Consider the following 55,745-nt stretch of genomic DNA (forward strand, 5'->3'; position numbering starts at 1 on the left):
CGCCTCGTGACGCGCCCGCCCGCCGACCCGTTCGGCCCCGGCCCGCATGCCGCCGCCGACGGCGCCGATGCCGCCGCCGACGCCGCGCCCCTCCGCATCGGCAACGCCTCCGGCTTCTACGGCGACCGCTTCGACGCGGTGCGCGAGATGCTCACCGGCGGCCCCCTGGACGTGCTGACCGGTGACTACCTCGCCGAACTGACCATGCTCATCCTGGGCCGGGACCGCGCCAAGGACCCGTCGCGCGGCTATGCCACCACCTTTCTGCGCCAGCTCGAGGACACCCTGGGGCTGGCCATGGAGCGCGGCGTACGGCTCGTCACCAACGCGGGCGGCCTCAACCCGGCCGGGCTGGCCGACGCGGTCCGTGACCTCGCCGGCCGGCTGGGTATCGGCTGCCGGGTCGCCCATGTCGAGGGCGACGACCTGCTCGGTGCCCGCGACTGGGGGCCGGGCGTGGTCACCGCCAACGCCTATCTCGGCGGGGGCGGGATCGCGGAGTGCCTGCGGGGCGGGGCCGATGTGGTGGTCACCGGGCGGGTGACGGACGCCGCGCTGGTGACGGGCCCGGCCGCCGCGTACTTCGGATGGTCCGCCGACGACTGGGACGCGCTCGCCGGAGCCGTGGTGGCCGGGCACATCCTGGAATGCGGCACCCAGGCGACCGGCGGCAACTACGCGTTCTTCACCGAGCACGACAGCCGCCGCCCCGGCTTCCCCCTCGCCGAGATCCGGCCCGACGGCTCCAGCGTGATCACCAAGCATCCGCACACGGGCGGCGCCGTCACGGTCGGGACCGTCACCGCCCAGCTCCTCTACGAGACGGCGGGGGCCCGCTACCCCGGTCCGGATGTCACCGCCCGGCTGGACTCGGTGCGGCTCACCCAGGACGGACCGGACCGGGTGCGCGTCCACGGGGTGCGGGGCGAGGCGCCGCCCCGCACCCTCAAGACCGGGCTGACCCGGCTCGGCGGCCACCGCAACGAGGTGACCTTCGTGCTCACCGGCCTCGATATCGAGGCCAAGGCGGCGCTGGTACGGGACCAGATGGAGGGGGCGATGAGCAAGCGCCGCCCCGCCGAGGTCCGCTGGACCCTGTCCCGTACCGACCACCCCGACGCGGCCGCGCAGGAGGAGGCGAGCGCGCTGCTGCGGCTGGTGGTCCGCGACCGGGACCAGGCGGCGGTGGGGCGGGTGATCAGCGGCGCGGCCGTCGAACTGGCCCTCGCCAGCTACCCCGGCTTCCATGTGACCGCCCCGCCCGGGAAGGGTTCCCCCTACGGCGTCTTCGAGGCCGTGTATCTGCCGGCCGACACCGTGCCGCACACCGCCGTGCTGCCGGACGGCTCCCGGCGGGCCATTCCTCCGGCGCCCGCCGCCGCCGTTCCCGAAGAACCGGTGGACGAGCTTCCGTTGCCAGAACCGGTGGACGAGCTTCCGTTGCCGCCGCCGCTGCCGCCGGGCCCGACCCGCCGTGCCCCGCTCGGCGCGGTCGCCGGGGCCCGCAGCGGCGACAAGGGCGGCAGCGCCAACATCGGCGTCTGGGCGCGCAGTGCGGACGCCTGGCGCTGGCTGGCCCACACCCTCACCGTCGACCGGCTGCGGGAGCTGCTCCCCGAGACGGCCCCGCTGACCGTGACCCGCCATCCGCTGCCCCGGCTGCGCGCCCTGAACTTCGTCGTGGAGGGGCTGCTGGGCGAGGGCGTCGCCGCGCAGGCCCGTTTCGACCCGCAGGCCAAGGCCGTCGGCGAATGGCTGCGTTCACGTCATCTGGACATACCGGAGGTACTGCTGTGACCGTGCTCGCGTCCGCGCTCGACCCCGCAGGCGCCGACTACACGGCCCATCGGGAGGCGATGCTCGGCAAGCTCGCCGAACTGGAGGGCGAGCACGCCAAGGCGCTCGCCGGGGGCGGTGAGAAGTACGTCCGGCGCCACCGCGAGCGCGGCAAGCTGCTCGTCCGCGAGCGGATCGAGCTGCTGCTGGACCCGGACACCCCGTTCCTGGAGCTGTCCCCGCTGGCCGGCTGGGGCAGCGACTATCCGGTCGGGGCCTCGATCGTCACCGGCATCGGGGTGATCTCCGGTGTGGAGTGCGTGATCAGCGCCAACGACCCGACCGTACGCGGCGGGGCCAGCAACCCCTGGACGCTCAGGAAGTCGCTGCGCGCCCATGAGATCGCCCGCGCCAACCGGCTCCCGGTCGTCAGTCTCGTCGAGTCCGGCGGCGCCGATCTCCCCTCCCAGAAGGAGATCTTCATTCCCGGTGGGGCGCTCTTCCGCGATCTGACCCGGCTGTCCGCCGCGGGCATTCCGACGATCGCCGTGGTCTTCGGCAACTCCACCGCCGGAGGCGCGTACATCCCCGGGATGTCCGACCACGTGATCATGGTCAAGGAGCGCTCCAAGGTCTTCCTGGGCGGTCCGCCGCTGGTGAAGATGGCCACCGGCGAGGAGAGCGACGACGAAGCGCTGGGCGGCGCCGAGATGCACGCCCGCATTTCGGGCCTCGCCGACTACTTCGCCACCGACGAACCCGACGCGCTGCGCCAGGCCCGCCGGGTCGTCGCCCGCCTCAACTGGCGCAAGGCCCACCCCGATCCCGGGCCCGCCGAACCGCCCAAGTACAGCGCCGAGGAGCTGCTCGGCATCGTCCCCGGCGATCTCAAGATCCCCTTCGACCCCCGCGAGGTGATCGCCCGGATCGTCGACGGCTCGGACTTCGACGAGTTCAAGCCGCTGTACGGGCGCAGCCTGGCCACCGGCTGGGCCGCGCTGCACGGCTATCCGGTCGGGATCCTGGCCAACGCCCAAGGGGTGCTGTTCAGCGAGGAGTCCCAGAAGGCCGCGCAGTTCATCCAGCTCGCCAACCAGCGCGACATCCCGCTGCTCTTCCTGCACAACACCACCGGCTACATGGTCGGCCGCGCCTACGAGCAGGGCGGGATCATCAAACACGGCGCCATGATGATCAACGCCGTCGCCAACTCCCGCGTCCCGCATCTGTCCGTGCTCATCGGCGCCTCGTACGGCGCCGGTCACTACGGGATGTGCGGCCGCGCGTACGACCCCCGCTTCCTCTTCGCCTGGCCCAGCGCCAAGTCCGCCGTGATGGGCCCGCAGCAGCTCGCCGGGGTGATGTCCATCGTCGCCCGGCAGTCCGCCGCCGCGAAGGGGCAGCCGTACGACGAGGAGGCCGACGCCGCGCTGCGCGCCATGGTGGAGCAGCAGATCGAGTCCGAGTCGCTGCCGCTCTTCCTCTCCGGGCGGCTGTACGACGACGGGGTCATCGACCCGCGCGACACCCGCACCGTGCTCGGCCTGTGTCTGTCCGCCCTGCACACCGCGCCGGTCGAGGGGGCGCGCGGTGGGTTCGGCGTCTTCCGGATGTGAGTGAGGAACCCGTGAGCCGTGTCCGTCCGTCCGCCTGTCTGTTCGTTGGCCTTGCCCGCTGTGCCCGGATGTGGGTGAGGAACCCGTGAGCCGTGCCTGTCCGTCCGCCTGTCTGTTCGTTGGCCTTGCCTGCTGTGCCCGGACGTGAGTGAGGAACCCGTGATCCGTTCCCTGCTGGTCGCCAACCGCGCCGAGATCGCCCGGCGTATCTTCCGCACCTGCCGTGACCTCGGCATCGCCACCGTCGCGGTGCACTCCGACGCGGACGCAGACGCGCCCCACGCGCGCGAGGCCGACGCCGCCGTGAGGCTGCCGGGCGACGCCCCGGCCGACACCTACCTGCGCGGCGATCTGCTGGTGAAGGCCGCCCTGGCCGCCGGGGCCGACGCCGTGCACCCCGGCTATGGCTTCCTCTCCGAGCACGCCGACTTCGCGCGTGCCGTAAGGGACGCGGGGCTGGTGTGGGTGGGGCCGCCGCCCGAGGCGATGGAGGCCATGGCCTCCAAGACCCGCGCCAAGGAGATCATGCGCAAGGCGGGCGTGCCGCTGCTCGATCCGCTCGACCCGGCCGGTGTCACCGCGGGTGATCTGCCCCTGCTGGTCAAGGCGGCGGCGGGCGGCGGCGGCCGTGGCATGCGGGTGGTCCGCGACCTGGCCGCGCTCCCCGCCGCACTGGACTCCGCCCGCGCCGAGGCGGTCTCCGCCTTCGGCGACGGTGAGATCTTCGTGGAGCCCTATATGGAGGGCGCCCGCCATGTCGAGGTCCAGGTGCTCGCCGACACCCACGGCACCGTCTGGACCCTCGGCACCCGCGACTGCTCCCTCCAGCGCCGCCACCAGAAGGTCGTCGAGGAGGCCCCGGCCCCCGGGCTGGACGAGGAACTGCGGCGCACCCTGGCCGAGTCGGCGGCCAACGCGGCGCGTGCCATCGGCTACGAGGGCGCGGGCACGGTGGAGTTCCTGGTCTCGGCGGCGGGGCGGGCGCACTTCCTGGAGATGAACACCCGTCTCCAGGTGGAGCATCCGGTCACCGAGGAGATCTACGGACTGGACCTGGTGGCGTTGCAGCTGCGGATCGCGGAGGGGGAGCCCCTCGACGCCGAGCCTCCGGCGCCACGGGGGCACGCGGTCGAGGCGCGGCTGTACGCCGAGGACCCGGCGCGCGACTGGCAGCCGCAGACGGGGATCATGCACCGGCTGGAGATCGCCGGGCTGCGGGTCGACTCGGGGCTGGCCGACGGGGACGCGATCGGCATCCACTACGACCCGATGCTGGCCAAGGTCATCGCCGTCGCCCCGACCCGCGCCGAGGCCGTACGGCGGCTGGCCCACGGGCTGGAGCGGGCCCGGATCCACGGCCCGGTGACCAACCGGGACCTGCTCGTACGGGCGCTGCGGCACCCGGAGTTCGCGGCGGCCCGTATGGACACCGGCTTCCTCGAACGCCATCTGGCCGAGCTGACCGCTGATACGGAGGCCGAGGCAGCCGCGGACGCGGACGCAGTCGCGGACGCCAACGCGGACGGCGAGGCGGAGGCCAACGCGGACGCTGCGGCGGATGTCGCAGCCGATGCGGATGCCGCGGCGGACGTCGCCGCCGTCGCTGAAGCCGTCGTCGACACCGCCGCCGCCGCCGTCGCCGACGCCGACGCTGTTCAGGCGGTCCCGCTGGCCGCCCTCGCCGCCGCCCTGGCGGACGCGGCACGGCGGCCCGCGACCGTCGCCGGGCGGCTGGGCGGCTGGCGCAACGTCCCCTCCCAGCCGCAGCTGAGGAGCTACCGCGCCGAACCGGGCGGCACCGAGTACGAGGTGCGCTACCGCCTCACCCGTGACGGGCTGCTCGCGGAGGGCTTCCCCGGCGTCCGGGTGCTGAGCGCCGACCCGGGGCGGGTCGCCCTCGAGGTGGCCGGTGTCCGGCGGACGTTCGAGGTGACGGCCTATGGGGACCGCCGCTACGTCGACACGCCCCGGGGCGGCCACGCGTTCACCGCGCTGCCCCGCTTCCCCGACCCCACCGACCGTACCGAACCGGGCTCGCTGCTGGCGCCCATGCCGGGCACGGTGGTCCGGGTCGCGGAGGTGGCGGTCGGGGACCGGGTGGAGGCCGGACAGTCCCTGCTGTGGCTGGAGGCCATGAAGATGGAGCACCGCGTCACCGCCCCCACCGCCGGGGTGCTCACCGCACTGCACGCCGCCGCCGGCCGCCAGGTCGAGGTCGGAGCGCTGCTCGCCGTCGTGGCGGCGGAGGAGTGAAACGCCCGACGAACCGCACTGTCTCCACGGCCCGCGCCCGGCGGCTGGGCCGCGCTCAACGGGTGGCCTGCGTCCAGCGGCTGGGCCGCGTCCGGCGGCTGGGCTGCGTACGGCAGGTGGGCTGCGTCCAGCAGGTGGGCCGCGCCCGGCGGCTGGGCCGCGCCCAGCAGATGGGCTGCGCTCAACGGGTGGGCCGCGTCCGCGTCCAGCAGGTGGGCCGCGTCCACCGCGTAACCCGCGCTCACCGCATGAGCCGCGCGGACTCCACGACCCGCGCGGACCCCACGACCCGCGCGGAACCCATGAGCCGCGTGGACCCTACGACCCGCACGTCCCGCACGATCCGCATGACCCGCACGGCCCGCACAACGCATCGCACAGTGGGAGGAGCCGTCCATGACCAGCACCCATACGCCCGTGGACACCCCGGAGCGCGTGGCGCTCCGCGCCGCGGTCTCGTCCTTCGCCAAGGGACACGCCCCGGGCGGCCCCCAGGAGGGCGACGGCGCCCTCGCACTCTGGGCCGAGGCCGGCAAGCTCGGCTATCTCGGCGTCAACCTGCCCGAGGAGTACGGCGGTGGCGGCGCCGGGATCACCGAACTGTCCATCGTCCTGGAGGAGCTGGGCGCCGGGGGCTGTCCGCTGCTCATGCTGATCGTCTCGCCCGCCATCTGCGGCACCGTCATCGCCCGGTTCGGCACCGCCGAGCAGAAGGAGCGCTGGCTGCCCGGTCTGGCCGACGGCAGCGTCACCATGGCGTTCGGCATCACCGAGCCCGACGCCGGATCCAACTCGCACCGCATCACCACCACCGCCCGCCGGACCGAGGGCGGCGGCTGGATTCTCAACGGCCGTAAGGTCTTCATCTCCGGTGTGGACATCGCCGACGCGACCCTGATCGTCGGCCGCACCGAGGACTACCGGACGGGCAAGCTCAAGCCCTGCCTGTTCATCGTCCCGCGCGGCGTGCTCGGCTTCTCCCACCGCCACATCCCCATGGAACTGTCCGCTTCGGAGAAGCAGTTCGAGGTGGTGCTGGACGATGTGCGGCTGCCCGCCGACGCGCTGGTCGGGGACGAGGACGCCGGGCTGTTGCAGCTGTTCGCGGGGCTCAACCCCGAGCGCATCATGACGGCGGCGTTCGCGCTGGGGATGGGCCGCTACGCGCTCGACAAGGCCGTCGACTACGCCCGGACCCGCCAGGTCTGGAAGGAGCCCATCGGCGCCCACCAGGCCATCGCCCACCCCCTCGCCCAGGCCCATATCGAGCTGGAACTGGCCCGGCTGATGATGGCGAAGGCGGCGTACCTCTACGACGCGGGCGATGACGCGGGCGCGGGCGAGGCCGCCAACATGGCCAAGTACGCGGCCGGGGAGGCCGCGGTGAAGGCGGTGGACCAGGCCGTGCACACCCTCGGCGGCAACGGACTGACCGCCGAATACGGCCTTGCCCGGCTGGTCACGGCCGCCCGGGTGGCCCGGATCGCCCCGGTGAGCCGGGAGATGATCCTCAACTTCGTCTCGCACCAGACCCTGGGCCTGCCGAAGTCGTATTGAGCCGTACGGCGCGGCGCGGGCTAGCGTGATGGGGCTGAGAGGGAGGGAGGGTTCCCTGTGGTGTCCATATGGTGCCCCGGCCCGGGGCCCGGGTCAGTGGAGGACGACCTGATCTCGTACGTTGCCGGGCAGGTGGCCCCGTACAAGAAGGTGCGCCGGGTGGAGTTCACGGACTTCGCGCCGCGCTCGGCCACCGGCAAGATCCTGAGGCGTGAACTGCGCGCCAGGGAAAGGAGTTCGACCGCCCCATGACCGACGGCTCCACGACCGACCGCCGCATGACCGACGGCTCCGCGACCGTTGGGTCGTCGGCTGGTGGTTCCACGACTGACGGCTCCGTCACCGACCGCTCCTCGGCCGACGCCGAGGGCGGCACCGACGCGCCGGTGCCGCCCGCGTCCGGCCCGCTGGTGCGGTCCGTCACCGAGCGCGGAATCACCACGCTCACCCTGGACTCGCCGCACAACCGCAACGCCCTCTCGACGCGCCTGGTCGGTGAGTTGCGCGAGGCGCTGGCGGCGGCCGGGCGGGACGACCGCGTCCGGGCGGTGCTGCTCACCCACACCGGCACCACCTTCTGCGCGGGCGCGGACCTGAGCGAACCGCCCTCGGCGTCCGGGGCGGCCGGACTGGTCGCACTGCTGCGGTCGATCGTGGAGCTGCCCAAACCGGTCGTCGCACGCGTCACCGGACATGTCCGGGCCGGTGGGCTCGGGCTGCTCGGGGCGTGCGACATAGCGGCGGCGGGGCGCGGGGCGACCTTCGCGTTCACCGAGGCGCGGCTCGGCCTCGCCCCGGCCGTCATCTCGATACCGCTGCTGCCCCGGTTGGACCGGAGCGCGGCGGTCCGCTACTACCTCACGGGTGAGCGGTTCGACGCCACGGAGGCGGCCCGGATCGGGCTGGTGACGATCGCGGACCCGGAGGGGGACGCGCAGAAGGCGCTGGCGCCCGTCCTTGAAGGGCTGCGGCGGGGCTCGCCGCAGGGCCTCGCCGAGTCCAAGCGGCTGGTGACCGCCGAGGTGCTGCGCGCCTTCGACCGGGATGGCGAACCGCTGGCCGCGCTGTCGGCCCGCCTCTTCGCCTCCGAGGAGGCGCGGGAGGGCATGACGGCGTTCCGCGAACGGCGCGCCCCGGCCTGGGCGCCCGACACGGCACCGGACCCGCGGGACACGAGGTCGGCACCGGGCGCGGGGACGGCGGAGCCGGGCACGGGGGCGAGGCCGGACGCGGAAACGGCGCGGGGCGCAGGCACAGGAGTGGCGCGGGACGCGGGGCCGAGGTCGGGCGCGGAGCCAGGCACCGGGGCGGAGCCAGGCACCGGGGCGGAGCCAGGCACCGGCGCTCCGGGGGCGTCCCGGTGACCCCCCGTACGCCCTTGCGCGACCCCAAGCAGGACCGCAGCCGCGCGACCCGCAGACGCCTGCTGGAGGCCGCCGTGGCCTGCCTTGCCGAGCACGGCTGGGCCGGTTCCACGGTCGCGGTGGTCGCCGAGCGGGCCGGGGTGTCGCGGGGCGCGGCCCAGCACCACTTCCCGACCCGGGAGGACCTCTTCACGGCCGCCGTCGAGCATGTCGCCGAGGAGCGCTCGGCGGAGCTGCGCGCGCTCCCCGCCCCGCGGGGGGAGGGCCGGGTCCGGGCGGTGGTCGAGGCGCTGGTCAGCCTCTACACCGGCCCGCTCTTCCGGGCCGCCCTCCAGCTGTGGGTGGCGGCCTCGTACGAGGACCAGCTGGGCGCCCGGGTGACCGCCCTGGAGGCGAAGATCGGCCGTGAGACGCACCGGATGGCGGTGGAGCTGCTGGGCGCCGACGAGTCGGTGCCGGGCGTCCGGGAGGCCGTCCAGGGCCTGCTGGACATGGGGCGCGGCCTCGGCCTGGCCAACCTCCTCACGGACGACGGCCACCGCCGGGAACGGGTGGTGGCCCAGTGGTCGCACATCCTGGAGGGGATCCTGACCACCGCCGCGCCAACGGCCCCCGACCCAACGGCCGTCACTCCAACGGCTGTCACTCGAACGGCCCCGGACCCAACCACCGCAACCACCGTCACGCCAACCACCGCCTCCCCAACCGCCCCGAACCCAACGGGCGCCCCACCAACCGTCCCGGCCCCCTCCACGGACGGCTCCTGAGTCAGCGCTGAGTCAACGCAAGCCAACCCAAATCAACCCAAGCCAGCGCAACTCAGCGCTTGGTGTCGTCGTAGCCCTCGATGTCGTGCGGACTGCGCGCCCCGGGGCCGACGTACCGGGCCGACGGCCGGACCAGGCGGCCGGTCCGCTTCTGCTCCAGGATGTGCGCGCTCCAGCCCGCGGTGCGGGCGCAGGTGAACATCGACGTGAACATGTGCGCCGGGACCTCGGCGAAGTCCAGCACGATGGCCGCCCAGAACTCCACGTTCGTGGCCAGCACCCGGTCCGGCCGACGGTTGTGCAGCTCGTCCAGGGCGGCCCGCTCCAGCGCCTCGGCGACCTCGAAGCGCGGTGCGCCCAGCTCCTTCGCGGTGCGCCGCAGCACCCGCGCCCGCGGGTCCTCGGCGCGGTAGACGCGGTGGCCGAAGCCCATCAGCCGCTCGCCCCGGTCGAGGGCCTGCTTGACGTATCCGGTGGCGTCCCCGGTGCGCTCGATCTCCTCGATCATGCCGAGCACCCGGGAGGGCGCACCGCCGTGCAGCGGCCCCGACATGGCGCCCACCGCGCCGGAGAGCGCGGCGGCGACATCCGCGCCGGTGGAGGCGATGACGCGGGCGGTGAAGGTGGAGGCGTTCATCCCGTGCTCGGCCGCCGAGGTCCAGTACGCGTCGACGGCGGCGACGTGCTTGGGGTCGGGCTCACCGCGCCAGCGGCGCATGAAGCGCTCGACGATGGTCCCGGCCTTGTCGATCTCCCGCTGCGGCACCATCGGCTTCCCCTGGCCGCGCGCCGACTGGGCGACGTACGACAGGGCCATCACGGCGGCCCGCGCGAGGTCCTCACGGGCCTGCACCTCATCGATGTCCAGCAGCGGTTTCAGGCCCCAGACGGGTGCGAGCATGGCCAGCGCGGACTGCACATCGACCCGGACGTCCCCGGAGTGGACGGGGATGGGGAACGGCTCGGCGGCCGGCAGCCCCGGGTTGAAGGCGCCGTCGACCAGCAGGCCCCAGACGTTCCCGAAGGAGACGTGGCCGACGAGGTCCTCGATGTCCACGCCTCGGTAGCGGAGCGCGCCGCCCTCCTTGTCGGGTTCGGCGATCTCCGTCTCGAACGCGACGACTCCTTCGAGTCCGGGTACGAAGTCGGACATCAGGCGGCTCCTCATGATGCTGACGACGGCGGCGGTGGAGATGGTGCCGGAACGGTTACGCGGCCGCCTGACGCGGCTCGCGGTCGGTACCGGTCACTCCGTGATGTGCCCCGTGCGGGTGGTGGTCACCCAACCGCGGCGGGGAGTGACCTCCGGGACACGGCGGGTGGGGCCTGCCCGGGTGCCGGCAGGCGCATGGTCGGCCTCAGTCTGGTGGGTGCGCTCCCCACGGGGAAGCGTGAGAAGCGGCACATCGTGTCCGCCGCACGCGAGGGTTACGGGGCGCGGGGGCGGGGGAGGAGGATCGCTCTTTCGGGGCAGCCCGTGCGACGGACCGATGATGTTGCAAGATATGCCCGTGCCTCACGTTGACTCGGAGCCCTCGGCTTCCTCCGCGCGTACGTACGACCCGGCCGCCATGCGCGAGCACTACCGCGCGGCGGGTTTCGACGAGGCCGACCTCGCGGGCGACCCGTTCCGGCAGTTCACCCGGTGGTTCGAGGACGCGGTCGGCAGCGGGCTCTTCGAACCGAACGCCATGGTCGTCTCGACGGCCGACGCGGCGGGCCGCCCCAGCTCCCGCACGGTCCTGATGAAGAGCTTCGACGAGCGCGGCTTCGTCTTCTACACCAACTACGGCTCCCGCAAGGGCCGTGAACTGGGCGAGAACCCGCATGTCGCACTGCTCTTCCCCTGGCACCCCATCGCCCGGCAGGTGATCGTGACCGGCACCGCGCAGCGGACCGGGCGGGACGAGACGGCGGCGTACTTCCGCACCCGGCCGCACGGGTCGCAGCTGGGGGCGTGGGCGAGCACGCAGTCCTCGGTGGTGGGATCGCGGGCGGAGCTGGACCGCTCGTACGAGGAACTGGCGGACCGCTATCCGCCGGGTGAGCAGGTGCCGGTGCCGCCGGAGTGGGGCGGGTTCCGGGTGGTCCCGGAGGCCGTGGAGTTCTGGCAGGGCCGCGAGAACCGGCTGCACGACCGGTTGCGGTACGTCCGGCTGCCCGGTGCGGAGGGCTGGCGGGTGGAGCGCCTGTACCCGTAAGTACCCGCGAGCGCGGCCGACGGCTGGAGCGCCTGCGCCCGTGGGCGCGGCCGGGGCGGGTCGAGCGCCTGCGCCGGAATCCGTGCGTACCCGGGAGGGCAGCCGGAGGCTGGAGCGCCTGTACCCGTGGGCGTGGGCGCGGCCGGGCAGGTCGAGCGCCTGCGCCGGTATCCGTGCGTACCCGTGAGCGTGGCCGACGGCTGGAGCGCTTTCCGGCGGCTGGAGCGGCTGAGCGCGGCGCGCTCGTAGCGGCCGGTGCGGAAGGGGCGACGGACGACGGAAGGCGACGGAAGGGGCGACGCGAGACGACGGAACCACTGGCCCGTAGGGCCGGACCAAAGGCCCCGATACGCGGACAACCCGCGGGTCTGTCCCCTGACGCCCCGATGAGGCGGAAGGGGGCCGGTCGGACGTACCGGCGACCCGCGGGTCGGGTGACTGCGTGGGATTGGCCGGCCGCACACCTGTCGGTGTGCCAGTCCGGCGAATGCGCTGAGCGCGACGACGGACTGCTAGCCCGCAGTCACCTCACGCGTCCGGATTTCATACATCTGCCGAACCACCTCCCTTCTCGTGTACCGCACAGCCTAAGAACCCCCTCGTGCCACACACAAGCGAATTTCCGGGAGGCATCGATTTCCCCGAATGCGGTGTGGCGCGAGTCACGTTCGAGTTCAATGTCCGACGTGCCCCACCACAGACAGCCACGTCCAGCAGGGGGTGTCCGGTGAGCGCTTCCCAACGTTCCGAACCCGCACGTCCAGCGCGTTCCGCACGGTCCTCACGGGGCGTCCCGGGGCAGGCGGGGGCGGCGTCCGCGCCGGGGTCCGGCCGGTCCGACCGCCCGGACGGGCCCGAGCGGCCCGACGCCGAGCTCCTCGCCGCGCTGCTCGACGGGATGGACGCCGCCCTGTGCGCGTTCGACGCCGACGGCACGGTGACCCACTGGAACCGCGAGGCCGAGCGCATCCTCGGCTGGACGGCCGCGGAGGCCGTCGGCCGCAAGGGGCTGGGCGGCTGGGCGGCCCGCCCGGGGGACGCCCGGGAGGTCGAGGAACGCCTTACGGAGGCCATGGGCGCCCCAGGGCGCCGGGTCCACGAGTTCGCGCTGCTGACCAAGGACGGCGGCCGGGTCCTGGTGCGCGCACAGTCCTCGGGGGTGCCGGGCGCGGACGGCCGCCCGGCCGGGGTGTACTGCGCCTTCAGCGAGGTGCACGCGCAGATCGACCTGGAACGGTCGATCGCGCTGAGCGAGGCGCTCCTGGAGGACGCGTCGTGGAAGGTGGTCCTGGTCGACGCGGACCTGCGGGTGGCCGTCGTCAACGCCAGCGCGGCGGGCGCGCTGCGCACGTCCCGTAAGGCCGCTCCCGGCCGGCCGCTGGGCGACTTCCTGGATCAGGGCGTCGAGGAGGTGGAGGCCGCGCTGCAGCACGTGCTGGCGGAAGGCGCGCCCCCGGCGCCGACCGAGCTGTGGGTGACCCTGCGGGACGCCGGCCGAGCGGACGGCGTGGCGGGCCCGGACGGGGTGCGTTACGAACTGCTCGACGACGACGAGGCGGTGTGCGGCGAGGACCTCGACCAGGGGGGCCAGGGGCTCCACCGGGGCCAGGGCCTGGACCGCGGTGAAGGCCGGGAGCGCGGCGCGGGCCGGGAGCCCGGCACGGTGGCGCTGCGCCGTTGCTGGCGCAGCGGCTTCCTCCGGCTGGCCTCACCGCTCACCGAGGAGCCGACACCGCTCGGTGTGGCCTGGATCTTCCAGGACGTGACGGAGGTGAAGGGCCAGGAGCAGGAGAGCGCCCGGCTGCGCTTCCGGGGTAACCAGCTGCACCGGGCGACCCGGGCGGCGGCCGAATGCGAGGACCCGATGGAGGCGGCCTCGGTCCACCTGGACTTCGCGCTGGCGGGCTTCGCCGACCACGCCCTGATCGACCTGGTCCTGGACCCGCCGCCGGGCGCCCCGGCGGACCGGATCCGGCTGGTCCGGGCGGCGGCCACCCCCACCGGCACCCCGGGCCCCTGCCCGCCCGTCGTCCCGGGCGGCATCCCGCTGGGCTACCCGGAGGACCATCCGGCGCTCCAGGCGGCCGAGCGCTGCGGTTCGGTACGGGCGAGCGCGAGACGCTCGGACGAGCCGACGGCGGCCCAGTGGGCGGCGGCCCGCAAATGGCCGGAGGGCGCGGTGCACGGCCTGTGCGCGGTGCTGCGCAGCCGTGGCCGCACCCTGGGCGTGGTCACCTTCCTGCGCACCTCGAGCCGTCGGCCCTTCGACCGGACGGACGCGGCGTACGCGGAGGACGTCGCGGCACGGGTCGCGGCCTCGGTGGACCTGGCCGTACGCCGCCGCTGAGGCGAGCGCCCTCCGCCAAGGGATCACCGCTGGTAGCAGATCCGGTCCCGGGCGCTCGGCCTTCACCGCTGGTAGAAGATCCGGTCCCGGTACTCGGCCATCACCTTGCGGTTCCACTCGTGGCCGCCGTCCACGTTCCCCGACCTCAGCATGGGCGGCTCGATCCCCCGCCCGGCCAGCTCCCCGACCGCGGACGCCACCACGGACTGCATGATGGCGCTGGTGACGACCGTGGACGCGGGCGCGAAGGGCGCGCCGACGCCGTCCGCCGTGAGCTCCGCGTCCCCGACCGGGATCTTGTTGTCGATGACCAGATCGCAGTGGTCCTTCAGGAAGCCACCGGTGGCGTTGCGCGAGGTCGTGCCGGTCGCGTAGCCGACCGACGTCACGCCGACCACCGTGGCACCGCGGTCCCGCGCGCTCATCGCCATCTCCACGGGCAGGACGTTCCGCCCGGACAGCGAGATCACGAACAGCAGGTCCCCGGCCCGGAGCGGGCTGCTGTCGAGGACGGTCGTGGCCAGTCCGTCGACGCGCTCGAGCGCGCTGCCGAGCGTGGCGGGAACGACGTCCACGCCCACCATCCCCGGCACCGGCAGCAGGTTCATCAGCGCGAGACCGCCCGCGCGGTAGACGACGTCCTGCGCGGGCAGGGAGGAGTGGCCGGCGCCGAACGCGAAGAGGCGGCCGCCCGCGACGACGGTATCGGCGATCAGGGTGCCCGCCGCGGCGATATGCTCGCCTTCTTCGTCCCGCACCTGCCGCAGCAGGCCGATGGCCGCGTCGAAGAATTGCCCGGCCTGCTTGGACTCGCTCATCAACGCGTGGCCTTCCTCGTAGGTGTTCCGATCATGACGCTGTCAATAGCAGTCCGGCCGCTTCCGGCGGAAGGGGCCGACTCGGCCCCGTTGTCGGTGGGATGCGTCAGAATTGGTTCAGGGCCACCGCACGACACATCGAGGGGCACGCATGTCCGGACTGATCGACACCACGGAGATGTATCTCCGCACCATCCTCGAGCTCGAGGAGGAGGGCGTGGTCCCCATGCGCGCCCGGATCGCCGAGCGGCTTGAACAGAGCGGTCCGACGGTCAGCCAGACGGTGGCGCGAATGGAGCGTGACGGTCTCGTCACGGTCGCGGGCGACCGTCATCTGGAGCTGACCGAAGAGGGCCGTCGGCTGGCCACGCGGGTGATGCGCAAGCACCGGCTCGCGGAGTGCCTGCTCGTCGATGTGATTGGGCTGGAGTGGGAGCAGGTCCACGCCGAGGCGTGCCGTTGGGAGCATGTGATGAGCGAGGCGGTGGAGCGGCGCGTTCTGGAGCTGCTCCGCCACCCGACCGAGTCGCCTTACGGAAACCCGATTCCGGGTCTGGAGGAGCTGGGCGAGAAGGCCGAGGTCGATCCGTTCCTGGACGAGTCCATGGTGAGCCTGCGGGAATTGGAGCCCGGCTCCGAGGGCAAGACGGTGGTGGTGCGCCGCATCGGCGAGCCCATCCAGGCCGACGCCCAGGTGATGTACACGCTGCGGCGGGCCGGGGTCCAGCCGGGCTCCGTGGTGAGCGTCACCGAGTCGCCGGGCGGAGTGCTGGTCGGCAGCAGTGGTGAGGCGGCGGAGCTGGAGGCGGAGATCGCCTCGCACGTCTTCGTGGCCAAGCGCTGACCGACCGCTGTCTGCGCCGACCGAGCGCTGGTGAGGTGGTGTCCGAGCGTCGGCCGAGCGCTGGTGGGGCGTTGTTCGAGGGGGACCGGCCGAGCGCCGGTCGCGCGTTGTCCGAGGGGCGGTCGAGCGCTGGTGGGGCGTTGTCCGAGGGCCAGCCGAGCGCCGGGAGGCGTTGTTCGAGGGCGACCGGCTGAGTGCCGGTCGCGCCTTGTCCGAGAGCTGGCCGAGCGCCGATCGCGCGTTGCCCGAAGGTCGGCTGAGCCGCCCTGACCCAGCAGCTCCCGCCCCTTCCGAACACCTCCCGCACGCCCCGCACCACCCCGCGTGCCTCGACACGCTGACCGATACACCCCGTTCAGTCGATTCGGCCGTCACGACCTGCGACGACGGATTTTCCCGAAACCGGAGTCGAGAGAAACCGAGCGGGCGGGGCCGACGCGTGCGACCCTGTCGCTGACGCTCAGGCCGTCAGGGGAGGGGGCTGCGGTGGGCCCGAAGGGCTGTGCCGCCGAGGGGGTGTGCTTCAGCGAGGGCCCCGGTGCCGTCAGGTGCCGGGGCCCCGCTTCCCCATGTCCCCCCGCCGGGCCCCGGGCCGCACGGTCCGCGCGAACGCGGCCGGTGCGACCCGGGGCCCTGGTGACCCGGAGCCCCGAGCTCTCAGGGTCGTCCCCCGCGGACTTCCTTCCCCGAGCAGTCCGCCTCCCGCTAGCTGTCTCCCCACGGCGCAGACGATCAATCCCTGGGCGCGGTCACTCGAATGAGGGGTGTTGGGCCGCAACAGCGGCGTGTTCGAATACGAGTTCGATACTGTGAGGGCGTTCGAGAGAGGGTTGGAGGTGCCAGACCACGTGGTGCGACGCATCGATGTGAGCGGGGCCGACGGCGTGCGGCTCGCCGCCTGGGAGTTCACCGATCCGCCCAAGGCAGACGGTGGCCGCGAGGAAGCGCGGGGCCCCGGAGTGCTGTTGCTGCATGGGCTGCTGGGCCGCGCCGCCCACTGGGCGGAGACGGCTCGCTGGCTCTCCACCCGCCATCGGGCGGTCGCCCTCGACCAGCGAGGCCATGGCCGCAGCGAGAAACCGGCCGAGGGGCCGTTCGACCGCTCCACCTATGTGGACGACGCCGAGGCGGCCGTAGAGCAGCTCGGTCTCGCCCCCGTGACCCTGATCGGCCATGCCATGGGCGCCCTCACCGCCTGGCAGCTCGCCGCCCGTCGGCCCGATCTGGTCCGGGCGCTGGTCATCTGCGATATGCGGGCCTCGGCCCTCGGTGCCGCCTCGCAGCGCGAGTGGGCCGATTGGTTCCGCTCCTGGCCGGTGCCGTTCGCGACCCTCGCGGATGTGCGCAAGTGGTTCGGTGAGGACGATCCGACCCTGGAGCGGCCGAATCCGCCGCGGGGCGACTTCTTCGCCGAGGTCATGGCCGAGCGCTCGGACGGCTGGCGCCCGGTCTTCTCCTGCCGTCAGATGCTGAAGGTCCGTGAGTCCTGGGCCCATGACGCCCATTGGGAGGAGCTGGCGCAGGTCCAGTGTCCCACCCTGGTCGTGCGCGGGCTGGACGGTGATCTGGGCCGGGCGGAGGCGCAGGAGATGGTCCGGGTGCTGCCCCGCGGGCAGTATGCGGAGGTGGTGGATGCCGGTCATCTTGTGCACTACGACCAGCCGGACGGCTGGCGCCGCGCCGTGGAGCCCTTCCTGGCCTCCGTCCTGCCTGTCTAGCGGGTGGATATGCCGTTCAGTGGATTGCCTTTTGGCGGGCTGCCGTCCAGTGGGCTGCCGTCCAACCGGTGGCCGTTCAACCGGTTGCCGTCCGATGGGTTGCCCTCCAGCCTCTCCAGCAAAGGGAATTCGACCAGCAATCGCCAGGTGAGGGGAAGTACATGATCGGTGGCGACATCACGGAGCCGGAACCCGGTAGGGACTGGGCGGCCTTTCAGTACGAGATCTATTTGAACGGAATGACCGGCGCCGTTCCCCGGCTGCCCGCCGATCTGACCCGGCTCGAGGAGTTGGCCGAGGCGCGGCTGGGGCCCGGCCCGGTGGGCTATGTCGCGGGCAGCGCGGGCAACGGCAGTACCGAGCGGGCCAACCGGGCGGCGCTGGACCGGTATCGGATCGTGCCACGCATGCTCCGTGACGTACGGCGGCGGGACCTGTCGGTCGAGCTGTTCGGCGCCCGGCTGCCCGCGCCGCTCGCGCTCGCGCCGATCGGCGTGCTGTCGATCATGCACCCGGACGCCGAGTGCGCGGCGGCCCGGGCCGCGGCGGCGCAGGGCGTGCCGTTCATCCTGTCCTCGGCGTCCAGCACGCCGATGGAGCGGGTCGCGGAGGCGATGGGGGACGGCGAGCGGTGGTTCCAGTTGTACTGGGGCAAGGACCGCGAGGTCACCAGGAGCTTTCTGGACCGGGCGCGGACGTGTGGTTTCACGGCCCTCGTGGTGACCCTCGACACCCCGCTGCTGGCCTGGCGGCCGCGCGATCTCGACCAGGCGTACCTGCCGTTCCTGCGTGGTGTGGGCACCGCCAACTACTTCACCGATCCGGCGTTCCAGGCCGGGCTCGCCAAGCCGGTCCACGAGGACCGGGACGCCGCGGTGCTGCACTTCGTGCGGATGTTCGGCGACCCCGGGAAGACGTGGCAGGACCTGGCGTTCCTGCGCGAGCACTGGGAAGGCCCCATCGTGCTGAAGGGGGTGCTGCACCCCGATGACGCCCGTCGCGCGGCGGCGGCGGGGATGGACGGTGTCGTCGTCTCCAACCACGGTGGCCGCCAGGTGGGCGGTTCGATCGGGGCGGCCGACGCGCTGCCGGCGGTGGTGGAGGCGGTCGGCGACCGGCTGGCCGTGCTCTTCGACAGTGGCGTGCGCACCGGTGACGATGTGTTCAAGGCGCTCGCCCTCGGCGCCCGCGCGGTGCTGCTGGGCCGGCCGTACGCCTATGGGCTCGGCCTGGACGGGCAGCCGGGGGTGGAGCATGTGATCCGCGCCCTGCTGGCCGAGTTCGAGTTGACCCTGGCGCTGTCGGGCCATACGGATGCCGCGGGGCTCACCCCGGAGGCACTCGGCTGAGCATTACGTCCTCTCCCAAGGGGCCGGATTGACGGGTGCTACGCTCTTCGGCGCACAGCGAATTAATCGATAGCGGGGGGTGATTTCGTGGAGATCAAACGTAAAGCCTCGATGGTGGTGCTCGTTGCGGCGCTGACGCTGGGTGGTTCCGTGGCCCTGGCGCCAACGGCGTCGGCCGTGGGGTCATCGGCGTGTCAGTTCAATTCCCCGGACGTCAATTTCAAGGTTTCCACCAGCGGAGCGCAATTCCGTACCGGGCCGGGGAAGCGGTACCGCGCCATAGGGACGCTTTACCGGGGTGATTCCTTCCGGTACTTCTGCCGCACCCGGGGATTCAAGAACAGCTGGTCCTACGGAAAGATCCTCAAGCGGACCACCTCCGGAATCCGGCCCGGTACCAGAGGCTGGGTCTACAGCCAGTACCTCGACTAGGAGGAACGTTACGGCAGTTGGGCGCGCACCGCCTGCTGCGGTCGGTACGGCGCGGTCGGTTCGGCCCGCGCTGTGTGGCGCGGTTCGGTTCGGTGCGGCTGGGTCGGTACGCGCTGTGCGGCGCGGTTCGGTTTGGCGCGGCTGGGTCGGTACGCGCTGTGCGGCGCGGTTCGGTTTGGCGCGGCTGGTTCGGTGCGCGCTGTTCGGCCCGGTCGGTTCGGTGCGGCTGGTTCGGTGCGCGCTGTTCGGCCCGGTCGGTTCGGTGCAGTCGCTTCGGTGCGTCGCTTCGGTGCGTCGCTTCGGTCCGGTCGCTTTGATGCGGTTGCTTCGGTGCGACGCCAGCACCCCGGCCCATAGCCGGGCCGAGGTCTCACCACTCCGCGGCGGGCCCGGGGCCGTGATCAGGCCCCGGGCCCGCCGTGATCAGCCTCCGGGCCGGGGCCTCGCAGCCCCGGCCCGCCGCCTGGTTCCGCGGTTCATCCCTTGCTGACCGCCGCCAGGATCTCCGGCAGCCGTGCCGCGACCCGCGGCGCCGCCATCCGCAGCCCGGTCTCCGCGATCACCGCGCCGTACACCGCGCCCAGCGGCAGCACCACCCACAGCCAGCCGTGCGCCCCGGACAGGTGCAGCCAGACCGTCAGGCCCAGCACCGGTGCGCACAGCACGGCGCCCGCGGCCATTCCGCCGAAGATGCTGATCCAGGCGATGCCCGCCTGTGCCGGGACGACGTTCTTGTAACCGCTTTCCTGCGGAATGGAGTACGGGGCCAGCGCGGAGGTCATGGCGCCGGTCGCCAGCATCGAGCCGAGCAGCGCCAGCGCGAGTCCGAGCGCCTCGGGAACGGCCGGCCAGTTCTTCAGGAAGTAGCCGGAGCCGAGCACCGCCAGGGTCACGTACGGCACCGCGACCAGGAGGAGGGCCAGCGCACGGCCCCGCAGTTCCAGATAGGCGTCACGAGGAGAGGAGATCGTCTGCGCGACCATCCAGAAGGCGGAGGTGTCCTGCCCGAACTGGTTGTACATCTGCGTGCCGAACAGCCCCGATGCCCAGCACGCCGTATAGACCGAGCCATTGCCCTGCACCGCGGTGATGACGGGCAGCAGCAGGCCGATGCCCACCGAGGTGACCCACGCCGACTTGGTCTTCGGGTCTCGCACGGCGTAGCGCAGCGTCCGCAGCAGCACCGTCCCGGTGCGGCCGGCGGGCAGCAGCCGGGCGAACGGACCCGAGGCGTCCGGGGTGTCGGCCGCCCCGGAGCCCCGCCGCTCGCGCGGGGCCGCCGCCTGGAGCGTGGAGGCGTCCGGGGTGGTCATCAGGTGGGTGAGGCTCCCCGTCCACCACCACAGCAGCAGCGCCAACGCCCCCGCCGTCAGCGCGAACTGGGCGGCGGCGACCCCGTAGGCGCCGTCGCTCACCCCCTGGACGGCGTCGACCGCCGCCGCGGGCGGCACCCAGCGCAGGACCTTCGCGGCGGGCTCCAGTACGGCCAGGCCGTCCCCGCCGCCGAGCTTCTGCGCGCCGAGGTTGAGGAACTGCGCGCCGATCGCCACGAACAGCCCGCTGAGCAGCGCCAGATCGCGCCCCTTGCGGCTGGTGAGCAGGCGGCTGTTGGCGGTCGCGACGGCGCGTGCCAGCGCCACGCACACCAGCACGGTCAGCACCACGGCCGCGGCCCCCGCGACCGCGGCCGCCGCCCCGTGCGCGACGGCGATGGCCGAACCGCTCACCAGGGTCAGGGTGAACAGCGGGCCGATGCCGATCAGCGAGGACACCAGCAGCGCGGTGATCAGCGAGCGCGGCCGCAGCGGCAGCATCACCAGCCGGGTCGGGTCGAGGGTCTCGTCGCCGCCGGGGAAGAACAGCGGCATCACCGCCCAGCCGAGGGCGAGTACCGCCGTCAGCAGGGTGACCAGCGCGTCGGCGTGGTCGGTGCCGCGCAGCAGCACCAGACCGAGCAGCTGCAACGCGGCGATCAGCAGGGTGACCACGATCGAGGCGACGTACGCGGCCCGCCGGCCGGCCGACTGGCGCAGCCCGTTGCGCAGCAGCGCCAGCTTCAGCGCGATGAAGACCGGCGTGGGGGAGCCGGTGGGGGCGGCGGGCGGTGCGGGCGCCGTGGCGCCGAGCGGATCCTGGGCGCCGAGCGGACCGTGGGCGTCGAGCGGGTCGGTGAGCGTCATCGGGCGCCGCCGCCCAGCCAGTCGAGGTTCTGGCCCTGGCCCGCCAGGCGCCGGCCCGCGCCGACCAGTTCCAGGAAGGCGTTCTGGAGGGAGGGCGCGTCGCCCCGTACCTCGGCCAGCGGACCGTGGGCCCGGATCCGTCCTTTCGCGATCACCGCGACCCAGTCGCACAGCGACTCCACCAGTTCCATGACGTGGCTGGAGAAGACGACGGTCGCGCCCGAGCGGGTGTAGCGCTCCAGGACGCCGCGGATCGTCTGGGCGGAGATCGGGTCCACGCCCTCGAAGGGCTCGTCGAGGAAGAGCACTTCCGGGTTGTGGAGCAGCGCCGCGGCCAGTCCGATCTTCTTGCGCATCCCGGTGGAGTAGTCGATGACCAGCTTGTTCTGGGAGCCCGCGAGATCCAGGACGTCCAGCAGCTGGGTGGCGCGCTTGTCGACCTCCTCGCCGGGCAGCCCGCGCAGCCGCCCGGTGTAGGTGAGCAACTCCCGGCCGGAGAGCCGCTCGAACATCCGCAGCCCCTCGGGCAGCACCCCGATCCGCGCCTTGACCTCGACCGGGTCGCGCCAGACGTCGTGACCGCCGATCTCCACCGTCCCCGCGTCGGGGCGCAGCAGGCCGGTGATCATCGAGAGGGTGGTGGTCTTACCGGCGCCGTTGGGCCCGACGAGTCCGATGAACTGACCGGCGGGCAGCTCCAGATCGATCCCCGCGACCGCGATCTGTTCCCCGTAGCGCTTCGTCAGGCCGCGCACCCGCACGGCGGCGGTCCTGGACGGTTGCGTGCTGTCTGCTGGCTGCTCCTGCGGCACCGGCTTACCCCGATTTCGTCGCGACGTTCCCACGGGGGCCGGTCGTGGCGCCCCCGGTCGTCGCTCCACCATAGGTGCCGGGCCGGGGAGGGGGCCGGGGGTCAGCGGCGCTCGCGGCCGCAGGCGTAGGCGAGGGCGCTCACCAGTTCCTGGGCGTCGGGGAGCCAGCGGTTGGCGGCGGTGGGCCGCCGGGCCCACTGGATGGGGCCGCGGTGGCCCACCCGACTCGGCGGCGCGACCACGTAGTCGCCCTCGCCGCGGGCGGTCAGGTCGATCGCGTTCGGCGGCCAGCCCAGATTCCGCACCAGGTCGGGGACTTTGGCGGCGGCGCCCGGGAGGACGAAGAAGAGCATCCTGCGGCCGGGGGTGCAGGTGACCGGGCCCAGTTCGACCCGGCGGCGCTCCATCCGGGCGAGCGCCAGACAGCCCGCCGACTCCGGTACGTCGAGCGCGTCGAAGGTGCGGCCGGTGGGCAGCAGGACGGAGGCGCGCGGCGTCCTGGCCCACATGCGGCGGATCACGACCGCGCTGCCCGTGGCCTGGTTCACCCAGTCCCGGCCGGTCGGATGGGCGCCGGGGGCCGGGCAGTCGGCGGCCCGGCAGGAACAGCGCTCCACTCCGTCCACGGCCTCCAGCCAGGCGCCGGAGAGCACGTCCCAATGCCGTTCCTCGGCATAGCGCACCGCGGCGTCGCGCAGCCGCTCCCCGCGCTGTTGAGGGATCTGTGGTGTTCCTGTCACGTCCATGGTCTCTTCCACGCACAGGACAACTTCCGCCGTCAACAAGGGTTACGGCCCGGCCCCCGCACGGGCGGGGCGGCCGGGGGCCGGGGTGCGCGGTGACGTCATGGCGGGGCGCATGGGTGCACGGGCGGGGGCGCGTACGGGGGCGCTGCTGCGTGAGCGGGTAGCCACCATGCGTGACGGGCGTGCGAGTGTCCGGCGGCCATGCCGCGACGCCAGGGGGAGGGCGGTCCCGGACTCGGAGCGGCTCCGTACGGGAACGGTGCGGTCGATGCGGTCAATACGGGCAAGTTCCGCATTCGCCGTATACCTGCGATATCCGCGGGGCATCACTCAGCAGCAGGGACGGATACGCCGAGAACGCAAGCAGTCACAGGGGGTGACGCCATGGCCGCGAGGCCGCTTGTGGCGCGGCAGCCGAACGAACGGCTGCAAGCGCTCATCCAGGAAGCCGGCTGCTCCAACGCCGGGTTGGCGCGCAGGGTCAACATGTGCGGCGCCGAGCACGGTCTCGATCTGCGCTACGACAAGACGTCGGTGGCCCGTTGGCTGCGCGGCCAGCAGCCCCGGGGGCGGGCGCCGGGCATCATCGCCGAGGCGCTCGGCCGCAAGCTGGGTCGTACGGTCACGATTGACGAGATCGGCATGGCCAACGGCAAGAACCTCGCCTCCGGGGTCGGTCTGCAGTTCTCGCCCACCGTTCTCGGCGCGATAGAGCAGGTCTGCGAGCTGTGGCGGAGCGATGTCGGGCGCCGTGACTTCCTGAGCGGTTCGACGGTCGCCGCCTCCGCGCTGGTCGAGCCCAGCCGGGACTGGCTGATCACCGGTGCCGACACACAGGTCGCGCGCACCGCGGGCGCCCGGGTGGGGCGGGCCGACGTCGCGGCGGTGCGGGCCACCACGGACGCGCTGGTCGACCTCGACCACCGCTACGGCAGCGGCCATGTGCGCCCCGTCGTCGTCCACTATCTGAACAGTGTGGTCTCCGGTCTGCTGGCCGGTTCGTACACCGATGCGGTGGGGCGCGAACTCTTCGCCGCCGTCGCGCGGTTGACGGAGCTGGCCGGCTATATGGCGGTCGACACCGGTCAGTCGGGGCTCGCCCAGCGCTACTACATCCAGGCGCTGCGGCTCGCCCAGGCCGCCGGGGACCGGGGCTACGGCGGCTATGTGCTCGCCGCCGGCATGAGCCATCTCGCCGCCCAGCTGGGCAATCCACGGGAGATCGCCCAGTTGGCGAAGGCCGCCCAGGAGGGGGCGCGCGGCCAGGTGCCGCCGCGCGCCGAATCGATGTTCCTGGCGGCCGAGGCGCGCGGCCACGCCCTGATGGGCGACGCGCGGGCCTGCCAGTCCGCGGCCGGGCGCGCGCTGGACGCGATGGAGCGGGCGGTGGGGAGCGGTTCGGGGCCCGTCACGGGCGACGACCCCGTCTGGATCCGCCACTTCGACCACGCCTATCTGGCGGACGAGCTGGCCCACTGCCACCGCGACCTCGGTCAGGCCGAACAGGCCCGGCGGCGTGCCGAGGAGGCCCTGGAGGGGCATCCGGAGGGGCGCGTCCGGCGGCGGGCGATCGGGCTGCTGCTGCTGGCCACGGCGCATGTGCAGCAGCGCGAGGTGGAGCAGGCGTGCCATGTCGGCGGCCAGGCGGTGGACCTGCTGGGCACGCTGCGGACCAACCGGGGCACGGAGTATCTGGACGACTTCCAGCAGCGGCTGGAGCCGTACCGGGACGAGCCGGTGGTGCGGGAGTTCGGGACCCGGTTGCAGGTGGTCGCCTGAGATTCCCGCCGGGTGTGGGGGCGCTGTCACGACCCGAGAGGTCCTGGCCGGGAGGTTTCCGCTGGCGTGGGGGCGGTGTGGGGGGCGTTGCCGCCGCCCCGGGTGGACGCCCTGCCCGTGGCGGTTTGCCCCGGCGCGCGGTGACCAGTGTCTCCCTTGCCGGGCGGGCTCTCCGGCACCGTGCCGTCCGGGGAACCGGTAGCGTGAGCCGACGATTCCGTAGTTCCGTATAACCAAGGAGTCCCGGTGACGCAGAGCGGTCAGGGGAACGAGCCGCGGCTTCCCGCGGTCCCGCCCGCGCAGCCCGTGCGTGAGGGGGTCGTGCTGCCCGCCCAGGGGGACTACAGGCCCTCGGACGGCCATCAGGCGGCCCCGGCCGGGGGACAGGCATGGGGGCAGCCGTGGGGGCCGCAGGGTGCTCCGGAACTACCGCCGCATGGTGAGTTCGGCGCGCCGCTGCCGCCGGAACAGCCGGGCTGGTCGGCACCGCAGCCGCTCCCCGAGCAGCAGGGCTGGTCGGCACCGCAGCCGCTCCCCGAGCAGCAGGGCTGGTCCGCACCGCAGCCGTCGCCGGAGCAGCAGGGCTGGTCGCCACCGCCCCTCCCGCCGGAGAGACCGGCCCAGCCGCCGTACGCCACCGCCGCCGAGGAGACCCAGGTGCTGCCGCCGCAGCCCGCCGGGGACGCCGAGGCGACCCAGGTCATGCCGCCGGTCCCGGGGGAGGCCCCGCCGCCCCTGGACACCCCCACCACGACGCTCGCCCCGGTCAAGAGCGTGCCGCTGCCGCCCGAGAACCGGCCCGAGTCGCCCGCCGAGTCCACCACCCAGCTGCGCACCGTCCGCCCTGGCCGCCGGGGGGCCCACCGTCAGCAGTCGGCCGCCGAGGAGACCGCGGTGCTCCCGCCCACGGTCGCGCCGCCGAACGCTCCGAACGTGCCGAACGCCCCGGAGCGGCCCGGCAGCGCCCCGTACGCGATCCGGCCCGGCCGTCCCGGGGACCGGCCGCCGCCCTCGGAGTTCGACGGTCTGTTCCGTGACGACGGCGGTGGCGGTGCGGACGAGACGCAGCAGCTTCCGCAGTTCGGCCAGGACGTGCCGCCGCCGCCCGGTGGAGGGGGCGGCGGGGGTGGGCGCCGCCGGATGTCGCGGGGCATGCTCATCGGCGTCGTGGTGGCGGGCTGCGGTATCGCCGGGCTCGCCGCCGGAGCCGCGCTCAGCACGGGCGGCGACGACGACAAGAAGGACAACACGACGCTGAGCAGCCCCTCGGCGAGCGCCGAGGAGCCGACCAAGGCGGCGGACCCGGCCGAGCCGCAGGCGAAGGCGCTGGACGCGCTGTTGGCCGACAGCAACAACAGCCGGGCGTCGGTGATCAAGGCCGTGGACAACATCAAGTCCTGCAAGGACCTGTCCACGGCGGCATCGGATCTGCGGACGGCCGCGGGCCAGCGCAACGACCTGGTGACCCGGCTGGGCGAGCTGTCGGTGGACAAGCTGCCCGACCACGCCCAGCTGACCGCCGCCCTGACCAAGGCGTGGAAGTCCTCGGCCAGGGCCGACAACGAGTACGCGGCCTGGGCCGATCAGGTCGGCGGGAAGCGGGGCTGCCACAAGGGCAAGGCCCGCCGTACGCCCCGGGTCGGGGCGGCCGAGCGGGCGAGCGGCGAGGCGACCGAGGCCAAGAAGACGGCCTCGGGGCTGTGGAACCCGATCGCCTCCCGGTACGGCCTCACCGAGCACCAGGCCACCGAGCTGTGACCGGGCGGCCGGGGGCGGTGGCGGTGGCGCCGCCGTCCCCGGCTCAGTCCGCCGGGTGGTACTCCTCCAGGGTCTTCGCCATGTCGACGAACCCCTTGCGCACCGCCACCAGCCGGCCGTTCCGCACCACCTGGTAGGTGACGTCCGCGTTGACGATCCGCGAGTAGTTGGGCACGTGCAGGGTGTCGCCGTAGCCCCAGCGCAGCGTCGGCGTGAGCCCGCCGGTGTCGACCGCGTGTCCGTCGTCCAGGGCGTTGCGCACGGTGCGGGCGCTGATGTCGTCGGCCCGCAGCGACATCAGGACCGACCGCAGCACGGTGTAGCCGATCCAGGTGGTCTGCGTACCCGGATCGTTCGGGTCGATGCGGTTGTCGTCGAAGGCGTAGGTGCTGATGACCTTCTTCATGGGGTTCCAGCGCGGATCGTCCGGGGCCGGGTACCAGCCGGTGGCGTAGGTGCCCTCCAGGGGACTGGAACGGCCGCCGGTGGAGTCGACGAGGGACTGCCGGACGCTGCCCAGGACGGAGGCGATCCGCACCTTCGGATGGTCCTCCTGCACCCGGCGGAAGGAGTCGAAGAAGGTGCCGGTGCGGTTGCCGAGCGCCGCGGTGACGCAGGATCCGTCCAGCGCCGCGCCCTGGGCGGCGGTGCCGAGCGAGCTGTCGGCGCCGACGCCCTCCAGTGCGCTGGTGGCCTGCTTGCTGTAGTCGCCCGCGTCCTCGGGGGCGCGGACGTCGTGGGCGGCGTCTCGCCGGCCCGCCCGGAGCCCGGTGTCGAGGAGCTGGGGCAGCTCGTCGCCCGCGATGGTGTCGGGCCGTACCAGCGCGACGCGCTTGCAGCGGGAGGCCAGCTGGCGGCCGTTGCCCACCAGCAGGGCCGCCTGGCCGCCGTTGACCGGATAGGAGTACGGGCTGTCGAACTCCTCCTGCGTCAGCCCGTAGCCGCCTATGTAGGGGATGCCGGCGACCTCCAGCGGGGAGATGAAGGAGCGGCCGTACTGGCTGTAGGAGCCGACGACCGCGACGGCCTTCTCCTCCTGGGCCCGCTGGGCGCAGCGGGCGGCCTGGACGGCGTCGTTGCGCTCGTTGCAGGTGACGACGTTCAGCTTGCGGCCGTGGATGCCGCCGGAGCCGTTGACCCAGCGGGCGAATGCCTTCGCCATCGCGGGCATGCCCGGCATGTTGGTGGCCTTGGTGCCCTCGGGGGCCCAGGTCATGACGGTGATGGGCGGGTCTTCGGCGTCGTTCGGCAGCACCGCGCCGCAGCCGGTCAGCACCGACGCGCCGACCACCGTACACAGGGCCGCCGCGGCGGCTCGGATGGGGCGGGAGGAGGGGCGTCGCCGTCCGGTCATGGCAAGCGAGCCTTGCGCTCCGGGAGGAACGGCACGGCTATGACAGGGCAAGGAAGGGTGTCGGGGAGGTGAACACCGGGGGGCCGATACGTCTGCGTGTGTGAAGAACGTACGATCGGTGACTGTGCAAGGTTCGGAGAACTCTTCCCGTCGTGCCCGTCGCTCGACCACCATGGGAGGCATGCCTGCCAATGACATGCCGTGGTGGCGCTGGCGCACCAATGTGCGCTCGGCGCTGCACATGCTCTCGGACCCCGTCTTCCAGCAGGAGTGCTGGCTGGCCGGCCAGCCCGGGTACGGGGATGTGACGGACGCCGTCTACCGGCTGGTCGAGGACACCTGGCTGGACAACTGGTCCGCCGAGAAGTACGTCGGGACGATCTTCCGGGACTCGCAGGAGGCGGCGCTGGTCGATGTCGCCGTGCTCCGGGTGCTGAGGATCATGCACCAGGTGGGCGCGGACGCCCCGGTCTCGGCCTACCTCGAGCACCACGGCTGGCCGGAGGCGGTCCGGGCGGCCCGCGAGGCCCATGTGCGGCTCGCCACGAACGACGGCGAGGACCCGGACGCGCCGCCGCGCACCCTGGAAGTACTGGCCATCATGACGCGAGCGGTCTGAGCGCCGCCCGCGGGTGTGGGACGCTGCCGCCGCGGGTGTGGGACGCTATGGAGTCATGAGCAAGTCGCATCCTGTCCCCGATCAATACGTGCTGACCCTGTCGTGCCCGGACAAGCAGGGCATCGTGCACGCCGTGTCCAGCTATCTCTTCATGACCGGCTGCAACATCGAGGACAGCCAGCAGTTCGGGGACCGCGACACCGGACTCTTCTTCATGCGGGTGGCCTTCCGCGCCGTCTCCCCGGTGAAGGTGGAGGACCTGCGGGCCAGTTTCGCGGCGGTCGGCGACTCCTTCCAGATGGACTGGGCGATCCACCGCGCCGATCAGAAGATGCGCGTCCTGATCATGGTCAGCAAGTTCGGGCACTGTCTGAACGACCTCCTCTTCCGGTCGCGGATCGGGGCGCTGCCGGTCGAGATCGCCGCGGTGGTCTCCAACCACACCGACTTCGAGGAGCTGGTGGGCTCCTACGGGATCCCGTTCCACCACATCCCCGTGACGAAGGACACCAAGCGGGAGGCCGAGGCCCGGCTGCTGGACCTGGTGCGCGCGGAACACGTCGAACTGGTGGTGCTGGCCCGCTACATGCAGGTGCTCTCCGACGACCTGTGCAAGGAGCTGTCGGGCCGGATCATCAACATCCACCACAGCTTCCTCCCGAGTTTCAAGGGCGCCAAGCCGTACCACCAGGCGCATGCGCGCGGGGTGAAGCTGATCGGCGCCACGGCCCACTACGTGACCGCCGACCTGGACGAGGGCCCCATCATCGAGCAGGAGGTCGAGCGCGTCGGCCATGAGCTGACCCCGGACCAGCTGGTGGCGGTCGGCCGCGACGTGGAGTGCCAGGCGCTGGCCCGCGCGGTGAAGTGGCACAGCGAGCGCCGGGTGCTGCTCAACGGCCACCGGACGGTCGTCTTCGGCTGACCCGGTCTGCCGGACTGCCGCGCTCCGCGGGGCTGGGGCTGGGGCTGCTCTGCGGGGCTGGGGCTGCTCCGGCGCGGCTCCGGCGCGGCGGCCTGCGCTGGTACGGCGCCACCGCCTGGGGCCGTTGGGGCGCTTGGTTTGTGGGGTCTGGTTCGTCGGGGTCCGGGTTCGTGGGGCTTCGGTCCGTTGGGCTCTCGGTTCGTAGGGGTCCGGTTGGTTGGGGGCGCTTGGTTCGTGGGGCCTGAGTCCGGTGGGCTCTCGGTTCGTTGGGGCCCCGGTTCGTTGGGGCCCCGGTTTGTCCGGGGCCCGTCCGGTCCTCGGGGTCCGGTCCTCAGAGGCGGGACAGGGACGCGGTGGCGAAGAGCACGTCCCGGATCGCCTCGGTGTCGCCGGACAGGCCAGCCGCCGCCTCCTGCGGTGGCACATGTCCGGACGCCAGCAGGTAGAACGCCTCCTGGTCCAGCGCGATCGTCGCCACCGCCTCCTCCGGTGAGGCCGTCGCCGCCGGGGAGTCCAGCGGGATGTACCAGTCGCCGCCACCGGTGCCCTCGACCTGGAGGTGGAGCGTACGGCCCGGGGTGCCCGCCTCGACCAGCCGGCGGGGCGGGGCCGCGAGCCCGGCCCGGCGCCGCGCGGCCAGCGTCTCCGGAAGCAGCCGGGCACACAGGTCGATCATGGCTTTGAGGTGGGCGGAGGCCGGTGGTTCATAGGGGTAGTCGATGGCCTCGGCGATGTCCACGGCGTGCACCCAGCACGCGAAGGCGCGGTCCAGGAACGCGTCGCGGACCGGCAGCGCGAACTCCCCGTACGGCACGTCGCGATCCGCGACCCCGCGCCCGGCGAAGGACACCGTACGGACCAGGGCGTGGCCCTGTTCGCGCCACAACTCCCGCACCGCACCCGGCGGACCGGAGCCGTACGCGGCGCCCGGCTCGTGGTGCCAGTACGCCTCCGTACGCGCCAGGGGCGGGCCCGGGGCGTCGGCGCCCAGCGGGTCGGGGAGGCCGAGGGAGGCGGCGACGATGCCGTCCACCACCATCAGATGGCCGATCACCCCGGCGACGGTGGTGTCCCGGCCGGTGGGCCGCCTCCCGTCGAACCACTTGAGCCGCACCGGCGTACGCCACTCGGCCTCACCCATGTCGATCAGCAGCGCGTCCAGCCGGGCGGCCTCCGCGTCGTACGCACCGGCCCAGCCGGGCACGGGTATCCGGGCCGGGCGGCGGCCCAGACAGCCCGCGAGCACCCGGGAGCGGAGCATCGGGTCGAGGTCCAGGCTGTGCTCGGTGTGCAGCAGCCCGACCGCGTCGCGCAGCCGCAGCGCCTCCTCGGCACAGGAGGGACAGTGGTTGAGATGCGCCTCCACGGCGGCGGTCTCCTCCTGCGAACACGCGGTCAGCGCCCAGGCCCCGAGCAGCGATCGGAGCAGATCGTGCGAGAGCGGGTGGGCCCCCGAGGGCGTGGGCGCGGCCAGCGGCGTGGCTGGTGGCAGGGGTGCGGAAGCGGCAGGTTCCGGTTCCGGTTCGGGCGCGGACGCGGGCTCTGGGTCAGGTCCCGGTCCCGGGCCAGGCCCCGGGCCGGTGCCGGGGCCGGGGCGGGGCTCGGACGTGGGGTCCGGTTCCGATTCCGGGCGGGGGCCGGGGCGCGGTTCGGACGTGGGGTCCGGTTCCGGGCCCGGCACAGAGCCCGGTCTGGGTCCCGGTTCCGGGTCGGGTGCCGACTCCGGGCCGCCGGGCTGCGGTTCCTGGCCAGGTGCCGACTCCGGGCCGGGCTGCGGTCCGAGTAGTGGTTTCTGGCCGGGGGGCGACTCCGGGCCGGGCGCGCGCTCCAGGGCGGGCGCGCGCTCCGGGCCGGGCGCGCGCTCCGGGCCGGGCGCGGGCTCCTGCCTGGGGCGCGGTTTCCGGCCGGGCGCCGGTTCCGGTGTGCGTTCCGTGGGGGTCTCGTCCGCCATGGGTGGGCGCGGGGCCGGGATTCCGCCCTCCAGCGCGCTCGGCCAGCGGCCGCTGTCCTCTGCGGCCGGACGCGGCGGGGGTATGCGTGGTGGCCCGGCGGGGCCGGACGGCAGGTCCGGTTCGCTGCCCCGTCCGGGCCCGTTTCTCCCGTCTCCGGGTCCGCCTCTCCCGTCTCGCCCGTCTCGCCCGTCTGCGGGTCCGGCGGCCTCCCAGTCGCCGGGACCGGAGACCTCCCCGGCGCCGAGACCAGAGATCTCCCCGTCTCCGGGTCCGGAGGGCTCGCCGAAGGCGTCGTCGTACGGGTCCGGCCCGCCGCGCCCGGTCACAGCGCCCGTCCGTAGCCGGGAGGCGAGACCGCGCGGGGCGGTTGGACATGGGCCGTGGACAGCAGCTGGAGGCCCAGCCGGAGGCGGCGCCTGGCCTCGTCCTCGGTCACCCCGAGGGCGGCCGCGGCCTGGCGGTAGTCGCGGCGGTCGAAGTAGGCGAGCTCCAGGGCGGCGCGCAGCGGGGCGGGCATCGAGGTGACGATGTAGTCGGCGCGGGCGGCCACGGACGCCTCGCGGATCCGTTCCTCCATGGCCTCGGCCGTGAGCGTGCCCCCGTCGGCCGAGGCGGTCTGGACGGTGCGCAGCCGGTGCACCGCCTGGTGGTGGGTGAGCATGGCGATCCAGGCGCGCAGCGAGCCCTGCTGGGGGTCGTAGGCGTCCGGGTTCTCCCAGACGTAGCCGAAGACCTCACGGGTGACGCGGTCGGCCGCCGCGTCGTCCTCCAGCACCCGGTGCGCCAAATTGTGAACAAGTGACGCGAATCGGTCATAGAGCTCGGCGAGTGCGGCCGCTTCGCCGCGTGCGAGGCGCTGCTGCATCCTGCGGTCCCAGCGGGGCGGTGCGTCATTCGCCATGCGGCCCCCATTCCCGAGTAGTCCGACCGGCTCTCCAGGCACTATGCCCACGTTCATATCGAATGTAGTGCCGGTCGCTGCCACAACACGCGTCCATCAGGCAAAGTGCGCGGGAACCGGGCCGCGCATGGTATTGACCCGCTCACTTTGCGCAGGATCGGGGAGACGAAACGCTTCGGCGCGGCATAGGGTCGTCCCTCAAGGCGTATGCCTGGGGGAGTTTCATGCGCGGACGGGCGGGCAGCCGCCCGGGAACAGCAAATTCCGGTTAGCGGCGAGCGAAGGGCTTCGGGCGCGTGACGTTGAAGGTGATGGAGGACCGGCGGGGGGAGTGGGTCGTTCTCCAGGTCTCGGGGGAGATGGACCTGGTGACCTCGCCCGCAGTCCGGCAGCACGTCCACGACGCGGTCGCCGAGGGCCGCCACTGGCTGGTCCTGGACCTCTCGGAGGTCCGGTTCTGCGATTCCAGCGGGGTCGGCGTGCTGATCGCGGCGCGTCGGCTGATGCGGTCGTGCTCCGGGCGGCTGCGGCTGATCCTGCCGCCGCAGGGCGCCGCACACGGTTCGCATGTGCACCGGGTGCTGGCGGCCCTGGGCGTGCGTCGGCTCTTCGACGTCTATCCCGACCTGGGCGCGGCCACGGAGCCGGCCGAGGAGGAAGAGGACGCGGTCGATCCGCTGTCGGCCTAGAAGGCTCATCAGGGGCTCGGGGTTCTGGCCCCGCCGCTCACGCGGTGGTCCTCACGAGCCTCCGGGGGCCTTCCCGGCCTGATTCCGTTCACGACGGTCCCGTGGCGCGCGGGGTCGTGGGGAAGTCGGCCCGTACGACGAAGCCGCCCTCTTCCGTGGGCCCCGCCTCCAGCGTGCCGCCCAGCAACTGTGCGCGCTCCCGCAGCCCGACCAGACCGTGTCCGCCGCTCGGCAGCCCCGGGGCCACGGCGGAGGCGTCGGGCGGACCGTTGCGCACCTCGATCCGCAGCCCCCGCGTCTCCTCCTCCCCGGGCGCCCTTCCTCCGGCCCCTCCCGGCGTCTCCGGCGCTCCCGGCGCTCCCGGCGCTCCCGGTGCTTCCGGCGCTCCCGCATCTTCCGCCTCGGGGGCGTCCACCCGCACCGTCACCCGTGCCCCGGGCGCGTGCTTGCGGACGTTGGTCAGCGCCTCCTGAACGATGCGGAAGGCGGCCCGTTCCACCGCCTCCGGATGGCCCTGCCGCCGCGCCGCGCCGTCCGTCTCGTAGCGGACGTCCAGCGCGCTGAGTTCGATCAGCCGGGGCAGGTCCGCCAGCCGGGGCTGGGGGGTCAGCTCTTCGTGGTCACCGCCCGCCGCGCGCAGGATGCCGACCATGTGGCGGAGTTCGTCCAGGGTGCGCACGGACAGCTCGCGGATCGTCCGCGCGCCCTCCCGCGCCTTCGCGTCCTCCGCGCTGATCTGCACCGCCCCTGCCTGCAGGCTGATCAGGCTGACCTGATGGGCGACCACGTCGTGCATCTCGCGGGCGAGCCGGGCGCGTTCGGTGGCCAGCACCTGCTCGGCGATCAGCTCGTCCGCGTGGCGGCGGCTGCGGGTCAGGTCCTCGATCCGGGCGGCGAGTTCGCCCCGCGTGCGCACCAGGAGGCCCAGCGCGATGGGGCCCACCGAGGTGACGCAGGCGTCGATCAGGGTGAGGGTGTTCTCCCGGTAGGCGGTCGGCTCGAAGTCGGAGACCGGCCAGGGGATGAAGTGCGCGGCGGCCAGCAGCAGTGCGGAGATCCACAACAGCCACCGGTCGGGGCGGCATCGGGCCACCGTGTAGAGGGCGATCATCGGCGCGAACCAGACGTAGCCGATGAGGATGCCCGGCAGCGTGACCAGGAAGACCAGGGCGGGCAGCCGCCGACGCACCAGCAGCGCGGCCGCCGCCACCAGCGAGACGTTCAGCTCCAGGCCGAGGGTGACGCCGTTGACGAGCAGCGCGTCGGCCACCGCGAGGAGGACGGGGACGATCAGCGAGCCCCAGCGCACCGCCCAGCGCACCGCCCAGCGCGGCAGCCGCCGCCGGGCGGTCCGGGCGGGCGGCGGGGACGAGGGACGTCCGGGCGGCGGGGCCGGGGAGGCGCCCGGCCCGCCCACAGACGCAGTCCGGGACGTACTTGGGAACGTGCTCCGGGACGCGCTTCCGGGCGTGCTCCCGGGCGTGCTCCGGGACGTGCTCCCGGATGGGTTCCCGGAGGCGCCATTCCCGGATGTATCCCGGGACGTGTCCCCGGACGTATTCCGGGACGCGCTCCCGGGCGCGCTTCGGGACGGGCCTCCGGAAGCATCCCCGGACGCGCTTGGCGACGCATTCCCGGACGTATCCCGGGACGTACTCCCGGGCGTACCCCGGCACGTGTCCCCGGACGCGCTCTCGGACGTACCCGCAGACACATCCCGAGACGCGCCCCCGGACGTATCCCGAGACGCGCTCCCGGACGCATTCAGAGACGCACCCCCGGGCGCACCCCAGGGCGAAGGCGGTGGTGAGACGGTCATCGGGCGCCGCCTATCGGGGGCCTGCTGGTGACGAGCCCCGCGCGGTCGGCGACGATCGCCGCCTGGACGCGGTTGAGGCCGCCCAGTTTGCCCAGCACCGCCCGCACATGGTCCTTGACGGTGCTGGGCGCCAGCCCCATCCGGTCGGCGATCTGCGGATTGGCCAGCCCCTCGCCCAGCAGCGCCAGCACCTCGCGTTCGCGCGGGGTGAGCGCCTCGACGGCCTCGGCGGCCGTCGCCTCCGCCTCGGCGGCGAGATAGCCGCCGATCACGGCGCGGGTGACGGCCGGGTCGAGGACGCTGCCGCCTTCCGCGAGGGTGCGCACGGCCCGTACGAGCTGTTCCGGATCGGTGTCCTTGAGCAGGAACCCGGCGGCCCCGGCGCGCAGCGCCGCCGCGAGGTACTCCTGGACGTCGAAGGTGGTGAGCATCGCCACGGCGGGGGAGCGGGGCGCGGCCCGCAGCTGTCTGAGGACGGTGAGCCCGTCGGCGTCCGGCATGCGGATGTCGAGGAGCACCACATCGGCCCGGCTGCCGAGCACCGTGTCCACCGCGGAGGCTCCGGAACACTCGGCGACCACCTCGATGTCCGGGGCCGTGCCCAGGATCAGCCGCAGACCGGACCGTACGAGCGCCTCGTCATCCACCACAGCAACACGGATCACCGGCCGCTCCCTCTCCTAGCTGTCATGCCCATTGCCCGCACAGCCTGCCTCATCGGAGGGCGAATATGGAGTGGTTGGCTCCGTCAGTGGGAGGGAACACCCCCGCCGGTCGGAGGGGGTGACAGGAGACCCATGGTGGATTTCCCCGGCGGCTCCCACCAGGCAGAGTGGATCTCAAGCCGCATCCCCCCGCGGGGTCGTCCCGAGACCCCAGCCCCGTGGTCGCGCCGGAGAGCCTCCTGATGCGCGGCCGGCGGAACCGGCAGCGGGGCGTTGCCACGGTCAGGCCGCCGCGACCCCCACACGCGGCGGCCTGTTCGTCTCCCCGACCGCCCGCCGCGCGGTGCGCCCCGACCAGGCGCCCCGGAAGCGCACAGGCCGGCGGACCCAGGCGCCGGCCGGTCCCCGTACGAAGGCACGGGGAGGGGACCGGGTGGCCGGTCCCCGTATGAAGGCACGGGGAGGGGGCCGGGTGGCCGGTCCCCGTACGAAGGCACGAGGAAGGGGCCGGGCGGCTGGTCCCCGTATGAAGGCACGGGGAGGGGGCCGGGCGGGCGGTCGGCGGGGGCGGGGGAGGGGCGATGGGCGCCTCACATGGGGGGTTCGGCGGGCGCCGGGCCCAGGGTGGTGGTGCCGGGCGCGGCACGGTGGCCGAGCCCGGTGCGGTAGGCGTCCATCGCGGCCTCCAGACGGCCCTCCCGGCGCAGCAGATCGCCCAGCAGTCGGCACAGGTCGGCCAGGTCACCGGCCGCGCCGGTGCGTTCGAGCAGCGACAGCGCCGCGCAGTAGTGCTCCTCGGCGGCCTCGGCGTCGCCCCGTTCGTCCGCGATCAGGCCCAGCAGCCGGTGGGCGCCGCCCGCGTGGACCGCGCCGCGGTCCGCGGTCAGCCCGGCCTCGTAGGCCGCGGTGTTTGTCCCGCCGGGGGCGGCCGTGGTGTCCGTCCCGCTGGGGGCGGGTGCGGTGTCCGTTCCGCCAGAGGCATCCGCGGTGTCCGTTCCGCCGGGGGCGGGGGCGGTCCCGGCGGCGGGGGAGTGCGCCAGCAGCGGCAGCAGCAGGGCCTCCGCCTCCGCCGTACGGCCGCGCCGGCGCAGTACGTCCGCCAGTTCCACCTCGACCTGCACGGTGAACAGCGCGGCCCGCTTGGAGGCCAGCATGTCCCGGGCGGTGCGCAGTTCGCGTTCGGCGCGCTCCAGATTGCCGTCCTGGGCATGGACATAGCCGCGCATCCAGTGGCAGTGCGCCAGGTCGGTGTGGATGCGCAGCTGCTCGTACAGCTCCTGCGCCTTGGCCAGGGAGGCGTCGGCCTCGGCCGTCCGCCCCTCGGCTATCAGGGTGCGGGCCACGCCGCGGTGCATCCGGGCGATGAGCCCCGGGTCGTCCACGCTCGGGGCCAGCGCGAGCGCCAACTCGGCCGCGCGTACGGCGCGGGCGTGCGCCCCCATGTCCATATAGGGCGCGATGGCCGCCGTATAGAGCAGCAGCAGCGCGTACGGGTCGTGCAGCCCCGAGGCGTTGAGCTCGTCGATGGCGCTCTCCAGCAGGTAGCAGGAGTAGCGCAGTTCGCCCGCGAGGAGATGGGCGACGGCCCGGCCGCGGATCGCCGGGACCCGGCGGGGCAGGGGTTCCCCGGACAGCAGCCGCTCCACGGCCTCGAAGTGGTCGCGGGCGACCGTCAGGTCACCGGTCTCCAGCGCGCAGTCGCCGAGCCCGAGCAGGGCCGACGCCCGCTCCTCGGCGAACCCGAGCCGCTCGGCCTCGTCGCGCACCTCCTCGAAGAGCCCGGCGGCGTCCTCGGCGGCGCCGGTCGCCAGCGCCCGCCGGGCGTCGGTGAGGGCGGCCCGCAGCCGGGTGGCGTCATGCGGTGAACGGCCGGTGGTCAGCTCCTCGTAGCTGACGCCGAGCCGCTCCGCGAGATGGCGCAGCGCCGCCTCCGAGGGGCGTACCTTCCCGGCCTCCAGGGTGGACACATAGGCGGCCGTGTACGCGGGCTCGGCCAGCATCCGCTGGGTGAAGCCGCGTTCGGTCCGCAGCTTGAGCACCCGGCGCCCTATCTCGGCGGTCGACTCCGCCCCCGTCACCGCTCCCGCCTTCCGCCCGTCACCGGCGCTTCTGTCGGCCACCGTGTCCTCTTCTCCCCGGCGGTAACTTAATCGCCGAGATAAGTTCATTTAACGTGAGGATTGAAGGATGCAGCAGGCAAGCACAGCGGTACCGGCCGGACCGGGCGCCGCGACGACCGTCCGTCAGCCGGAACTTCTCCTCACCGACTATCACTTCGACGTACCGCTCGACCATAAGGCTCCCGGGGGCGAGCTGATCCGGCTTTACGCACGAGAGGTCGTCGCGGCCGGGACATCCGGTACGGAGCGTGACCGGCTGCCCTGGCTGCTCTACCTCCAGGGCGGGCCCGGCTGCGCGGCGGACCGCCCGGTGGGCCGCTCCGGCTGGCTCGACCGCGCGCTCGACGAATACCGTGTGCTCCTGCTCGACCAGCGCGGCACCGGCCGCTCCACCCCGGCCAACCGGCAGACCCTGCCGCTGCGCGGCGGACCCGCCGAACAGGCCGAGTACCTCTCCCACTTCCGCGCCGACGCCATCGTCCGCGACTGCGAACTGATCCGGCGGCAGCTCATCGGGGACCGTCCGTGGACCGTGCTCGGCCAGAGCTTCGGCGGCTTCTGCGCGGTGAACTACCTGTCCCAGGCGCCGGAGGGGCTCGACGCCGTCCTGATAGCCGGCGGACTGCCCGCGGTCGACCGCGGCACCGACGTGGACGCCGTCTACCGGACCGCCTATCCGCGGATGGAGCGGAAGACCCTCGCCCACTACGCCCGCTATCCGCAGGACGCGGAGACCGTACGGGCCCTCGTACGGCACCTGGCCGACCACGAGGAGGCCCTGACGGACGGCACCCGGCTCACCGTCCCCGCCCTCCAGCAGCTCGGCTTCCTGCTCGGCACCGGCGACGGCTCGCACCGGCTGCACTACCTCCTGGAGGACGCGTTCGTGCCCACCGCCGACGGGCCGCGGCTGGCCGACGCCTTCCGCGAGCAGGTGGCGACGGTGCTCTCCCGCGCCGCCAGCCCGCTCTTCAGCCTGCTGCTGGAGTCCATCTACGCCCAGGACGGCCGGGCCACCGACTGGGCCGCGGAGCGGGTCCGCGCCGAATTCCCCGCGTTCGACGCCGGGAAGGCGGTCGCCGAGGACCGCCCGGTGCTCCTCACGGGCGAGACCGTGCACCCCTGGATGCTGGACACCCACGCGGCGCTGCGCCCGCTGCGCGGCACCGCCGAACTGCTCGCCGCGCGCACCGGCTGGGGCCCGCTGTACGACACCGAGCGGCTGGCCCGCAACACCGTCCCGGTGGCCGCCGTGATCTACCACGACGACCTGTACGTGGACACGGGGCACTCCCTGGCCACCGCGCGGGCGATCCGGGGCCTGCGCACCTGGGTGACGGACGAGTTCGAGCACGACGGGATACGCGCCGGGGGCCGCCGGGTGCTGGACCGGCTGCTGCGGCTGGTGCGTGACGAACGGGGCTGAGGGAGAAGCGCCCGGCGCGGTTGTGCCGTATCGGATTTCCTAGCCACTTCCCTAATTCCCATTGCCCACGACCCCCGGACCCCTTAGGTTGAGCGGCGACTTAATCCGGCTTAACTGGCCGCTTATGACGAGGACTTCGGGGGTCACTGTGCGCAGACGCATACGCAGCCGCATCTCCCTGCGCACCGCGGCCGTCGCCGGAGGCATCGCCCTGGCGGCGGCCGCGGCCATGACCGCGCCGGCCACGGCGTCGGCGGGCTCGCCGCGGCCGTCCGGTCCGGGCGGTGCGGCCAGTACGGCGGGTACGGCGGATGCAGCCTCCGGGCAGCGCACGCTGGACGTGGAGTACTTCACCGGTCCGGGCGGCCACCCCCGCCACACCGAGGTCCCGGCGGCCACCCCCGAGCGGCTGACCCGCGCCTCCCGCCCCCTGGCCGCCGCCGAAGCCGCCGCCGACGGCGACGTCACCCCGCTCATCGGCAACGGCACCACGGCCGACAAGCTGGACGTGGTCTTCATCGGCGACGGCTACACCGCGAGCCAGCAGGAGGACTTCCACGCCGACGCGCGCTCCAAGTGGGACCAGATGTCCGCCGTGGAGCCGTACGCCTCGTACAAGGACCTGTTCAACGTCTGGACCGTGGACGCCGTCTCCCGCCAGTCCGGCGTCTCCGGCGATCCGTCCAAGGACGTCGTCAAGGACACCGCCCTCGGCTCGTACTTCTGGTGCGACGGCGTCGAGCGGCTGCTGTGCGTCGACACCGCCAAGGTCGAGTCCTACGCGGCCAAGGCGCCCGAGGCCGACCTGGTGGTCGTCCTGTCCAACTCCACCAAGTACGGCGGCGCGGGCTACACCCTCACCTCGAAGGTCGGCTACGACGGCATCGCCACCGCCTCCTCCGACCACGCCGACTCCGACCAGATCGCGGTCCACGAGACCGGCCACTCGCTCGGCAAGCTCGCCGACGAGTACGTCTACCCGGAGTACGGCACCTACACCGGCGCCGAGCCGGGCGAGGCCAACGCCACCAAGCTGACCGCCGCCCAGCTGACCGCCCAGAAGAAGAAGTGGTACCGCTGGATCGGCCGGACCTCGCCCGACGGCGGCACGGTCGGTGCCTACGAGGGCGGCCGCTACTACCCCAAGGGCATCAACCGCCCCACCGACAACTCGATCATGCGCACCCTGGGCCGGGAGTTCAGCCTCCCCGGCCGGGAGGCGATGATCGCGGGCTTCTACCGCCACGCGAGTGTGCTCAGCAGCCGCACCGCCACCGCCACGGCCCTCAAGCGGTCGGCGGGCATCGAGGTGAGCGTCCCTGGGAGCGCGTCGCTCAGGTGGTACGTGGACGGGGCGGAGGTCACCGCCGCGAGCGGCCGGACCAGCGTCACCCCGGCCACGCTGGGCGTCCCGGCCGACGGCGCGAGTCACACCGTCACCGCCAAGGCGGCGGACGGCACGGGCGCGGTGAAGGACCCCGCACTGCGCAAGCTGCTGAGCGGCTCGCGCACGTGGAAGGTCACCGGCTGACCCGACCACCAACCGGCGCTCCGTCTGGTGCGCCCCTCCGACTGGCCGCCCCGTGGACCCCCGCCGCGGGGCGGCCCCTTTGGAGCCCGTGAGGGGCGGTCGTCCGGGTCCGATGCGCGGCGGCACCCGTCCGGGCCCGGCGAGGGGGCACCCGGCCCCCTGGCCTGCCCCCGCGCCCGCCGCCGAAACCTCGAACACCGGACCACCGGCCCGTTCCCACGGGCGATTGAGCGTGGACGCGGCATACGGAAAGGTGAGGCGTGCCGATGTCACAGGGGCGGACCGCGGCCGCCCCGCATCGGACCCGCACGGCCACCCCACATCCCTGGTGACCGCCAACCGCCACCGGCCGGCCACACGGCTCGGACGGGGCGGCACGGGTACGGTCTGGCGGGCCGTCGGCTCCCGGGCCGTGACGTCGCGGCCAGGAACTCCACGGGGGACGAGGAACGCGCCGCCTTCGACGCGCGGTTGCCCGGTGAGCGGGTCCCGCGGGGCCGTCGCGGGAAAGTTGTTACCGCCGGGTACCCAAAGCCGCCGGGCGGGCCTACTCTCGCCCCCATGACGGACTCGCACATCACGCAGGGCGGCGCCGGCAACCCGGTCGCCCCCCACGGCACCCGTACCGCCGCCGACGTCGTCACCCCCGATCTGGTCGCCCGGCTCACCCGGGGCGTCGTCGGCGGCGGCACCACCGTCAGCCACACCCCGTTCACCGGCGAGGTCCTCGCCTCCGCCCTGCCCGAGTCCACCCCCGAGGACGTCGCCACCGCCTTCGCGGGCGCCCGCGCCGCCCAGCGGTCCTGGGCCGCGACCCCGGTCCAGCGGCGCGCCGCCGTCCTCCTCCGCTTCCACGACCTGCTGCTGCGCCGCCAGCCCGAAATCCTGGACCTGATCCAGCTGGAGACCGGCAAGACCCGGCTGCACGCCCAGGAGGAGATCCAGGGCGTGTCCATGGTGGCCCGCCACTACGGCCGTAAGGCGCCCGCCTATCTGCGTCCCAAGGGACACCTGGGCGCCGTGCCCACCCTCACCAAGGTCACCGAACTGCGGCTGCCGCGCGGGGTCGTCGGCCTCATCGCGCCCTGGAACTACCCTCTCCAGCTCTCCGTGGGCGATGCCATTCCCGCCCTGGTGGCGGGCAACGCCGTCGTGATGAAGCCCGACACCGAGACCGCGCTGACCGCCCTGTGGGCGCGTGAGCTGATGGTGGAGGCCGGGCTGCCGGCCCGGGTGTGGCAGGTCGTGATCGGGGACGGCGCGGTGGTCGGCCCGGCCGTGGTCGAGCACGCCGACTACGTCGCGTTCACCGGCTCCACCCGTACCGGCCGCGAAGTGGCCCAGGCCGCCGCCGCCCGCCTGGTGGGCTGCTCCCTCGAACTCGGCGGTAAGAACGCCATGCTGGTGCTGCGCGACGCCGACCTCGCCCGCGCGGTCGACGGCGCGGTGCGCGGCAGCTTCGCCTCCGCCGGGCAGCTGTGCATCTCCATGGAGCGGCTGTACGTCCACGAGTCGGTCGCGGACGCCTTCCTGGAGCGCTTCGTGGCCCGTACCAAGGCCATGCGGCTCGGCACCGCCCTCGCGTACGGAGCGGAGATGGGCTCGCTCGTCTCGGAGCGCCAGCTGGAGACCGTCACCCGCCATGTGGAGGAGGCCGTCTCCAAGGGCGCCACGGTGCTCGCCGGCGGCCGTCCGCGCCCCGACGTCGGCCCGTACTTCTACGAGCCGACGATCCTGGACGGCGTGGAGCCCCCGATGGCCGTCTGCACCGAGGAGACCTTCGGCCCGGTCGTCTCCGTCTACCGCTTCCGCGACGAGGACGAGGCGATCGAGCGCGCCAACGCCACTCCGTACGGTCTGAACGCCAGCGTCTGGACGAAGGACGCCCGGCGCGGACGCGCGATCGCCGCCCGGCTGCGCGCGGGCACGGTCAACGTCAACGAGAGCTACGCCGCCGCCTTCGGAAGCGTCGCCTCCCCGATGGGCGGTATGGGCGACTCCGGACTCGGCCGCCGCCACGGCTCCGAGGGCATTCTCAGGTTCACCGAGGCGCAGACCGTCGCCCAGCAGCGGCTGATGCCGCTCGGCCCGGCCTTCGGGATGACGGACGAGAAGTACGCGGACTTCATGACCCGCAGCCTGCGCGTGCTCAAGGCATTGCGTCTGCGCTGACCAGCACGTTTCAAGGGAGGTACCAGTGTCAGGGGAGAAGTCTGCCCACAACCGGGAGCGGGGGCCCGAGCACGACGAGGACTTCGACGGCCCCGAGGGCAGCCCCGAGGGCTCCGAGGACACCGACGGCCTCGACCGCGGCGACAGCGGCATCAGCGGCGATGACAGCTGCTTCGACTACGACGTGATCGTGGTCGGCTCGGGCTTCGGGGGGTCCGTCTCGGCCCTGCGCCTGACCGAGAAGGGCTACCGGGTCGGCGTCCTCGAGGCGGGCCGCCGCTTCACCCGGGACACGCTGCCCAGAAGCTCCTGGGATCTCCGCAACTACCTCTGGGCCCCGGCCCTCGGCTGCTTCGGCATCCAGCGCATCCACCTCCTCGGCAAGGTCATGGTGCTGGCGGGCGCCGGGGTCGGGGGCGGTTCGCTCAACTACGCCAACACGCTCTACGTACCGCCCGAGCCGTTCTTCCGGGACCGCCAGTGGGGGCACATCACCGACTGGCAGGAGGAACTGCGGCCGTACTACGACCAGGCGCGGCGGATGCTCGGGGCACGCCTCAACCGCACCCTCACCCCGTCCGATACGCACCTCAAGGCGGCCGCCGAGAAGATGGGCGTGGGGGACACCTTCCACATGGCGCCGGTGGGGGTCTTCTTCGGGGACGGCCACGACGCCGTCGGCACGGATGGCGCCGGGCCCCCGAGGGCCGAGCCGGGCCAGACGGTCCCCGATCCGTACTTCGGCGGTGCGGGCCCCTCCCGTACGGCGTGCACGGAGTGCGGTGAGTGCATGACCGGCTGCCGGCACGGCGCCAAGAACACCCTCAACGAGAACTATCTGTACCTCGCCGAGCGGGCCGGGGCCGTCGTCCACCCGATGACGACCGTCGTCGCCGTGAGCGACGATCCGCGCGGCGGCTACCGGGTCACCACCGTGCCGACCGACAACCGCCGTAAGGCCGGGCCGACGTCGCTGCGCTCCCGGTACGTCGTCCTCGCCGCCGGTACGTACGGCACCCAGACGCTGCTGCACACGATGCGGGACAAGGGGCTGCTGCCGCGCCTCTCGGACCGGCTCGGCGTCCTCACCCGCACCAACTCCGAGGCCCTGGTGGGCGCGCAGACCACCGACCGCCGCTACCGCCGGGCCCGGAACGGGGAGCGGCGGGCGGACTTCACCCGGGGTGTCGCGATCACCTCGTCCATCCACCCCGACGAGAACACCCATATCGAGCCCGTCCGCTACGGCAAGGGCTCCAACGCGATGGGGCTGCTGTCGATCCTGCAGATCCCTTACGGCGGCCGTCTACCGCGCTGGCTGCGCTTCCTGGGCGCCAATCTGAGGCATCCGGCCCTGGCCGTGCGCTCCCTGTCCAACCGCCGCTGGTCCGAGCGGACCATCATCGGCCTGGTCATGCAGACGCACGACAACTCGCTGACCACGTACCGCAAGCCGAAGGGGGTGGGGAAGGGGCTGCTCACCGCCCGCCAGGGGCACGGCGAGCCCAACCCCGACCACATCCCCGAAGGCTCCGAGGCCGCCCGCCACATCGCCGACTCGATCAACGGCTTCGCGGGCAGCAACATCGGCGAGCTCATGGGCACCCCACTGACCGCCCACTTCCTCGGCGGCTGCCCGATCGGCGCGTCCCCGGAGGACGGGGTCATCGACCCGTACCATCGGCTCTACGGCCATCCGGGCATCCATGTGGTCGACGGTGCCGCGGTCTCGGCCAACCTGGGCGTCAACCCGTCCCTGACCATCACGGCCCAGGCCGAGCGCGCCATGTCCCTGTGGCCCAACAAGGGCGAGCCCGACCCGCGCCCGGCCCCGGGGGCGCCGTACCAGCGCCTTCGGCCCGTGGCGCCGCGCCGTCCGGCCGTACCGGCGGACGCCTTCGGCGCCCTGCGGCTCCCCCTGCTGCCGGTGCCGAAGGTTCCGTCGGCCCGCGCCTGAGCGGAAGAGGGGCGGCGGGACGGGCCGGTCCCCGGTCCGTCCCGCCCCTGGAGGACCGTCAGACCGTGGCGCGACGGCGACGGACCACGAAGACGGCGCCTCCGCCCGCGGCCATCGCCACACCGCCGAGCACGGCGATCATCGGCAGCGCGGAGGAGGAACCAGTTTCGGCCAAAGTGCCCTTCGGGCTGATCTGGGTGTCGCCCTCCGGCTTGTGCGGCAGCGGCTTCTTGCCACCCTGCGGCTTCGGGTCGGCCGGCGGCACCTGGCCCGGCTTCGAACCCGCCTTCAACACGTCGAACTCGTAGTACTCACCGGTCGAGTAGGCGCAGTTGCCCTCGTCGTCCGCGTACACGCCGACGCTGATGGCGTACCCGAAGCCCTCGGGCGCGCTCTTGGCGACGCTCAGCCGGAGGTCGACCGTAAGGGTCTCGTGCGGCCGCACATCGGTGTAGCCGATGTAGCCGGAGCCCGGGTCGTTCTCGTCGGTGGAGATCGCCTTCCAGGCGCCGGACTCGGGGTCCTTGTACTGCAGGGTCAGGTATTTGCCCGTCCCGTCGGGGGCGGACTCGTGCGCCGTGCCCGCGAAGAGCCCGAAGTCGACCCGCTGGTAGGTGCGGTCCGAGCCGTTCTTGACCTGGTACGTGAAGCCGTGGAAGCCACTGCCCGCCACGACCTTGGACGGCAGGCCGACGAGGGTGGTGCTCAGCTCCGGGTCCTCGTTGTAGTCCCCGTTGTCCGCGCATTCGCCGCCCGGCTCCTCGGTCGGCCCGGGGGTCGGCGTGGCGGTCTCGGTGGGGGTGGCGGTGGCCGTGGCGGACGGGTCCTCGGTCGGGGTCGGGTCCTCCTCGGCGGGCTCGGTGGGCTCGTCGGTGGGGTCCTCGGTGGGGTCCTCGGTGGCCTCCGTGGGCTCCTCGGACGGGCTGGAGGGGGCGGTCGCCGGGTCCTCCGGGGACGATGTGACGGTCTCGGTGACCGACGGCGTCGGGTCCTCCGACGGCGACTCCTCCGCGAAGGCCGCGGGGGCCGCGAGCAGCGCGGCAGGAGCGATGGCGGCGGTTACTGCGGCGGCCGCCAGGGCGCGGCGAAGCTTCATGAAGACCTCTCTGGGTCCGTACGCACCGCTGTGGTGGGCGGCACGCAGGTGGAAGGCCGTCGCGGTGGGGACGCGGTATGGCCGTGCGTTTGCACGTACATGACCACGCGAATGGCTGAAAGGTTGCCCTCACGTTTGCTCACAGAATGGTCACAGAATCCACCGCGGGCGTCCGGCCCCGCCCGCCATCACCCGTACGGCGCGTGACCGGCCCGCGAGCGGGCTCGTTGTGCCCGGTGCCGCGCCAGCCAGGAGCGGCCCGGAAAAATCCACGCGTGGCTCAGATCCGCCGAAGCGATGAGACGCGGCCCCTGTGGTGATTCAGGCGGCGCGTCGTGGGACCTCGTTTCGGCGAGGTGACCGGTCGGCAGGGGACAGCAGCCCGGTCACCACCTCAAGGACGGTCGGTCCCGGGGACGCCTGGGGCCGACCGCATCCGGTCGAAACGGTTGCGCCCGGCGCTTGGCATCCACCACGATGCTTCAGAGGCCGAGAGGGAGAACGCCCCCGGTCACCCCCCGACATCGGCCGGACCACGCGGGCGTACGCCGTCCACACACCCCCGATACCAGGGCCCCATGAGCCAGCGGCGCAACCCCCCGGCGCCGCCCCTCAGCACCGGCGCTGCCCTGACGCCGGTGCTGACCGCCTAGGGCCCCGGAGGCGCCCGCCCCGTTAGGGCGCCCCCGGGGCCCTACGCCTGCCCGGAGTGACCCGGGGACGCGCCCGGGGCCCGCGCCTGGGGGCGCGCCCGGGGCCCGAGCCCGGGGGCGCGGCTCCGCGCCCGGGGGCCGGTCCCGCCCTGGGCCCCGCCCCCATCCGGGTTCCGACTCCGCGCCCGGGGGGCCGGGCCCGCGCCTGGGGGCCGCCCCCGTCCGGGTTCCGACTCCACGCCCGGGGGCGCGACTCCGCACCCGGGGGGCCGGGCCTGTGCCTTGGGCCCCCGTCCTGGGCCCGGCCCTGCGTCCGGAGGACCGCTCCGCCTCGGGACGGTCCCGCCCGAGACTCGGCCCCGCCCCGGACCCCGAGCCCGCTCGGACCGGTCCGCCCCGGGCCCGGCCCCGCCTGGGGCCCGGTCCCGCCCCGCTTGGGCCTGGCCTCGCCTCCGACTCGGTCCCTCTCGCGCCCGGCCCCGCCTGGGCCCGGCCCTGCCGGGGTCCGGTGGGTCCGGGGCTCCTGCCTCGGGTCTGGTCCCGCCCGGGGTTCGGCCTCGCCTGGGGCCCGGCCCCGCCCGAGGTCCGCCCCCGGCCCCGCTTCGTCTCAGACCCGCCCCCGGCACAGCTCCAGCAGCGTCATGGCGAGTGTCGTACCGGGCTTGCCGAGCCGCTGCCGGTAGCGGTCGAGGATCTCCATCTCCCGGGAGAGCTGCACCCGCCGTCCGCCCGCCGCGATCCGCGCCTCCTGGATGGCGGCCGAGACGGCCATCCGCTCCCGGACGAGGTCGAGGATCCGGCCGTCGAGGGCGTCGATCCGCTCCCGGGCGGTGCCGATCACGTCGGCGGTCTCCGGGGCCTCCGGGGCCTCCGGGGCCTCCGGGGCCGTACTACCGCTGTTGCTGCTCATATCCGTATCTCCTGGTCCGTGTCGCGGAGCCCTGGAGTCCGGCCGGGACCCGGAGGAAAGACAGAGCGCCCCGGGCCTTTGCCGGCCCGGGGCGCCTGGGAAGTCGCTGTCGGTGTTTACGCAGCACGACCATGGCAGCCGGACGGGCCGGTGCCATAGGTAAAGACGAAGGTCATGCGCGTGGACATGGCGTCGATTATGAGCCCGTTAGAATCGAAAGTCCAAACCTGCGGTCCCGCCGCAGACAGTTCCACCGCACGCCACCACCGCCGGAAGGCCGCCGAAGTGCCATCAGCGTCCCCTGCTGCCGCCCCCGACACCGTCCTGGTCGTCGACTTCGGCGCGCAGTACGCCCAGCTCATCGCCCGCAGGGTCCGTGAGGCCCGGGTCTACAGCGAGATCGTCCCGTCCACCATGCCGGTGGCCGAGATGCTCGCCAAGAACCCGAAGGCGATCATCCTCTCCGGCGGTCCCTCGTCGGTCTACGCCGAGGGCGCGCCCACCCTCGACCGCGCGATCTTCGAGGCGGGCGTCCCGGTCTTCGGCATGTGCTACGGCTTCCAGCTGATGGCCATGGCGCTCGGCGGCAGCGTGGACAACACCGGGGCGCGTGAGTACGGCCGTACGGCGCTCACCGTCAGCAAGCCGGGCTCGACGCTCTTCGCGGGCACCCCCGAGGAGCAGCAGGTGTGGATGTCGCACGGCGACGCCTGCTCCAAGGCTCCCGAGGGCTTCACCGTCACCGCGTCCACCGATGTGGTGCCGGTCGCGGCGTTCGAATGCGACGAGCGCAGGCTGTACGGCGTACAGCACCACCCCGAGGTGATGCACTCCACCCACGGCCAGCAGGTGCTGGAGCACTTCCTCTACCGGGGCGCGGGCCTGGAGCCCACCTGGACCACGACCAATGTGGTCGAGGAGTCGGTGGCCGCGATCCGTGAGCAGGTCGGCACCAAGCGGGCCATCTGCGGGCTGTCCGGCGGGGTGGACTCCGCGGTGGCCGCCGCGCTGGTCCAGAAGGCCATCGGCGACCAGCTGACCTGCGTGTACGTGGACCACGGCCTGATGCGCAAGGGCGAGTCCGAGCAGGTCGAGAAGGACTTCGTGGCGGCCACCGGCGTACAGCTGAAGGTCGTCGAGGCCGAGGAGCGGTTCCTGTCCGCGCTGGCCGGGGTGTCCGACCCCGAGGAGAAGCGGAAGATCATCGGCCGGGAGTTCATCCGGGTCTTCGAGCAGGCCCAGGCCGAGCTGGTGGCCGAGGCGGGCGCGGCCGGGGAGGACGTGGAGTTCCTGGTCCAGGGCACCCTCTACCCCGACGTCGTGGAGTCCGGCGGCGGCACCGGCACCGCCAACATCAAGTCCCACCACAACGTGGGCGGGCTGCCGGACGACATCGAGTTCCAGCTGGTCGAGCCGCTGCGCCGGCTGTTCAAGGACGAGGTCCGGATGGTCGGCCAGGAGCTCGGCCTGCCGGACGAGATCGTCCACCGCCAGCCCTTCCCGGGACCGGGCCTGGGCATCCGGATCGTCGGCGAGGTCACCAAGGAGCGCCTGGACCTGCTGCGCGAGGCCGACGCCATCGCCCGCGAGGAGCTGACCGCCGCCGGTCTGGACCGCGACATCTGGCAGTGCCCGGTGGTCCTGCTCGCCGACGTCCGCTCGGTCGGCGTCCAGGGCGACGGCCGCACCTACGGTCACCCGATCGTGCTGCGCCCGGTCTCCTCGGAGGACGCGATGACGGCGGACTGGTCGCGGCTGCCGTACGACGTGCTGTCGCGGATCTCGACCCGCATCACCAACGAGGTCGACCAGGTCAACCGGGTGGTGCTCGACATCACCAGCAAGCCGCCCGGCACCATCGAGTGGGAGTGACCGCCGCGCTCCCTCCGGGTCGGATGGTCATCTGATCGTCAAACGCCGACGCCGTCGCTCATTCGTTTGGGTGGCGGTGTCGGCGTTTGGGCTGGGTACTCTGTGCGCAGAGGCGAGACTCCGTCCCATGGGAGCAAGCATGAGCGCCGCACGCGAGTACGGGCTGGACGAGCAGTACGAGTGGCCCCGCCCGCCGCAGGGCGGCTGGACGGCGGACGACCTCGACCGGCTTCCGAATCTTCCTCCGCACACGGAGCTGATCGACGGGAGTCTCGTCCTCATGAGTCCGCAGACCGCGTTCCACGCACGTGCCATGCGACTGTTCGAGTCCACCCTGCTGGACCAGGCACCGGACACGTTGGACGTCATGCGGGAGATGACGGTCAAGCTGGACGACATCAACCGTCTGGAACCCGATGTCCTGGTCCTTCGGGCCGGGGCGGACGCCGGGCCCCGCGACACCTGTTACCGGTCGGAGGACCTCGTGCTGGCCATCGAAGTGGTGTCGTTGGACTCCAGGGCGCGCGACCGCGATGTCAAGCCGCGTAAGTACGCCGGTGCGGGTGTGCCGCATTTCTGGCGGGTGGAGGAGGACCGCGGCCTTCCCGTGGTCTACGTCTACGAGCTCGACCCCGCTGTGAAGGCGTACCAGCCCACCGGCATCTACCACGACAAGCTCAGTCTGACCGTCCCGTTCCCCATCGAGATCGACCTCACCGCGATCAATCGCCGCCGCCCCTGACCCTGGCCTCCTGCGGTACCCGGAGGTAGCTTCCGCTCCAGCACCCCAGAGGAGCGGAGCTGCCGATGACGAACCAGCCGCAGGCCCCCACCCCGGTACCGACCGACCAGCTGCGGTTCACCATGCCCCCGCAGCACTCCTCCCTCCCCGACGAGCGCCGGTACCGCAAGGAGCGGCTGGCCGCGGCGCTGCGCCTGTTCGGGCGATTCGGGTACGAGGAGGGGGTCGCGGGGCACATCACGGTGCGGGACCCGGAGTTCCCCGACTGCTACTGGGTGAACCCGTTCGGCATGCCCTTCGGCCACCTCACCGTGAGCGATCTGCTCCTGGTCAACCAGGCGGGCCAGGTGGTGGAGGGACGCTCCCACGTCAACCAGGCGGCCTTCGTCATTCACTCGTCCGTGCATCAGGCGCGGCCGGACGTCGTGGCCGTCGCGCACAGCCGCTCGGTGCACGGCCGCGCGCTGGCCGCGCTCGGTGAGCCGCTGGAGCCGATCACCCAGGAGGTGTGCGCGTTCTTCGAGGACCACGCGGTCCACGGGGGCGCCACGGGGGTCGTCGTGGACGAGGAGGAGGGGCGTGCGATCGCCGCCGCGCTCGGCGGGTACAAGGGCCTCATCCTGCGCAATCGCGGTCTGCTGACGGTCGGGGACTCGGTGGACGCGGCCGCGTGGTGGTTCATCACGATGGAGCGGGCCGCCCAGGTGCAGCTGACCGCGAGGGCGTCGGGGAAGCCGGTCCCCATCGCCCGCGCCGACGCGCTGCGGACGCGTGAGCAGCTGGGAAACGATCTTGTGGCCTGGATCAACTATCAACCTCTGTATCTGCAGATCACCCGCGATGAGCCGGACCTGCTGAGCTGACGGCCTCCGCGGTGCGGCACAATCCCCTCTCGACACATGTCAGTTGGGCGGTGCCGCGCGACCCCGCGGCGCCGTGCGGTACGAGTGGACGACGGAGCGACCCGCGTGGCGGTGGAGACGGCGGAGAACGCCACGACGGCAGAAGGACGGCATCCCCATGGGCACCCCCGTGGCCACACGGGCTGTGCATGCCCCCAGGGGGCCCGTGAGGGCCACCGGAGGGCCGTGGCCGCGTTCGTGGCCCTGCGGGAGCGTTTCGCGGCCGGAGAGGGCCTTCCCAAGGCTCTCGCCCACTCGGCCGGGGCGTCCCGGCAGTGGGTCTCGGACGAGCTGGCCCAGGCGGCCCGTTCGGTCGCCGACAGCGGCCGCGCCGAGACCTCGGCCTGGCGCGGCCGGGTCGGGCGGCGCACGGTGTTCGTGGTGTGGGGCGCGGTCGGGGTGCTGCTGATCGGCCAGCTGGCCACGGCGATCGGCGCGGGCTGGACGGTCGCGCGGACGGCCGGGCTCGCCGCCGCCGTGATCAGCGCCGCGCTGCTGACCCTGGCCGCCCGGCTGCACCACGCCGCCGGCGGCCCGCTCGCCCCGCTCATCGGCGAGGACAACCGCCTCTCCACCTCCCGTGCCGTCGCCGCCGCCTGGCTGCTGATCGCGGTCTTCGCGGTGCTGGTGCTCGGCCTCGAGCTGGCCGTGGCCCCCGGCGACCGGCAGCGGCTGACCAACGGACTGGCCCTCGGCCACGCCGCCGGGCTCCTTGCGGTCGCCGCGCTGACGTGCGCGGCCGCGGTGCTCGCGCGGCTGGTCGTGGCGGCCCGGGTGCGGGCGCAGCGGCTCCAGAAGGTGCGGGCCGTGCGCCCGCGCGCCGCCGATCTGCTCACCGACGACGCGGGCCGGGGCAGCCTCGCCGATGTGCAGTACGTCGTCGTCCACACCGTGGCCCTCGCCTTCACCGCCGTCCGCCTGGCCCGCGAGCCGTGGCGGCTGCCCGACCTGCCGTGGGGCCTGGCGCTGCTGGCGGCCGTCTCGGTGGTGATGTACCTGGCCGGGAAGTACGCGGAGGGCGGCCGGCCGACCGTGCTGTCCGTGGTACGGGTGCGCCCCGAGGAGGGCGCCATCGACCGCGACGCCCCGATCCGCACCGGCGACGACATCGAGATCCGCGGCAGCGGCTTCGTCCCGCCGGGCGCCCAGGACCCGGACCGGCTGGCCAAGATGGTCGTCCGCATCGGCACGGTGCACGTCCACGTCCCGCTGGTCCCGGTCGCCGGAGGCTTCGGCAACCCGACGGACACCGCGCTCACGGTGCCGGTCCCGGTGGACGTGGAGCCGGGCCGGGTGGAGGTGCAGGTCGTGACGGCCTCGGGGGCGGAGAGCAACCGCTATCCCATCGACGTCATGGACTGAGTCGTTCCGGTCCACCGCTCCGTATGGTGTCGTCGGATGCGCGGCGAACGGGCGCGACCGGAACGGGCGCGGCGCCGCGACGGGAGAGGCGGGCGTCATGAGGCATGCGGATCGTACGGCCGGTTCGGGCACGGGGGGCAGCGGCGGCAGCGTGAACGGCGTGAGCGGCGTAGGCGGGCGGCAGCCGGCGGGCGTGCGGGCCACGGCGGCCCGTTACGCGCTGCTGCCGCTGCGGATCTTCCTCGGGGTCACCTTCGTCTACGCCGGGATCGACAAACTCACCGACTCGGCCTTCCTGGCCGACTCGGGCGCGGGCTCGATCGGCGAACTGATGGCTCAGGTGCGGGACGGCTCGGCCGTGCCGTGGCTGGTCGACCAGGCCCTCAAGGACCCCACCGCCTTCGGTTACGCCATGGCCTACGGGGAACTGGCCGTCGGCCTCGGCACCCTGGTGGGCCTCCTCTCCCGGCCGGCCGCCGCCGGCGGCGCGCTGATATCGCTGAGCCTGTGGCTCACGGTCAGCTGGCAGTCGGAGCCGTACTACTACGGCAACGACCTGGCCTATCTGATGGCGTGGCTGCCGCTGGTGCTCGCCGGGGCGCCGTATCTCTCCCTGGACCTCGCCCTCTCCAGGCGCCGGCGCCGGCAGGGCTCGCGGCTCTTCACGTAACGCCCGCGGCGCTTTCGCGGAGGGCGTGGCGCTTCACGGAGGGCATCGTGCTTCCTGGAGGGGGCGGCGTTTCGCGGGGGCGTGGCGCTTCCTGGAGGGGGCGGCTCTCCGCGGGGGCGCGGCCGGGGCTCCGGGCCCCCGTCCCGTCAGCTGATGATGCGGAAGCCGTCCTGGACCTCGTCGAAGATCGGCCGGTAGGTGTCCCAGTCCGCGTCCGGGGCGCTGAGGTAGATCGCGTACTCCTTGTCCCCCTCGTTGCCGAAGCCGAGGTCGATCGCCCGGAACATCCGGACCTCGCCGCGGAACTTGCACTCCCAGACCGCGGCGGGCATGCCCTGGTACTTCGTCTCCTGCAGCCGCAGCCGCTGGTAGACCGGGTACGCCTTCTTGAAGGCGTCCTCGACCTCCTCGAAGTGCTGGACCTGGTCGGCGGAGGCGAAGTCCAGGACGTTGATCCGCAGACCGGCCATCCGCGTGGGGTCGAGGTAGCGGACCTCCTGGGTGCGGTCGACCGTGTTGCCGTCGGGGTCGGACTTCTCCTGGCGGGACCAGCCGTCGGGGATGGGCAGGGAGAAGCCGAACTTCTTCTCGGTGACGATGTGGTAGCCCGACGGCGGGGTGTACGGCTTGGCCGGGGAGGCCGACGGCCTGCCCGGGGCGGAGGACTGCCCCGCGCCGTTCTTCTGGCCGTTGTCGTGGTCGATGCCGAACAGGTAGACGCCGCCCGCCACGGTCACCACCGCCAGGGAGGCCGCCGCGGCGGTCCACAGCGCCTTCTTGCGGCTCGTCCTGGGCCCCGGAGCGGGAGCGGGGGCGGGCGGGGACACCGGCGTCTGGGTGGTCGTGGCCGGTGTCGGGGCGGTCAACGGCGTGGCCGTGGGCGGGGTGTGCTGGGAGCCGGAGGTGTTCCCGGTGTCCGGGGCCTGGTGTGGGATCCGTGGATCCGGTGTGTGCGGTGTGCTCGGTGTGTGGGGAGTGTTCGAGGGGTTGTGCGGTGTGTTCGGTGGATTGTGCGGGGTGTGGCCAGAGTTCGACGGGTTCTGCGAAGTGTGGGGAGTGTTCGGGGTGTGCGCCGTCTGCGGGTGCCGGGCCGATGTCGTGGGCGCGTTCGCGCCGGTGGTCCGGCCGGTGCCGGTACCGGACTCCCGCCGCGTCGTCAGGTTCATCGTGGCGTCGAGTGACGGGGTCCGCAGCGACGTGGTCTCGGCCTCCGAGGCGGGCAGCCGCAGCGCCCGCTCGGTCTCCTCCGCCGAGGGCCGCAGCTCCGGCTCCTTGGCCAGCAGGCTCTCGATCAGCGGGGCCAGCGCACCCGCCTGCTTGGGCGGGTCCAGCGGGTCGACGGCGATCGCGTAACCCGTCTCGATCGCCGTGGTCCGGCGGAACGGCGGCCGTCCCTCGACCGCCTGATAGAGCGTCGCCCCCAGCGCCCACAGGTCCGACGCGGGGCCGGGTTTGCGGCCCCGGACCCGCTCCGGCGCGATGTAGTCGATGGAGCCGACCACCTCGCCGGTCTTGGTCAGCGTCGAGGTGCCGGTGGCCATGGCGATGCCGAAGTCCGTGAGCACGACCCGGCCTTCGGGCCCGAGCAGCACATTGCCGGGCTTGACGTCCCGGTGCAGCACCCCGGCCGCGTGCGCGGCGCGCAGGGCGGCGATCATGCCGCGGCCGATGCGGGCGGCCTCGTCGGGGGAGATCGATCCGCCGTCCCTGAGCAGGTCGGCGAGGGTCGTGGAGGGCACGTACTCCATGACGATGCACGGCAGTCCGGCGTGGTCCACCACGTCGTGCACCACGACCACATTGGGGTGGTTGATACGGGCCGCGCTGCGCGCCTCGCGGCGGGTGCGTTCGTGCAGGGTCGTCAGCTCGTCCTCGGCGAGGTGCGGAGAGACGTGGAGCTGCTTGACCGCGACCTGGCGGCCCAGCAGTTCGTCCTCGGCGCGCCACACCGTGCCCATGCCGCCGCGGCCGATCTTCTCGGCCAGGCGGTAACGTCCGGCTATCAGGTGGCCTTGGTCCGACACCGCTTTCCCCTCCCGCACACGTTCGATGCGACACGATAGCCGCCACGGTCCTTGGGGAGATCTCAGGGAAGACCTAGGGGCATACCGGATGCCGCAGGTGCGGCCGTGTTGTCACCATGGACGCATGACCGATGCACCCACCGTGGCGGACGAGGCCGAGACCGCCTCCGGTTCCCGCCCGTCACAGACGCCGCTCAGGCGCAGCCGTGACCACAAGGTGGTCTCGGGGGTGTGCGGAGGGCTCGGCCGGTACTGCGACCTGGACCCGGTGATCTTCCGGGTGGTGCTGTCGGTGCTGGCCGTCGCGGGCGGCCTCGGCCTGATCGCGTACGGTTTCTGCTGGCTGCTGGTCCCGCTCCACGGCGAGGACGAGAACGAGGGGCGGAAGCTGCTCTCCGGGCGGGTCGAGGGCCCGGCGCTGACGGCGCTTCTGGTGACGCTGGTGGGCTGTGGGCTGTTCCTGTCGATGCTCAACAACGGCAACGTCATGTCCTTCTCGTTCATGCTCGCCCTGGCGGCGGCCGGTGCGGCCTACTGGTCGCACCACCGCCGCCAGGCGGAGAGCGTGGGCGCGGTGGACCCGGCCACGGCCCAGGCGGTCGCCGACGCGCCGCCCGAGGCCAAGGCCCCGCCCACGCGGGGCGGCCCCGCCCCGTCCTGGTGGCGCGACCCGATCATCAAGGACGGTACGACCGGACCGCTCGGCTCCGCTTCGGGGCCGGGGTCCGGGCCCGGCTCCCGGACCGGTTATCTGTGGGGGCCGGACGAGGACCCGTACGACAAGGCGACGGCGAAGGCGGAGCGGTCCCGCCGGGTGCGGGACCGGCCGTCGATCGGCGGCTGGGCCTTCCTGCTGGCGGTCGCCGCCGCGGTGGTGGGGGCGCGGGCGGCGTGGTCCTCCCATCCGCTGGGCACCAGCCTCGAGATCGGGTTCGCCTGCGCGCTGGGCGTCTTCGGACTCGCCCTCGTCATCAGCTCCCGCTGGGGCCGCGCCGGCTCCGGCACGGTGTTCCTCGCGGTGCTCACGAGCGCGCTGCTGGCGGGCGCGGCGGCCCTCCCCGACGAGG

General features: G+C 73.2%; 39 protein-coding genes and 3 pseudogenes. 28 read left to right on the forward strand and 14 right to left on the reverse strand.

Translation table 11 applies throughout. The features are described 5' to 3' along the window. Window positions 1-147: 147 nt before the first annotated feature. The 7 genes and pseudogenes from AXW62_RS18120 to AXW62_RS18145 form a co-directional block, all read left to right on the forward strand. Window positions 148-1,797, forward strand: a complete 1,650-nt coding sequence (locus AXW62_RS18120; RefSeq protein WP_252368646.1) for an acyclic terpene utilization AtuA family protein — start codon at window positions 148-150, stop codon at window positions 1,795-1,797. Then, complete coding sequence (locus tag AXW62_RS18125; protein ID WP_060945447.1) at window positions 1,794-3,392, forward strand: acyl-CoA carboxylase subunit beta; 1,599 nt, start codon at window positions 1,794-1,796, stop codon at window positions 3,390-3,392. The genes AXW62_RS18120 and AXW62_RS18125 overlap by 4 nt, the downstream gene beginning before the upstream one ends. A gap of 159 nt (window positions 3,393-3,551) precedes the next feature. Then, window positions 3,552-5,645 carry an acetyl/propionyl/methylcrotonyl-CoA carboxylase subunit alpha gene (locus AXW62_RS18130; protein ID WP_060945448.1) on the forward strand — a complete coding sequence of 698 codons (2,094 nt, stop codon included), beginning with the start codon at window positions 3,552-3,554 and terminating at the stop codon, window positions 5,643-5,645. Between the two features lie 396 nt (window positions 5,646-6,041). After that, entirely contained in the window at window positions 6,042-7,202 is a 1,161-nt protein-coding gene (locus AXW62_RS18135; RefSeq protein ID WP_060945449.1) for an acyl-CoA dehydrogenase family protein, read from the forward strand. 99 nt (window positions 7,203-7,301) lie between these two features. Continuing rightward, window positions 7,302-7,454 (forward strand): annotated as a pseudogene (locus AXW62_RS43995) (hypothetical protein); the annotation flags it as partial. Window positions 7,455-7,588: 134 nt separating this feature from the next. Next, window positions 7,589-8,347, forward strand: a pseudogene (locus tag AXW62_RS18140) (enoyl-CoA hydratase family protein); the annotation flags it as partial. Window positions 8,348-8,562: 215 nt separating this feature from the next. Next, window positions 8,563-9,156, forward strand: a pseudogene (locus AXW62_RS18145) (TetR/AcrR family transcriptional regulator); the annotation flags it as partial. Window positions 9,157-9,385: 229 nt separating this feature from the next. On the opposite strand, the gene AXW62_RS18150 reads toward AXW62_RS18145, so the two are convergent. Further along, window positions 9,386-10,486, reverse strand: a complete 1,101-nt coding sequence (locus AXW62_RS18150; RefSeq protein ID WP_030828456.1) for a citrate synthase 2 — start codon at window positions 10,484-10,486, stop codon at window positions 9,386-9,388. Window positions 10,487-10,838: 352 nt separating this feature from the next. Here AXW62_RS18150 and pdxH point away from each other — a divergent pair, with 352 nt between their 5' ends. Together pdxH and AXW62_RS18160 are read left to right on the forward strand one after the other, a co-directional pair. Continuing rightward, window positions 10,839-11,534, forward strand: coding sequence for a pyridoxamine 5'-phosphate oxidase (pdxH, locus tag AXW62_RS18155; RefSeq protein WP_244503047.1), 696 nt, complete (start codon window positions 10,839-10,841; stop codon window positions 11,532-11,534). Window positions 11,535-12,261: 727 nt separating this feature from the next. Beyond that, entirely contained in the window at window positions 12,262-13,881 is a 1,620-nt protein-coding gene (locus tag AXW62_RS18160) for a PAS domain-containing protein (protein WP_060945450.1), read from the forward strand. A 62-nt stretch (window positions 13,882-13,943) separates the two neighbouring features. Here AXW62_RS18160 and AXW62_RS18165 read toward each other — a convergent pair whose 3' ends face one another. Then, window positions 13,944-14,699, reverse strand: a complete 756-nt coding sequence (locus AXW62_RS18165) for an SIS domain-containing protein (RefSeq protein ID WP_060945451.1) — start codon at window positions 14,697-14,699, stop codon at window positions 13,944-13,946. Between the two features lie 151 nt (window positions 14,700-14,850). On the opposite strand from AXW62_RS18165, the gene AXW62_RS18170 reads away from it, so the two are divergent. The 4 genes from AXW62_RS18170 (at window position 14,851) to AXW62_RS41100 (ending at window position 19,042) form a co-directional block, all read left to right on the forward strand. Next, complete coding sequence (locus AXW62_RS18170; RefSeq protein ID WP_030828468.1) at window positions 14,851-15,543, forward strand: iron-dependent transcriptional repressor DtxR; 693 nt, start codon at window positions 14,851-14,853, stop codon at window positions 15,541-15,543. 848 nt (window positions 15,544-16,391) lie between these two features. Continuing rightward, on the forward strand, window positions 16,392-17,261 hold the full coding sequence (locus AXW62_RS18175) for an alpha/beta fold hydrolase (RefSeq protein ID WP_030828471.1): 870 nt from the start codon (window positions 16,392-16,394) through the stop codon (window positions 17,259-17,261). Between the two features lie 161 nt (window positions 17,262-17,422). Beyond that, on the forward strand, window positions 17,423-18,610 hold the full coding sequence (locus AXW62_RS18180) for a lactate 2-monooxygenase (protein WP_060945452.1): 1,188 nt from the start codon (window positions 17,423-17,425) through the stop codon (window positions 18,608-18,610). A gap of 87 nt (window positions 18,611-18,697) precedes the next feature. Beyond that, the gene (locus AXW62_RS41100) at window positions 18,698-19,042 is read left to right on the forward strand and encodes an SH3 domain-containing protein (RefSeq protein WP_079115673.1); all 345 of its coding nucleotides are present in this window, start codon (window positions 18,698-18,700) and stop codon (window positions 19,040-19,042) included. Between the two features lie 476 nt (window positions 19,043-19,518). Here the strand turns inward: AXW62_RS41100 and AXW62_RS18185 are convergent, their stop codons facing one another. From AXW62_RS18185 to AXW62_RS18195, 3 genes are all read right to left on the reverse strand, one after another. Further along, entirely contained in the window at window positions 19,519-21,222 is a 1,704-nt protein-coding gene (locus AXW62_RS18185) for a hypothetical protein (RefSeq protein WP_060945453.1), read from the reverse strand. Continuing rightward, window positions 21,219-21,983 (reverse strand): ABC transporter ATP-binding protein, encoded by a 765-nt coding sequence (locus AXW62_RS18190; protein ID WP_030828483.1) that lies wholly within the window; start codon window positions 21,981-21,983, stop codon window positions 21,219-21,221. Before AXW62_RS18190 ends, AXW62_RS18185 begins: the two co-directional genes overlap by 4 nt. Before the next feature lie 152 nt (window positions 21,984-22,135). Beyond that, complete coding sequence (locus AXW62_RS18195; RefSeq protein WP_060945455.1) at window positions 22,136-22,780, reverse strand: bifunctional DNA primase/polymerase; 645 nt, start codon at window positions 22,778-22,780, stop codon at window positions 22,136-22,138. A gap of 384 nt (window positions 22,781-23,164) precedes the next feature. Between AXW62_RS18195 and AXW62_RS18200 the strand changes: the two genes are divergently transcribed. Next, a complete protein-coding gene (locus AXW62_RS18200; protein ID WP_060945456.1) occupies window positions 23,165-24,559 on the forward strand; it encodes an NsdA family TPR-like regulatory protein in 1,395 nt (464 codons plus the stop codon). Window positions 24,560-24,805: 246 nt separating this feature from the next. Continuing rightward, complete coding sequence (locus AXW62_RS18205; protein WP_060945457.1) at window positions 24,806-26,317, forward strand: hypothetical protein; 1,512 nt, start codon at window positions 24,806-24,808, stop codon at window positions 26,315-26,317. A gap of 43 nt (window positions 26,318-26,360) precedes the next feature. Here the strand turns inward: AXW62_RS18205 and AXW62_RS18210 are convergent, their stop codons facing one another. Beyond that, window positions 26,361-27,671, reverse strand: a complete 1,311-nt coding sequence (locus AXW62_RS18210) for an ABC transporter substrate-binding protein (protein WP_060945458.1) — start codon at window positions 27,669-27,671, stop codon at window positions 26,361-26,363. Window positions 27,672-27,789: 118 nt separating this feature from the next. Here AXW62_RS18210 and AXW62_RS18215 point away from each other — a divergent pair, with 118 nt between their 5' ends. Both AXW62_RS18215 and purU read left to right on the forward strand, forming a co-directional pair. Then, window positions 27,790-28,290: an SCO4402 family protein gene (locus AXW62_RS18215; protein WP_173669734.1), complete on the forward strand. Its 501-nt coding sequence runs from the start codon at window positions 27,790-27,792 to the stop codon at window positions 28,288-28,290. Between the two features lie 55 nt (window positions 28,291-28,345). Continuing rightward, complete coding sequence (purU, locus tag AXW62_RS18220; protein ID WP_060945459.1) at window positions 28,346-29,215, forward strand: formyltetrahydrofolate deformylase; 870 nt, start codon at window positions 28,346-28,348, stop codon at window positions 29,213-29,215. Between the two features lie 331 nt (window positions 29,216-29,546). Here the strand turns inward: purU and AXW62_RS18225 are convergent, their stop codons facing one another. Continuing rightward, window positions 29,547-31,166: a zf-HC2 domain-containing protein gene (locus AXW62_RS18225; protein ID WP_370682920.1), complete on the reverse strand. Its 1,620-nt coding sequence runs from the start codon at window positions 31,164-31,166 to the stop codon at window positions 29,547-29,549. A 323-nt stretch (window positions 31,167-31,489) separates the two neighbouring features. Beyond that, window positions 31,490-32,068: a sigma-70 family RNA polymerase sigma factor gene (locus AXW62_RS18230; protein ID WP_030828505.1), complete on the reverse strand. Its 579-nt coding sequence runs from the start codon at window positions 32,066-32,068 to the stop codon at window positions 31,490-31,492. A gap of 311 nt (window positions 32,069-32,379) precedes the next feature. Between AXW62_RS18230 and AXW62_RS18235 the strand changes: the two genes are divergently transcribed. Beyond that, window positions 32,380-32,757: an STAS domain-containing protein gene (locus tag AXW62_RS18235; RefSeq protein WP_030828508.1), complete on the forward strand. Its 378-nt coding sequence runs from the start codon at window positions 32,380-32,382 to the stop codon at window positions 32,755-32,757. A gap of 88 nt (window positions 32,758-32,845) precedes the next feature. Here AXW62_RS18235 and AXW62_RS18240 read toward each other — a convergent pair whose 3' ends face one another. The 3 genes from AXW62_RS18240 to AXW62_RS18250 form a co-directional block, all read right to left on the reverse strand. After that, complete coding sequence (locus AXW62_RS18240) at window positions 32,846-34,174, reverse strand: sensor histidine kinase (RefSeq protein ID WP_079115675.1); 1,329 nt, start codon at window positions 34,172-34,174, stop codon at window positions 32,846-32,848. 398 nt (window positions 34,175-34,572) lie between these two features. Next, window positions 34,573-35,241, reverse strand: coding sequence for a response regulator (locus AXW62_RS18245; protein ID WP_030828514.1), 669 nt, complete (start codon window positions 35,239-35,241; stop codon window positions 34,573-34,575). A 590-nt stretch (window positions 35,242-35,831) separates the two neighbouring features. Then, a complete protein-coding gene (locus tag AXW62_RS18250) occupies window positions 35,832-37,409 on the reverse strand; it encodes a tetratricopeptide repeat protein (protein ID WP_370682921.1) in 1,578 nt (525 codons plus the stop codon). A 19-nt stretch (window positions 37,410-37,428) separates the two neighbouring features. Here AXW62_RS18250 and AXW62_RS18255 point away from each other — a divergent pair, with 19 nt between their 5' ends. From AXW62_RS18255 to AXW62_RS18270, 4 genes are all read left to right on the forward strand, one after another. After that, a complete protein-coding gene (locus AXW62_RS18255) occupies window positions 37,429-38,787 on the forward strand; it encodes an alpha/beta fold hydrolase (protein ID WP_060945460.1) in 1,359 nt (452 codons plus the stop codon). Window positions 38,788-38,935: 148 nt separating this feature from the next. Further along, window positions 38,936-40,318: a M64 family metallopeptidase gene (locus tag AXW62_RS18260; RefSeq protein ID WP_244503045.1), complete on the forward strand. Its 1,383-nt coding sequence runs from the start codon at window positions 38,936-38,938 to the stop codon at window positions 40,316-40,318. Window positions 40,319-40,879: 561 nt separating this feature from the next. Beyond that, window positions 40,880-42,490, forward strand: coding sequence for a succinic semialdehyde dehydrogenase (locus tag AXW62_RS18265; RefSeq protein ID WP_060945461.1), 1,611 nt, complete (start codon window positions 40,880-40,882; stop codon window positions 42,488-42,490). Between the two features lie 151 nt (window positions 42,491-42,641). After that, a complete protein-coding gene (locus tag AXW62_RS18270; RefSeq protein WP_060945473.1) occupies window positions 42,642-44,447 on the forward strand; it encodes a GMC oxidoreductase in 1,806 nt (601 codons plus the stop codon). 58 nt (window positions 44,448-44,505) lie between these two features. On the opposite strand, the gene AXW62_RS44850 is transcribed toward AXW62_RS18270, so the two are convergent. Next, window positions 44,506-45,543, reverse strand: coding sequence for an LAETG motif-containing sortase-dependent surface protein (locus tag AXW62_RS44850; RefSeq protein WP_107308578.1), 1,038 nt, complete (start codon window positions 45,541-45,543; stop codon window positions 44,506-44,508). A 1,260-nt stretch (window positions 45,544-46,803) separates the two neighbouring features. Continuing rightward, window positions 46,804-47,106 (reverse strand): chorismate mutase, encoded by a 303-nt coding sequence (locus AXW62_RS18280; RefSeq protein WP_060945462.1) that lies wholly within the window; start codon window positions 47,104-47,106, stop codon window positions 46,804-46,806. A 285-nt stretch (window positions 47,107-47,391) separates the two neighbouring features. On the opposite strand from AXW62_RS18280, the gene guaA reads away from it, so the two are divergent. The 5 genes from guaA to AXW62_RS18305 all read left to right on the forward strand — a co-directional run bounded on the left by guaA (window position 47,392) and on the right by AXW62_RS18305 (window position 52,654). Continuing rightward, window positions 47,392-48,978: a glutamine-hydrolyzing GMP synthase gene (gene guaA / locus AXW62_RS18285; protein WP_060945463.1), complete on the forward strand. Its 1,587-nt coding sequence runs from the start codon at window positions 47,392-47,394 to the stop codon at window positions 48,976-48,978. A 139-nt stretch (window positions 48,979-49,117) separates the two neighbouring features. Beyond that, window positions 49,118-49,720 (forward strand): Uma2 family endonuclease, encoded by a 603-nt coding sequence (locus AXW62_RS18290; RefSeq protein WP_060945464.1) that lies wholly within the window; start codon window positions 49,118-49,120, stop codon window positions 49,718-49,720. Between the two features lie 65 nt (window positions 49,721-49,785). After that, a complete protein-coding gene (locus AXW62_RS18295; protein ID WP_060945465.1) occupies window positions 49,786-50,583 on the forward strand; it encodes a class II aldolase/adducin family protein in 798 nt (265 codons plus the stop codon). 105 nt (window positions 50,584-50,688) lie between these two features. Then, window positions 50,689-51,984 carry a hypothetical protein gene (locus tag AXW62_RS18300; protein WP_060945466.1) on the forward strand — a complete coding sequence of 432 codons (1,296 nt, stop codon included), beginning with the start codon at window positions 50,689-50,691 and terminating at the stop codon, window positions 51,982-51,984. Window positions 51,985-52,081: 97 nt separating this feature from the next. Next, complete coding sequence (locus AXW62_RS18305; protein WP_079105675.1) at window positions 52,082-52,654, forward strand: DoxX family protein; 573 nt, start codon at window positions 52,082-52,084, stop codon at window positions 52,652-52,654. A 146-nt stretch (window positions 52,655-52,800) separates the two neighbouring features. Here AXW62_RS18305 and AXW62_RS18310 read toward each other — a convergent pair whose 3' ends face one another. Beyond that, the gene (locus tag AXW62_RS18310) at window positions 52,801-54,678 is read right to left on the reverse strand and encodes a serine/threonine-protein kinase (RefSeq protein ID WP_060945467.1); all 1,878 of its coding nucleotides are present in this window, start codon (window positions 54,676-54,678) and stop codon (window positions 52,801-52,803) included. Window positions 54,679-54,802: 124 nt separating this feature from the next. On the opposite strand from AXW62_RS18310, the gene AXW62_RS18315 reads away from it, so the two are divergent. Next, the coding region (locus AXW62_RS18315; RefSeq protein ID WP_370682922.1) for a PspC domain-containing protein at window positions 54,803-55,745 on the forward strand (943 nt) is incomplete at its 3' end.

Origin of the sequence: Streptomyces hygroscopicus subsp. hygroscopicus (assembly GCF_001553455.1) — a bacterium.
GTDB classification, from domain to species: Bacteria; Actinomycetota; Actinomycetes; order Streptomycetales; family Streptomycetaceae; genus Streptomyces; species Streptomyces hygroscopicus.

Bases quoted from the DNA above. Each gene is read 5' to 3' on its own strand.
- AXW62_RS44850 (WP_107308578.1), bottom strand. From the start codon at position 45,543: ATGAAGCTTCGCCGCGCCCTGGCGGCCGCCGCAGTAACCGCCGCCATC.
- AXW62_RS18170 (WP_030828468.1), top strand. From the start codon at position 14,851: ATGTCCGGACTGATCGACACCACGGAGATGTATCTCCGCACCATCCTC.
- AXW62_RS18295 (WP_060945465.1), top strand. From the start codon at position 49,786: ATGACGAACCAGCCGCAGGCCCCCACCCCGGTACCGACCGACCAGCTG.
- AXW62_RS18290 (WP_060945464.1), top strand. From the start codon at position 49,118: ATGAGCGCCGCACGCGAGTACGGGCTGGACGAGCAGTACGAGTGGCCC.
- AXW62_RS18210 (WP_060945458.1), bottom strand. From the start codon at position 27,671: ATGACCGGACGGCGACGCCCCTCCTCCCGCCCCATCCGAGCCGCCGCG.
- AXW62_RS18305 (WP_079105675.1), top strand. From the start codon at position 52,082: ATGAGGCATGCGGATCGTACGGCCGGTTCGGGCACGGGGGGCAGCGGC.
- AXW62_RS18280 (WP_060945462.1), bottom strand. From the start codon at position 47,106: ATGAGCAGCAACAGCGGTAGTACGGCCCCGGAGGCCCCGGAGGCCCCG.
- AXW62_RS18235 (WP_030828508.1), top strand. From the start codon at position 32,380: ATGGAGGACCGGCGGGGGGAGTGGGTCGTTCTCCAGGTCTCGGGGGAG.
- AXW62_RS18120 (WP_252368646.1), top strand. From the start codon at position 148: ATGCTCACCGGCGGCCCCCTGGACGTGCTGACCGGTGACTACCTCGCC.
- AXW62_RS18230 (WP_030828505.1), bottom strand. From the start codon at position 32,068: ATGGCGAATGACGCACCGCCCCGCTGGGACCGCAGGATGCAGCAGCGC.
- AXW62_RS18225 (WP_370682920.1), bottom strand. From the start codon at position 31,166: ATGGCGGACGAGACCCCCACGGAACGCACACCGGAACCGGCGCCCGGC.
- AXW62_RS18255 (WP_060945460.1), top strand. From the start codon at position 37,429: ATGCAGCAGGCAAGCACAGCGGTACCGGCCGGACCGGGCGCCGCGACG.
- pdxH (WP_244503047.1), top strand. From the start codon at position 10,839: ATGCCCGTGCCTCACGTTGACTCGGAGCCCTCGGCTTCCTCCGCGCGT.
- AXW62_RS18200 (WP_060945456.1), top strand. From the start codon at position 23,165: ATGGCCGCGAGGCCGCTTGTGGCGCGGCAGCCGAACGAACGGCTGCAA.
- AXW62_RS18185 (WP_060945453.1), bottom strand. From the start codon at position 21,222: ATGACGCTCACCGACCCGCTCGACGCCCACGGTCCGCTCGGCGCCCAG.
- AXW62_RS18250 (WP_370682921.1), bottom strand. From the start codon at position 37,409: ATGAACTTATCTCGGCGATTAAGTTACCGCCGGGGAGAAGAGGACACG.
- AXW62_RS18265 (WP_060945461.1), top strand. From the start codon at position 40,880: ATGACGGACTCGCACATCACGCAGGGCGGCGCCGGCAACCCGGTCGCC.
- AXW62_RS18195 (WP_060945455.1), bottom strand. From the start codon at position 22,780: ATGGACGTGACAGGAACACCACAGATCCCTCAACAGCGCGGGGAGCGG.
- AXW62_RS18135 (WP_060945449.1), top strand. From the start codon at position 6,042: ATGACCAGCACCCATACGCCCGTGGACACCCCGGAGCGCGTGGCGCTC.
- AXW62_RS18180 (WP_060945452.1), top strand. From the start codon at position 17,423: ATGATCGGTGGCGACATCACGGAGCCGGAACCCGGTAGGGACTGGGCG.
- purU (WP_060945459.1), top strand. From the start codon at position 28,346: ATGAGCAAGTCGCATCCTGTCCCCGATCAATACGTGCTGACCCTGTCG.
- AXW62_RS18165 (WP_060945451.1), bottom strand. From the start codon at position 14,699: ATGAGCGAGTCCAAGCAGGCCGGGCAATTCTTCGACGCGGCCATCGGC.
- AXW62_RS18150 (WP_030828456.1), bottom strand. From the start codon at position 10,486: ATGTCCGACTTCGTACCCGGACTCGAAGGAGTCGTCGCGTTCGAGACG.